The organism is Mycolicibacterium pallens (genome assembly GCF_019456675.1).
In the GTDB taxonomy this organism is placed as follows: Bacteria; Actinomycetota; Actinomycetes; order Mycobacteriales; family Mycobacteriaceae; genus Mycobacterium; species Mycobacterium crocinum.
In genome coordinates this window covers 1-55,237 of the sequence record NZ_CP080333.1, presented here as the reverse complement: position 1 = coordinate 55,237, position 55,237 = coordinate 1, and the positions used below count along the sequence as shown (strand labels likewise).

Below are 55,237 nucleotides of genomic sequence, written 5' to 3'. Positions count from 1 at the left end.
TCTAGCGAAGGCGGGCAGCCATGGCGACACACGGTCGCAATCTCAACAACCTGGTGACACGGTTCTGGTCCGTCGCCGCGCCGCTCTATGACCATCCCGGTCTGCAGCAGTGGGTATACCGGCCTGCGCAAGACGAGGTGATCGACGAGCTGCGCGCCCACGGCGCCCGCCGAATCGCTGATATCGCTTGCGGCACAGGCATTCTCGCTGCCCGAATAGCAGACGAGCTGCACCCCGATGAGGTCTACGGGGTGGACATGTCCGACGGCATGCTCAAACAGGCCCGGGCGCGGGCCCCGCAGGTGCAATGGCGCAAGGGTCCGGCCGAACAGCTGCCCTTCGGCGACGGGGCGTTCGACGCCGTCGTGTCGACGTCAGCGTTCCACTTCTTCGACCAGCCGGCAGCGATGAAGGAGTTCCACCGGGTGCTGCGGCCCGGCGGTCTGGCCGCGGTCGCGACGATCAGCCCGCCCCAGCTTCCGCTGCTGGGGCAGTTGACGAACTCGCCCGCCAGTGCCGCACACAACCCGTCGGCTCAGGAGATGCGCGCGCTGTTCACCGATGCCGGCTTCACGATCAGCGACCAGCACCGGGTGCACCGGCCGCTGTGGACCAAGGCCGTGTTCGACCTGATCACGATCGGGACCAAGCCCTGATGGCCGTCGAGCTGCTCGCCCCCAGCGTCGAAATCGGTCTGGTGACCACGAATCTGGCGCCGATGGTCGAGTTCTACGAGACGTTCCTCGGGCTGCCGTTCCAACTCGACCTCGACTTCCCCGGCGGCACCATGAAGCGCTATCTGATCGGCGACAACACCCTCAAGCTGGTGACCTACGACGAGGCGCCACCCGCGACGTTGACGCCCGGCGGCGGGCGGGCGCAGACCGGCGTTCGCTATATCTCGCTGGTGGTCAAGAACGTGACCGAGGCGGCCGAGCAGGTGAGCGCTGCCGGATACGAGATCGTCGAGCCGCTCACGGAATTCGCCGCCCTGCCCGGCATCGGATGGTTTTTCGTTGCCGACCCCGACGGCAACTGGGTGGAACTCGCCGGCCCAATGTGAGGACCGTTTATTCTTCCGACGTCACCTGAAACCGCGGAGGAACACCATGGCCATCGATCTGCTCGCCAAGAACATCGAAGTCGGTTTGGTCACCACCAACCTCGGTCCGATGGTCGAGTTCTACGAGAACTTCCTCGGCCTGCCCTTCACCGGCGATCTGGACTTCCCCGGCGGCACCATGAAGCGCTATGCCCTCGGTGACAACGTGCTCAAGCTGATCACCCTCGACGAGCCGCCGGCCGCACCGGCGACGCCGGGCGGCGGCCCTGCCGCGGCCGGCATCCGCTACTACACCGTGGTCGTGGCCAACACCACGAAAGCCGCCGAGCAAGTGAAGGCCGCGGGATACGAGATCGCACAGGAACTCGCCGAGTTCACGGCGGTCCCCGGAATGGGCTGGATGTTCGTCGCCGATCCGGACGGCAACTGGGTCGAACTCGTCGGCCCGATGTAAATCCGCGAGCCGTACGCTGGGCATCGTGCCCGAACTTCATCCCGACGTCGCGGTCCTGGCACCCCTACTGGGCACCTGGACCGGAGACGGCACCGGCGAGTATCCGACCATCGAAACTTTCGGCTACCGCGAGGAGATCGCGATCGGGCATGTCGGCAAGCCCTTCCTGACCTACGCACAACGAACCCGCGCTGTCGACGACGGCCGTCCCCTGCACGCCGAGACCGGCTACCTGCGGGTGCCGGCATCCGGGCGGATCGAGTTGGTGGTCGCGCACCCCACCGGCGTCACCGAGATCGATGAGGGCACCGTGACGGCCGACGACAACGGCCTGGCCTTCGACGTCGACTCGACGTCGATCGGACTGACCGGGTCGGCGAAAAGCATTACCGCCCTGAGTCGATCCTTCCGGATCGCTGGGGACGAGCTGACCTACAGCGTGCGGATGGCCGCCGTCGGCGTTCCGCTCACCCACCATCTGGCCGCGACCCTGCGCAGGCAGCAGGGGTGAGCTACTCCCCCGCCCGCGAGGGACGGATCCGCCTTCCGACCGACTTCGACGCCGTCACCGATATCGGCGCCGAGGACCACTCCGAGATCTCGGCAGCGACCGCCGACCGGATCTGGCACTCAGTGCGGCACTGGTACGCGGCGGGCATGCACCCCGCCATTCAGCTGTGCCTGCGGCACAACGGAAGAGTGGTGCTCAATCGCGCGATCGGCCACGGCTGGGGCAACGGCCCCGCCGACCCACCCGACGCCGACAAGGTGCCGGTGAGCGTCGAGACCCCGTTCTGTGTGTATTCCGCGGCCAAGGCGATCAGCACGACGGTTGTGCACATGCTCGTCGAGCGCGGTGAATTTTCCCTCGACGACCGGGTCTGCGATTACCTGCCGAACTACACCAGCCACGGCAAGGATCGCACCACCATCCGCCACGTGATCACCCATAGCGCCGGTGTGCCCTTCGCCACCGGCCCGCGCCCAAACCTCAAGCGAATGAACGAAAGTGATTACGCGCGCGAGAAACTCGGCGAGCTCAAGCCCATCCACCGCCCCGGATTGATGCACATCTATCACGGTCTGACCTGGGGACCGTTGGTCCGTGAGATCGTGTCTGCGGCCACCGGCCGCAACATCCGCGACATCCTCGCCGAGGAGATCCTGGATCCGCTGGGTTTCCGGTGGACCAATTACGGTGTGGCCGAAAAGGATGTCCCCCTGGTCGCGCCGAGCCATGTGACGGGTAAGCCGCTGCCGGCGCCGCTCGCGAAAGCGTTTAGCACCGCGGTCGGTGGCACGCCACAACAGATCATCCCGTTCTCCAACACGCCGCTCTTCCTCACCGGGGTCATCCCGTCGTCGAGCACCGTTTCCAACGCCGACGAACTATCCCGATTCGCCGAAATACTCTGCCGCGGTGGCGAACTCGACGGTGTCCGGGTCATGCGACCGGAGACCTTGCGTGGGGCGACGGCAGAGGCGCGGCGGCTACGACCGGACATCGCGACCGGCCTGGCGCCGATTCGCTGGGGCACCGGGTACATGCTGGGGTCCACTCGATTCGGGCCGTTCGGGCGTAACGCGCCTGGCGCATTCGGTCACACCGGTCTGACGAACATCGCGGTCTGGGCAGATCCGCAGCGGCGGCTGTCGGTCGGGCTGATCAGCAGCGGCAAGCCCGGGCAGCACCGTGAGGCAGGCCGCTACACCGAGGTGCTGGACCGCATCAACGCCGAGATTCCGCGTACCGCCGGGTGAATTGTGCCCGCAGGTGAGGGCGGATAACGTACCGAATATGGGTGACTCGCTGCTGCAACAGCAACTCGACGAGGTGCGGGCCCTGCTGCAGCGTGCGCGCGAGCTGTTCGGCCCGAATCCCGTTGCGCCGCCGGAGGTTATCCCGGCGGACGGCGACCGCTAGCCGCGTCAGGTTTCGTAGGGCCGCAGCCGATGCTGCGCCAGTGCCTCGGTGGCCAGTTCGAGATCGCGGCGGCCCGCAACGTCATCCGACGGGGTATGGCCTGCTGCGATGATCTCCGCGCGCACCTGCATCAAGGCCTTCAGGTACGACACGTCGGCAGTCAGCAGGATCGCGCGCGCCAACGTCTGTGCATCGGCGTCCATCGCGGGCTCGGCCAATGCCACGCTGTGCAGATATCCGCCCCGGCAGGACCGGAACAGGATGTGCCCGCTGGGGTGGGTCGCGTCGAACTCAGGATCGGGTTCGCTCATGGACCGTCCTCGGCGACGCGGCCGAGCTCCGCGGCGGCAGCAGTGTCCTGCTGTTCCCAGACATCAGCGGCGTGGTGCAGGTTGGTGGCGAGTTCGGCATGCGCCGCGGCCTGCTGCTCATAACAGAGCCGGCGCTGGTCCAGGAGTTCTCGTCCGGCATCGCGCAACTCGCCGAAGATCGGCCCGAGCGAATCGAGGCTGGCCAAAATGTCGGCGTGCCGAGACGGCACAGTGCTGAGCTGCTCGGCGGTGTCCTGGTGGTCACGGGCCGCGCGGCGCAGTTCGTCGGGCACCACGTGGATGCGCTCTGCCATGTCACTCTCCTATCGCCGGCGGGCCGGCTGTCACCGCCGGCCGGGTCGGAGCCGGTTGGTCGGCCTGCTCTTTGTGAGCAGATCCTTGTGTCTTCGTCTCGTCACCTGGTTCCGGCGGATGCTCCCAGCCTAGGAAGCTGGGGCCGCTGACGCTGGCAATGGGTTGGATCTGATTGTTGAACACTGCCTTGCCGTTGCCCAGCGCCAGCGCATGCCGGTCGGTGAGTATCCCGATGTCGCCGGGCAGCACCCGCGCGGCGTCGACGGGCTGCGATACAGCCGTGCCCGGCGGGGGAATCGTGATGCCCTGCTGACGGAAGGCCTCGGCGATCGGAGTCCCGCCCACGGCGGCGGTGATCGCGGCGGCCAACTGCGGGGTCGGTGCGGTCACGGTCTCACCGTTCGGCAGATTCACAACCGTCGGTTCGTCGGCCGGCGGCGCGTCGGGCTCCCCGGCTGCGGTGTCTCCCTCGTCGTCGGGCTCGGGCAGCACCGCGTCGGACTGCTCGTCCGGCAACGGTTCGTCGAGCAGATCCGAGTTGTCGCCGCTCGGTAACCGCGACGGTGTGGGGGTGTCGAGCGGCGCCGGCACCGGCGCGGGCCCGGCCGGCACACCGCCGGCGGACCCGCCGCCCATGGCGGGAATCCCCGTCATCGGCGGGATCATCGGCGCGGGCAGCGGCTGGGCGGGGGGCGCCGGATCACCCGGCGGGGCGGCGAAGTCGTCGGGCAGCAGAGCGTCGGCGAACGGGTCGGGGCCGAGGTCGGCCGGCATAGCGAGGGGCTCCGACGGTACGGACTGCTCCGGTGGCGAGGACTGAGTTGCCTTCGGCTCGGCCGACTTTCGATCGGGTTCCGAGGCGGTCTCCGGGGTCGCCCCCACGTACAGCGAGGCCAGCGCCGCCGCCAGCGCGGCCTTGGACGTGGCATCGAGGCCTGCGGTCTCGACGACGGTCTTGATGTCGCGGAGCTTGTCGATCAGGTAGCGCTGGAATGCCCGGGCCCCCGCCGGGGTGTCGAGATCGGTGCGGGTTGCGACGGCGGCCTCGATGTCTCTCTGCAGTCCGTCGAGCGCATCGCGGCCCGCAGCATGGGTCGCATGTGCGTTGAGCACCGCGGTGATCACCTGCAGGTCGAGTTGCGCACTTGTCGAATTCTGATGTGCCAGAGATGTTTCTGCGGTCCGAATGGCTTCCGCTGCCTGGCCCTCCCCCGGTGTTTGACTCTGAGCGGCGGGTGACGGGTCGAAGACCGACCCATGCTGGGCCCGAATCTTGGCCACTACGTTGTCGATTGCGCTCGGCGCGACGATGCTGACGGGACTGGTGATCGTGGCGAGGTCCGCATCCGACAGCCCGGTCAGCCACGCCCGGCTGTCACCGGTGACCGTGCCGACGCGCGCTATCGCGTCGAGCAAGTCTTGGTAGCTCGCCACCGGTGCCCTCTCATGCCGGCGACTGTATCCAGACTCGCCACAGGTGACAATTCACCTGTCAGGTGGCTGTGGACGGCACTCGGTATCGGCCCATGAGCTGCTGAAGCACAACGACTTTCGCGTCTGATTCGGCACGCGCGGCGACCACGATGTCGCTGATCTCGCGTTGTTTCGCGAGCAGGAACCGGGCAAATTCGCGTCCCTCGACAGGCGCGGTGACGGCTTGCTGGGCAACGGCCGCTTCGATCTCGGCCTGGATGGCGTCGAGCTTGCAGATCGCTTCGGCGGCGGCGGCGTGCGCGCTGGACACCGCCTCGGCCAGTTCGGCATCGGCCTCGGCGAGCTCGCGGTCGCGGACGGCGAGCAGTGATCGAGCCGACTCGAGTGCGTCGGCCGACGCTCCGGCGTGCTCTGCCATGGGTCGACGGTACTCAGCGAGATTTCGCCGAACAACTCACCTGCCTCAGAGCGGTCGCCGGATCGCGACGGCGGTCCCCATCCGGCTGATCTGGACGTTGGCGCCGGCGTTCGGCGCCTCCACCACCATGCCGTTTCCGATCGCCAGCTGTACGTGCCCGGTGTGTGGGAACACCAGATCGCCAGGCCGGACCTGCGAGCGGGGCACCGGCACGCCGTCGTTGATCTGGTCGTAGGTGGTGCGATCCAGTCGCACGCCAGCCTGGGCGTACGCCCACTGCACCAGGCCCGAACAGTCGAAGCGATCGGGACCGGTTGCACCCCACACGTACGGGCAGCCCAGCCGGGACAGCGCCGCGCGCACCGCGAGTGCTGCGCGCGAGTTCGGCGCAGGCAACCGGGGCCGACGTGTGCGATACCTCAAGGCGCGCAGCAGTAGGAGCCGTCGACGGGCTCGCCGCCGGGCGGCCAGAACGTGGGCCTGCTGAGCTCGCAGCCGGGCTGCTCTGCGCCGCACCAACTCTCGCTGGGCAACTGGGCTGTCCGGGGCGGCGAAGGTATCGGTGCGGGCGGCGTCGAGCACGGCGCGGGTCTGCTGCCGGGCCTCTCGGTGATCACGCTGGGCGCGGGCCAGAATCGCAGACACGTCGGCGTCCACGCGCTGGGCCCGGTCGAGCTCAGCCCGGTGGCGGTCCGCCACACGGTGGTAGGCCGCGGGCAAGCCGTCGGCCGACGACATCGGTACACCGCCTGCCGCGTCCAGCGTTGCGGCCGGCGACTGGCCGGCGAACAGCGCGTGGGCGCGGCTCAAGATCTCCACGTCGGCTGCGGTCACGACTGCTCCCCGACGAATGCCCTGACTCGCGGGAGCGCACCTGGCGGGATGGCACCGCGGTTGCGGATGTCCCACAGCTGCTCGACGTCGACCCCGATCAACGTCGCGATGACCGGCTCCGGAAGGTCCGAGCGGGTGCACGCCTGGTCGAAGCGGGCACTGAGGCTGCCGGGCATCCGCGCCAGCAGCCCGGTGCGGATTGCTTCCAGCGACGTCAGATGAGTCATCAGGCGGTCCACGGATTCCGCCCCGGCATTGACGGCGACGCGCCAGGAGTTGGCGGCCAGCAACTCGGCCTTCACGCATTGCTCGATCACGGACTGAATATACGTTTCATATTCGTTTGACGTCTCCGCTGGCAGGCGGGCTATCAACGAGTTCAGCGATTCCAGGTGCGCCTCAGCATGCGCTTCGAGCACATCCGCGTCGCTGTGGCGGCTGACAACGATGCCGGTTGTGGTCCGCGCCGGCGCGGGCGGAGCCGGCGAATCGGTCAGATATTGGGCGATCTCCGCGGCCGGATCGTCGGCCACAACCAGGCGCGCGTATGTGCCAGGCGGTAGGCCGAGGCCGTTCTCAACCTTCTGAACTGTGCCTTTGTGGGGTTTACGGGCGCCGCGCTCCAGGAAGCTCAAGCCCATGATGCTGACCCCGGTCGCCGCGGCGAGTTCGGCGAGCGACCAGTCCCGAGCCTCACGCAAAGTCCGGATGGCCGCGCCCGCCGCCTCTCGGCTCACCGTGGGCCTCCAGCCATATGGGGATCGTACACAGGGCTATCGGTTTATACGTTTCTTTCTACGTTCCTCTTGCGTCACCCGTTGGGAGCATATACGCTTTCGTCATTGAATCCGGCCAAGGAGGCTCCGATGAACTACCGCCCATGCTCGGTCGAGCCCGATCTGTGGTTCGGCTACGCCGACGATGACGCCAGCGACGGCGCGGCCAAGGCGCGCGTCTATGAGCAGTCGGCCACCCGCGCCCGGACCATCTGCCTGCGTCGGTGCCCGTTGGCCCAGCAGCGCGCGTGCGCCCGCAGCGCCGTCGAGAGCGGCGAGGAATACGGGGTGTGGGCGGGCATCAAACTGCCAGGCGGTCAGTACCGGAAGCGCCATCAACTGGCGCATGCCCATGAGGTGTTGCGCCGCATCGCCGACGGCGAGCTCAATCCGCGCGAGCTGCCGGAGAGTGCCGAGCTGCTGTCCCGCAGCGAGGAGCTGCCTGCCCAGGTGGCAACGGTCGTCCACCTACCCCTGAGCCGGCCGCGCACCGCGGCGTGAATCAGCTCGCTGTTGTTGCCTCAGAACGCTTTTGCATGTTCTCGTCGACCTCACGCTGCCACACGTCATAGGCGTGCGTGGTGTCCACCTCGAGCTCGAAGCGGTCGGTCATGTCTGACGTGACGTCGGCCGCGTCGACGTAGAACTGCTCGTACCACCGCCGGTACTGGTAGAGCGCCCCGTCCTCCTCGCACAGCAGCGGGTTCTCAATCCGGGTCTTGTGCTTCCAGATCTCCACGTCCTGCAGGAAGCCGACCTCGTAGATCTTCGAATACGACTGCGCGAGCTTGGCCGCCTTCTCGTCGGACAGCCCCGGCATGTTCTGCACCGAAACACCGAACTGCAGCATGAACGAGTTTTGATCGATCGGGTAGTGGCAGTTGATCAGCACCGACTCGACGGTGAAGTCCGGTCCGAGGTCGTTGTGCAGCCAGTTGATCATGTAGGACGGCCCGAAGTAGGTGGCCTCCGAGCGCAGCTTGGTGCCCTCCCACAGCCGTTCCGGATGCTCGGTGAAGTCCTGGCGGCCCTTGGATTCCATGTACTGGCTGGCGGTGTGACCTTCGAAGACGTTCTTGAAGAAGGTGGGGTAGGCGTAGTGGATGTAGAAGAAGTGCGCCATGTCGACGTTGTTGTCGACGATCTCCCGACAGTGCGCTCCCTCGATGACAATCGAGTTCCACGCCCACTTCGACCACTTGCCTTCGTCGTAGCCCTCGATCGTCGGCGGGGTGAGCTCCGGCGACGGCGTCGACCCTTCCGGGTCATGCCACATGAGCAGCTGCCCGTTGACCTCGATGGTCTGGTACTTGCGCGTCCGAGCAAGCTTGGGAACCCTTCGGGCATAAGGGATTTCGACACAACGCCCGGTTGCGCCGTTCCAACGCCAGTCGTGGAACGCGCACGCCAGGTTGTCGCCCTTGACCGTACCCATGGCCAGGTCGGCACCGAGGTGTCGGCAGTAACCGTCGAGCACATGGATGTCGCCCTTGGTGTCCGCGTACACCACGAGTTTGCCGCCGAAGGCATTGATGCCGTGCGGCTTGCCGTCGCGGAAATCCTCTGCCAGGCCCAGGCAGTGCCAACCCCGCGCGTAACGGGTCATCGGCGTGCCGGGGTCGATCTCCCGGATCTGGTTCATGCGTCAATTTAAGCACATGTGCTTAAAACTGCCTAGCATTGTTTTAGACTGCTCGTCGTGGACCGCGGCGCCCGATCTCGGGAAGTACTGCTCGACGCCGCCGAACGGCTGATCGCCGAGCACGGCTTCGAGGTGCCGCTGCGCGAAATCGCCGTCGCTGCCGGGCAGCGCAACAACTCCGCGGTCAACTACTACTTCCGCAGCAGGCAAGACCTCATCGACGCGGTGGTCGCCCGGCGCCTGACCCCGATGGAAGTCGAGCGCCAAGCCCTCTTGGACCGCATGTCCGACGAGCAGATGGCCGACGCGCACGCCGTCCTGCGCATCTTGGTCGGGCCGTTCTTCCACAGCGAAGGCACCCACTACGCCCGATTCCTCGAGGTGGTGCGGATCCGGCTGAACCGGGAACCGCAGAGCCCCGCGGAGTCCGCGTGGCCGCGCATCCTCGACGCGCTGGCCAGACTGGTTCCGCTGAAGGACCGCAGCGCCCGGGAGAGCCGGGTCGGTTCCGTCGCCACCGCGATGTTCGCCCTGCTGGCGGACCACGAGCGGCGGGTGGAGTCGGGCGACGCCGACGCGGACAGCGTCGACGAGATCGTGACGATGCTCGCCGCGATGCTGACGGCCGCGCCGGTGCCGGCCCCGGCGACTCGCTGACTACCGCAATTCCCACGCGGGGGAGCAAGATGCGGATAGAACTGTGTCTGTGCGGATCGTCATGGTGGTGGCCCTGGCCGGATTGATCGCACTGTTGGTGGCGATCTTCACCGACAGCACCTACGCGGCGATCTCGGTGGTGGTGCTGGCCGTCGCCGGCATTCTGTTGTTGTTGCGGGACTGGCGGGCCGACCATAAGCGGGCCGCCGACGGTGACCCGGCCGACGTTCCGCCCGATGAGCCGGTCGACCCGGCGATGAGCCCCGAGATGTTCGCGCCGGACATCTCCAGCGACGGCCGCGGCCCGTCGTCTGACGCGCGCGCGGACTGACCGATCCCGCGAGCGTCACTCCAGAGTCACGCTGGGCGTCGAACGCAACTCTGGCGTGACGCTCGCGGCAGAGGCGCCGGACCTGTCGGACCCCCGACCTAGCGTGAGCCCATGACGTACTGGATCAACACCGTCAGCGCCGACCACGTACAGCGTGGCGTCGCGGGCGGTTTCACTCAGGCCAACCATGGCAAACCGCACATGCTGCGCAAGATGGCCCGTGGCGATTGGATCATCTTCTATTCGCCGAAAACCGCACTGGAGCACGGCGGACCGCTGCAGGCGTTCACCGCGATCGGGCGGGTCACCGACGACGAGCCCTATCAAGAGCAGTCGACTGATCCGTGGCGGCGCAGGATGGAGTTCTTGCCCTGCACCGCGACACCCATCCGGCCTCTTCTGGATCGGCTGGAGTTCATCGTCGATCCACAGCGCTGGGGCTACAAGTTCCGCTTCGGGGTCTTCCGCATCGAGGAGCCGGACTTCCTGCTCATCCGCTCGGCGATGACGCAGGCGCTCGCCGCCTGAGGGATCCGACGAGCGTAAGCTCGGGGTGGTGAGCAACCTCGAGACCGCTCCACACGAAGTCCCCTGTGCTGCAACCGAGTTCGATGGTGTCGAAGTTCTGGAACCGCGCGAGGTCCCGCTGGGCGGTCCGCGCGCGCTTCCAGTCCGGCGGACACTGCCCCAGCATCAACGGTCCCTGATCGGGGCGTGGTGCTTCGCTGATCACTACGGCCCGCACGACGTGCGGGAGACCACGGGCATGGATGTGCCGCCGCATCCGCACACCGGCCTGCAGACCGTCAGCTGGTTGTTCCGCGGGGAGATCGAACACCGCGACAGCGCCGGCGTGCACCAGACCGTCCGTCCGGGTGAACTGAACCTGATGACCGCCGGAGCGGGCATCTGCCACTCCGAAGTGTCGACGTCGTCGACCTCCATCCTGCACGGCGTGCAGCTCTGGGTGGCGCTGCCGGACTCCGATCGCAACACCGCCCGCGACTTCGATCACCATGTGCCGGAACCATTTTCACGCGGTGACGCCATGATCCGGGTCTTCCTCGGTGAGCTGGCCGGCCAGCGCTCCCCGGTCCACACCTTCACACCGCTGATCGGCGCGCAGATCGACCTGGCAGCCGGGTGCACGATCGACCTCGACATCGACCCCGCCTTCGAGCACGGCGTGCTGCTGGACCTCGGCCGGGTCGACGTCGCGGGCCGGGGGCTCGAGTCAGGGGAGTTGGCCTATCTGGGGACCGGGTCGACCAGCCTGCGGCTGCACAACGCGGCCGGTCTGGCTGCCCGGGTACTCCTGCTGGGCGGGACGCCGTTCCCCGACGAACCGCTGATGTGGTGGAACTTCGTCGGGCGCAGCCACGAGGAGATCGTCGAATATCGCCGACAATGGCAGGACGGCGACGAACGGTTCGGCGCCGTCAGTGGGTACACCGGTTCCGTCCCGCGGTTGCCCGCGCCCGGGCTGCCCGCCACCCGACTGCGGCCCCGCCGCCGAACCTGAGGAGTTCCATGACCACCGACAAGACCGGCGCCGAAACCACCGTCACCGCCGAAAAAGATCAATTCACCATCGCCGTCGACGGCAAGCAGGTCGGCCTCGCCGACTTCGTCGACCACGACGGCCAGCGCATCTTCCATCACACCGAGGTCGACAGCGCGTTCGAAGGGCGCGGACTGGCCAGCATCATGGTCGGCGAGGCGCTCGCGGCCACCCGCGACGCCGGCCTGCGCATCGTGCCCAAATGCGCGATGGTGGCGAAGTACCTGGAGAAGCATCACGACTTCGACGACGCCGTCGACCCCGTCACCGCAGACACCGAGAGCTACCTGGAGCAGGTGCTCAGCAGCTGACATCGGCGCCGCTATCGTGTGATCTCGTGGCAGATCTGGGCAGCACCGACAGCGTCCCGCGGGCCTACGCCGTCGCCGACGGTGACGTGCTGTTGCCCGGTCCGGCGGCACAGGGCCCCTGGGGAGCGACGATCAGCGGTCACGTCGTCGGCGGCATCCTCGCCCGCGCACTGGAACAGGCGGGTGCCGAGCAGGGTTTGGTGCCGGCCCGACTAACAGTCGACCTGCTGCGGCCCACGCTCATCGAACCGCTGGAAGTGCGTACCACCGTGCGGCGCGACGGCCGGCGCATCCGATTGGTCGACGCCGAAGTGGTGCAGAACGACGTGGTGGTGTCCCGGGCCAGCGCGATGTTCCTCCGTCGCGGTGAGCACCCGGCCGGTGACATCTGGTCCTCGCCGGTGGTGATGCCGCCGTTGCCGTCGGATCCCGGTCCGCTGCCGGAGGACCTGATGATGTTCGTCTGGGGCTACGGGGGAGACGGCAAGTCCGGCGGCGCGATGGCCTTCACCGAATGGCACGACGCCACCGGCCCCAAGTACGCCTGGATCCGGCAGGTCCGCCCGCTGGTCGAGGGTGAGGTCACCACACCGTTCGTCACCGTGGCCATGGCCGCCGACGCCGCGAGTGCCACATCCCATTGGGGCACAGAGGGTTTGCGCTACATCAACGCCGATTACACGCTGACGCTGGCGCGTGAGCCGGTCGGGGAGTACATCGGGTTGGCGGCCACCTCGCACAACAGCCACGAGGGCATCGCCTGCGGTGCGGTGGCGGTGTTCGACGCGCAGGGGCAGATCGGAAACGCGATCACCGTCGGCTTGGTGAACCCGGCCGAATCGTTCCACCCCAGGGCGTAGAAAGGTCCGATGAGAAGGTTCGTCGACATCTCCGTCCCGTTGCAGGCCGGCATCGCCTCGGACCCACCCGGCCATCTTCCGGAGATCGACTACTACGACCACCAGCAGACCGCGGCCGAGGTGGTGTCATTCTTCCCCGGCGCGACCGTCGACGACCTGCCCGACGGCGAAGGGTGGGCGATCGAGCGGGTTCGGATCACCACCCACAACGGAACCCATCTCGACGCCCCCTACCACTACGCGTCGACGATGGACGGTGGCAAACGCGCCATCACCATCGACGAGGTTCCGCTGGAGTGGTGCCTGCAGCCCGCGGTCAAGCTCGACTTCCGCCACTTCCCGGACGGCTATGTGGTGACCGCCGATGACGTCGAAGAGGAGCTGCACCGGATCGGGCACACCCTGTCACCGCTGGAGATCGTGCTCGTCAACACCAGCGCGGGCACGCGCTACGGCGAGGCCGACTATGTCGGGAAGGGCTGCGGCATGGGCCGCGACGCCACGCTGTACCTCCTCGAGCGTGGCGTGCGGCTCACCGGGACCGACGCGTGGAGTTGGGATGCGCCGTTCTCCTACACCGCGCAGCGCTACGCCGAGGACCACGACGCGTCGATCATCTGGGAGGGTCACCGCGCCGGACGGACCATCGGCTACTCGCACATCGAGAAGCTGCACAACCTGGAGTCATTGCCGGCCAACGGCTTTGAGGTGTCGTGCTTCCCGGTGAAGGTGCACGCGGCCTCGGCGGGGTGGACCCGCGCCGTCGCGATCTTCGACGACTAAGGCCAGGGCCCGCCGACCGGTGGGCCGCCACCGCGCGGTGACTGGTTCTGCAGAATGCCCAGGCAGGTGCCCATCGACTTACCGGGAATGCACGGGATTCCACCGACGCTCGGGACACCGTTGGCCACGAAGCACTGCCCGGTGATCGGGTCGGCAAGATGCCCGGTGGGGCAGGCATTGGCCGGGGCGGCGACCATGGGCGCGGCCACGAACACCGCGCCGCAGGCGACGGCCAGCAGCGCCCTGGAGATCCCCACCCGCACAGCCATGTGCGTGAGTTTACTGCGAGTGGCCCGGTCAGACGACCACGATCGGGCGGCCGAACTGGGTTCGCATGCCGGGGGAGTAGAGCACCCGCAGCGGTTCCCCCGCCGTCCGCACGCCTGCGGCGGCGACCAGCTCGTCGTCGAGGTCCACCACCTGCGCTGACTGCAGCGGCCACGACTCGTGCTGGTTGGGCACCCACCACGTTCGGCCCGCCTTGCGGGTGTGCGCACCCCAGCGCGCGGTCAGCCAGGTCTCGAGCGCGGTCGGTTCGACCGTCTCGCCCGGGCGTACCGCGACGCGACTGCGCAGCCCCCGCTGCGGCCAGCGCCGGACGCTGTCGTAGGTGATCACTTCCGGTGTCCGGGTGATCCGCATCCGGGCCCAGGTGTAGGGGATTCCCATCGTGGCTCGGATCGCCGGAACCACCGCCAGCCGCGCGGTTTCCAGTGAGCGGAACAGCACGCCGTGGCGGCCCGCATCGTCGACGGAGTACAGCCGCACGTTCGTCTCGGCGAACGCGCCGAAGTACGGCATCGCAGGGCCAGCACCAACTTTCGTGTGCCCCATCCGGAACGGCACCAGACCCACGTAGGTCATGCCGTCGGCAGGGAAGACATCTGGGCGGCTGCCGGCGGGGTAGAGGTGTGCGACGTCAGCGGGGCGCACCGGCCAGTGCACGAACGTCAGGTCCAGCCAGCTCTGGTCGAACCACACTCGCCCACGCAGCGGCGGGGCGGCGACGGGATAGCCGGCCAGTGGGTCCGAGCCCTGCGGGCTCACTCGTATTCCAGGTCCAACACCGGCGTGGGCCGTCGGAAGCCGCGGGTGACCACCAGCAGCCACACGAATCCTATTGCCAGCCAGATCAATCCGATGGTCAGCGCCGTTCCGGACAGGCTGGTCCACAGCCACGCGGTGAGCAGGAAGCCGATCACCGGCGCGATCAGGTTCAGCAGGACGTTGCGTTCCCGCATGTCGACGAAGTAGTGCTTGATGACTGATAGGTTCACCACGGAGAAGGCCACCAGAGCACCGAAACTGACGACCGAGGCGAGTATCGTCAGATCGATCCAGATGGCGAGCAGCGAAATGACGCTGACCGTGAGGATGGCGTAGACCGGTGTGCTGTATTTGGCGGACACATGGCCGAACACCTTGCGCGGCAGGATGCCGTCGCGGCCCATCGCGAACAGGATGCGGGCCACGGACGCCTGCGAGGTCAACGCCGAACCGAGCGCGCCGGCCACATAAGCCGCGGTGAAGAACGTGTTGACGAACGCGCCGCCCGCGGCCAGCATCACGTCCGTCGAACCGGTGTCCACGTCGGCGAACTTGTTGGACGGGAACACCAGCTGCGACACGTAGGACAGCAGGATGAAGATGATCCCCGAGACGATGGTCGCGATCATGATGGCCTGCGGCACCGTGCGTTTGGCGTCGCGAGCCTCCTCGGACAGCGTGGAGACCGCGTCGAACCCGAGGAACGACAGACACAGGATCGCCGCGCCGGCCAGTATCGGGCTCATGCCGCCCGCGGTACCGTCGCCGGTGAAGGGCGCCAGCAAGTCGACGGTTCCGTAGCCGGTGGTCTTGGCGACTGCGAGGGCGACGAACACCACGATGAAGATCGCCTGAATGGCGATGATGAGGAAGTTGGCTCGCGCGACCGACACGATGCCGATGATGTTGAGCACCGTGACGATCGCGATCGACACGACGATGATCACCCAGGCCGGCAGCGCGGGCAGCGCCGCGTTCAGGTAGAGCCCGATGACCAGATAGTTCAACATCGGCAGGAACAGGTAATCCAGCAGCAGCGACCACCCGGCCAGGAAACCGACGGGTGCGCCGAATGTGCGCTGTGTGTAGGTATAAGCCGAACCGGCCACCGGAATTGCCGCCGCCATCCGCGCGTAGGACAGCGCGGTAAACACCATCGTGATGAGCGTGACGATGTAGGCGAGAGGCAGCCGGCCGCCCGAGGTTTCGGTGACGATGCCGTAGGTGGTGAACACCGTCAGCGGCACCATGTACACCAGGCCGAAGAGCACCAGTGACGGCAAGCCCAACGCGCGCTTCAGGTGTCCCTCGTGCGGGGCGGTGATGTATTCAGCGGTCATCGTCATACCCTTCCGTTATCGGCCCGGTAGGCCTGCGCACCGCGCAAGTAGGTGGCGCGGATGCCCACGCCCGGCAGATCCAGCGGCGGTGTGTTCCGCGGATCCTGGTCGAGCCATACCAGGTCGGCGCTCGCACCGGGAACGATGTGCCCCCAAGTGTTTTCGTCGAATGCCTGGTAGGCGACGGCATTGGTGTACGCCGACAGCGCGCGCTCGATCGGCACGATCTCGTGTGGCGTCCAGCCGCCTTCCGGCTGCCCCTCGGCGGTACGCCGCGACGTCGCCACCGCGATGCCGTCCAGCGGTGCGCCCGACGACACCGGCCAGTCCGAGCCGAAGGCCAGGGCCGCACCGGTGCGGTTCAGCGTCTGCATCTGATACTGCCGGTCGGCGCGTTCGGCGCCGAGGCGCGGGATGGTCAGCACCGTCATCAGCGCGTCCATCTGCGCCCACAGCGGTTGCATGTTGGGAATGACGTCGAGTGCGGCGAACCGCCCGATGTCGGTGTCGTCCACCAGCTGGACGTGGGCGATCACCGGTCTGCGGTCGCGAGTCCCGTTGCGCTCCTGCGCATATTCAATGGCATCGAGGGCCTGGCGGACGGCGGCGTCACCGATCGCGTGGATGTGGATCTGGAGTCCGAGCTCGTCGACGCGGCGTGCCGCCTCGGCCAGCGAATCGCCCTCCCAGTTCTGCATGCCGTGGCTGTGCAGTCCGGAGCAATAGGGCGCCAGCAGGGCACCCGTCTCGTTCTCGACGACACCGTCGGCGAAGAACTTCACCGTGTTCGCGGTCAGCAACGGCGAACCCGCCTCCTCGACCGCACGGCGGGATTCCACGAAATGCTCGATCTGCGAATCGAAGTGCCGGGGGTCGGCATACAGCGCGAGGTTGAAGCGCATCCGCAGCTTCCCCTGGCGGGCTGCCGCGACGTAGGTGGCGACGTCCCCGGGTTCGACCCAGGCGTCCTGCACCCAGGTCACGCCGCGGGCCAGGTAGTAGTCGGCCGCCGTGCCGAGCGCCTCGATACGCTGCCGCTCGTCGCGGGGCGGCATCACCGCCATCACCAGATCCGTTGCGCCCCATTCCCGTAACGTCCCCAGCACCGAGCCGTCCGGGCGCCGTGGGATCTCGCCGAGCACGGGGTCCGGGGTGTCGGCGGTGATGCCCGCGCGCTCGATCGCCGCGGTATTGCACCACAGGGTGTGGTAGTCCCAGGCCCGCAGCACCACCGGCCGGTCCGGGACGGCCGCGTCCAGCCACCGAGCATCGAACAGCCCGCCTTCGGCCAGGCTGCCGTCGTAAGAGGCGCCCACGATCCATTCCTCGTCGGGGTGTTCCTCGGCGTAAACCTTGACCGCCGTGACGATCTCGTCGATGGTTCCGCAGCTGCGCACCGGCGGACCGACCGCTTCGAGTCCGCCGTACAACGGATGAGCGTGCCCGTCCCCGAAGGACGGCATCAGGAACCCGCCGTCGAGGCCGACATGCTTGCAATCCAGTCCGGCGGCCAGCTCGCGGGCCGCCGCACCCAGCGCGCGCACGACGCCGTCGGTCACCAGGAGTGCGTCGGACTCTTCGCCCGCGCCGGTCCAGACCACACCGCCGGAGAACAGCGTCGAGCTCACTTGACCACCGCCGTCGCGGCATGGCCGGCGCCGTAGGGCTCGTCGACCGCGACCGGACGGGTCAGCGCGGCATAGGTGTCGGGGCGGCGGGTCAGCAGGAAGGGGAAGAGCTCCAACCAATCTCGACGCTGGTCGAGGTCGAGATCGGCAACGAGAACCGCTTCCTCGTCGCGCGGTGCCTGAACCAGCACCCGCCCGTAGGGGTCGGAGATGAACGACGACCCGTAGAACGTCACCGTTCCCTCGTCGCCGACACGGTTGGGCACCACCATGAACAGTCCGCTGTTGATGCCGTTCGCGACGATGACCTGCTGCCACAGCGGCCGGGTGTCGAAGTCGGGAAAGACCGGTTCGGACCCGATGGCGGTGGGGTAGACGACGATCTCCGCGCCGCCCAGCGAGTAGTTGCGGGCGACCTCCGGAAACCATTCGTCCCAACAGGTCGGCATGCCGATGCGGGCGTCGAGACCCTCGGGGTTATAGACGGGATACGGGTCGGCATCGGGGCCGGGCCGAAAGTAGGTGTCCTCGTAGTAGCCGGCTGAGATCGGGATGTGCAGCTTGCGGGTCCGTCCCACGAGGTCACCGGCGGGGGAGACCAGGATCGACGTGTTGTAGCCGAGGCCGTCATGCTCGTCGGGAGTGCGCTCGTAGAGCGAGGCATGCACGAAGATTTCGTTGGCCCGCGCCGCACTTGCGGCCAATTCGAAGGTCGGCCCGTTCTCCAGGTCCTCGGCCAGTGCCGCCGGGTTGGCACCCGCCGGGGTGTCGGCCGGGTACCGCAGCAGGGTGATCTCGGGCAGAAAGACCACTGCGGCCCCTTCACTTGCCGCGGTGTCGATGCCGGCGCGCAGGGCAGCGACGAGTTCCCGACGATCGGGCCGCCACCGATGCTGCACCAAACCGACCCGCAGCGGCGGGCGCTGGGATGGGGCCGAGCGAGACAGCGGCTCGAGCGCCGATGCGGTCAGGGTGATCATCGAACTCCCATAACGAATCTCTTTCGTTTTAGTGTGAACTGGCTCATACTTCTTCGCAAGAGGAAGAGAGATCTTCATGGGTCGCCCCCCGACACCACTGCTGTCCACCGACCGGATCGCGTCGGCCGCGCTGGACTTGGTGGGCTCGACCGGGGGCTTCACCATGCCCGATCTGGCCAAGAAGCTGCAGGTCAGCCCGTCGTCGCTGTACAACCATGTGTCGGGCCGCGACCAGATCGTGGAGCTGCTGCGGGAGCGGGCGATGTCGGAGGTGCAGCTGCCCGACGACGAACCGAACCGCCCGTGGGCCGACGCGGTCGCCGACATCCTGCGCTCGTACCGGCGCAGCTACGCCCGGTATCCGCGGCTCATCCCGCTGTTGACCGCCTACGCCGTGAACAGCAGCCACGCCATCCGGATGTACAACGTGCTGGCGGTCACCCTGCAGCGCGCCGGCTTCGACCCGGCCGATACCTTGCGGGCAATCACCTTGATGGATTGTTTCGTCCTGGGGTCGGCGCTGGATCTGGCCGCGCCGGAAGAACCGTGGGAATCTGGTGCCGAGGTGGGTCCGGAACTGGCGGCGGCACTGGCCACCGGCGGAGCCAAGCCCGGGCGGGCGGACGACGCGTTCGAGTATGGGTTGGCGGTGCTGTTGCGCGGACTCACACCAGATAGATGACGAGCACCGTCGTGATCAGCACACCCAGCCAGGCGTCGGTAGCCCCCTTGAGCCACCGGGGTGCAGCGCGCACCTCCATGAACTGACGGATGATCAGGCGGGCTTTGACCGCCGCCAGCGCCAGCACCACACAGGTCACCACCACGCTGGCCGACGCGACCCCGTGCGCGTGCGCAGGTGCCAGCCACCACGATCCGATGGTGATGGCCATCAGCGCCAGCCAGGTCCAGGTCACCGTGCGCTCTCCTGACACGCCATCACCTCATCACGTACACGAGGGCGAAGATGATCACCCACAGCAGATCGACCATGTGCCAATAGGTTGCGCCCGCCTCCACCATCCACGGTCGCCGACGTCCCGGATTGCGCAGTTCGCGCACGAGCGCGCCCAGCACGATGAGCCCGATCAGGACGTGCACGACGTGCACCCCGGTGATGACGTAGTAGAAGGAGTAGAACATCTGCGAATTGGTCTGGCCTGCAGTGATTTCCCGGAACCACTCGTAGCATTTCACCGCCACGAAAGCCGCCCCGCACACACCGCCGCCCCACAGCAGCCGGACCGCCCGGTCGGCGTCACCGCCCCGCGCAGCTAGCACGGCTCGCGCGACGAACCACGAACTGGTCAGCAGGATCATGGTGTTGACCACGCCGATGGTGATGTCCAGATGCTGTTGAGCGGCCAGGAATTCCGCGCGGCTCATCGACCGGTAGATCATGAAGACCACGAAATAGCCGGAGAAGATGACCAGGTCGCCGAGGACCATCACCCACATGTGCGTGTCACCGGGCAGATGAGCGGCGCGGCGGTGCTCCGAAACTGTCACGATCCGCTCCTAATCCAGTGCCGGCTCGTCGGCGGGCTCACGTGCGGCGGCGTTGCGCAGCAAGATGATCAATGCGACCAGCCAGATGGAGAACACCACGACCGCCCACCAGAATGCGATCGATCCGTTCCAGGCAAACGGCCCCGACGGGAACACGAACATCTGGGTGGCGATCACCTCGGTGATGATCTGCCAGATCGACACGTAGGCAAACCATTTGGGGAATATTTCATTGCGGTCGTAGAGAATCGCGATCGCCAGCACCAGGTAGGCCGCCGAGAAGCAGCCCAATGAGCCGTTGTACGAGAGCATTCCGACGTCATAGAGCAGGCTGATCAACGCGGGGTCGCGGTCGGGCCGGAATGCCGCGGTGAGGAAGCACACCGTCACCAACAGGAAGCCGGGTAGCGCCCCGACACTCATCCCGCCGATGTAGCCATAGGCGAATACCGAACCCACCGACATCCGCTTCATCTGGTAGGCCACCAGACCGTTGGTCATCGCGGCCCCGCCGAGCAACACCAGCAGGACCGTGAAGCCGATCTGGATCGTCAGGTGATGTTGAGTGAAGAATGCGACCTTGTCTGTGGCGGTGACGTCGGGCCGCGGCGGCGGAGTGACCCGCGTCAGCACACAGATGATGACGCCGAACACCGAATACCACACCGGGAAGAACCAGGTCATCCACCAGACATCGCGCTTACCGCCGTCAGCTGTCGTCGGCGAAATACCGCCGGGAGCAAGCACACTCACGCAGCGACCACACCGTCGTCGATCGCCTGCCGGTACACCGCCCGGCGTAGGACGAAGAACATGACGACGACGAACGCCACGTACGCACCGTTGCGCACCCAGAACGACCACACCCCATCCCACGCCAACGGTCCGGTCTGAAAGATCGCCGCACCAGCCGCGGGCACCATCGCGGCGGCGACCACCAGCGAGAAGTGGCCCACCCACCTCGGGAAGACCGGGTCGGTGCTGCTGTCGAAGTACACCGCCAACGCGAGCAGGACGAACTGCGAGACGACCATGCCGACCGGCGCGATGAAGACAATCCACGCCAAATCGTTGAGCAGCTGGATCAATTCGGGATCACGCTCGGGTCGGAACGCCGCCACCAGGAAGAAGATGTTGGACAGCGCGAAAATGGTGGCCCCGCTGACCACGGCCGTCAGGAAGCAGTAGGCGAAGACGTGGCTTTGGCCCTTCATGCGTTTCATCTGCACGACGATCACCATCAGCAGCGGCACGATCATGATGCCACACAGGTTGAACGTCACCTGGCTCAGTCGTATCCACGCGGTGTGCTCGGCGTAGAACGCTGCGACCTCACCGGCGGTCATCGTCGGCGACATCGGCGGCCAGAAACCGGGGAAGGCCCCCGCTGCGGCCAGCAGAACTACGCCGACGATCGGCCCCGTCCACAAGCTCACCCACTGCGCCTTGATGTTTCCCGCCTTCGGCAGGTCTTGCGCCTGCTCGAGGATCTGCATCGTCGTCCTCCGAACTGAGTCCACTCAGGTTGCGGTCACACGGTAACATTTTCTGAGTGGAGTCAGTTCTGTGTTGACCGACAAGCCGGTCCGTAAGGGCGTTCAGACGCGCGAGCGCCTACTCGCCGCGGCGCTCGAGGAGTTCAAGCGCGCGGGGATGGCGGGAGCGGACACCGCGGCGATCGCCTCGGCCGCCGGAGTCGCCCACGCCACGTTCTTCTTTCACTTCCCGACCAAGGAACATGTGCTGCTCGAGCTGGAGAAAAGGGAAGAAGATCGGATGGCCGACGAACTCACCCGTTCGTTCGCCAAGCCCCACACCGTGCGCGACACCCTCGCCGAATGCTTCCGGGTGCTGGAGAAGCTGGAACGTCGGCTGGGCAACCGGCTGTTCAAAGACTTTCTGGCGCTGCACTTCTCGACGAGCCGGCCGCCGGCGGAAGAGTTGCAGAACCATCCGGTGATCGTCGCCGTCGTCGAGGAGCTCGCGCGGGCCCGGGATCGCGGTGAGATTCCTGCCGACGTCGATGTCATGCACAACGGGGTGTCATTCCTCGTCGGGCTCTACGCCCTGCTGATCACGATTCCCGAGTCCCGCAAGATACGTCGGCCCGTCATCGACGAATACCTGACAACGTACATGTACGGGCTGCGGGCTATTGCGCCCTAAGCCTTGCCCGTGCGTTCGCGGTGCTTGCAACCCGGCCAGCAGCAGGGTCGACGCATACCCTCTTCCAGCTCTTCCTGGGTGCGGCGGATGCGACGCTCGCGCGTCTTCTCCTGCTTGGCGTCTTCGACCCAGCAGATGAACTCGTTGCGGGCCAGGGGAGTGATGTCCTGCCACGCCGCCAGCGCCGTGTCGTTGTTGAGCAGCGCCGATCGCAGGTCGGCCGGAAGTTCGTGCACCACCCCACCGGGTACCGATTTCGTGCTCATTCAAATAGGTTAGCCAGTCCTGAACCAGAACGAGTGACACGGGGGCGTTCCAGATACCGTATGCAGGATCTATTTTCTATGGGCGTTGATAATCCGCCTCGTCGCCGATTTGCTCGGGCTACCGTGAAGGCCATGCGGGGAGGTACGGCACGGTGACTGACGAGCGGAATGCGCAGACGCGGGGGCCGTTCGCCCGATGGTGGCAACAGCCCGACCAGTTCGACTGGCTCACCGGCTACCTTCGCGCCCGCGGATTGGAACGGCCCACCAAGCTTCTGATGGCTCTCATCTCCGCCGCGCTGATGCTGATGGCCGTCGCGACGTTGACGATGCACAACGTGAACTGGCTCGTCCGGGCGACGTTCAGCATCGCCGCGGTGGTCATCGGACTGGGCTACGCCACGCTGTGGTTGCGCGGCTGGCCGACACAACGGCAGTCCCTCGTGATGTCCTGGCTCGGCGGCGGCATCATCGCGGTGGGCTGCCTCATGCAGCCGCTACCCATGCTCGCGCTGATGGGCTGTGCCGCCACCGCCATCCTCGGGGGATACGCGGCGTTCTTCCACAACACCAAGGCGATCGCCGTCATCGTGGCGGTCGGGACCGCCGCCAGCGTGGTGTGTGCGATTCGAGTGGCCGAGACAGACGGCTGGGTGGCGGCTACCGCCGGCTTGTGGTTGGTCATCGAGCTGACCCTCGCCGTCCCACTGGCGATCCAGGCCGTTGTGCGCACGCTCGGCGCCGATGTGGTGCGCTCGGATCAAGACCCACTGACCGGTGTGCTCAACCGGCGGGCCTTCTACGAGCGGGCGTCGACGCTTCTCACCTCACCCGGTGACGATCTGCATCTGATCGTCGTGATGATCGACCTGGACAAGTTCAAGAAACTCAACGACGCGTACGGCCACCTCGCCGGCGATCAAGCCCTGACCGCTGTCGGCTGGGCACTACGCGAAACCAGCACGAGCTCAGCGATCGTCGGGCGATTCGGCGGCGAGGAGTTCATCGTCATCGACGCCATGCCCGCCGAAGAGGCCGAACACCTGCCGACCCAGCTGTGCATGTCCATCGCCGCGCTGCCGCAACCGGTGACCGCCAGTGTCGGCGCCGCCATCGTGCGGTGGGACAGCGGTGCGGCGATGGACGATCTGATCCGGGCCGCCGATGCGGCCATGTACGCGGCCAAGCGCGCAGGCGGCAACCAAACCCGGATCAGCCGGCCCGCCCGCGTCGACCGCTGAGCACGAGTAATAAACGTCTTCGACGCGAACGCCACCTGCGCTGTTCGAGTTTCACGTTGTGCAGCGCCACACTCGAACTTTCGCTGCGAAACGTGAAATTCGAGAGGGTTATTTGCGGAGAGCGTGCCAACGCAAAGAGGTCGACCGGGCTCACCTGGGTGACCTATGGTCGACGCTGTGGCGAGTTCGAGCAGGCGGCGGCCATCCCTACGAGCGCTGATCTTCTGCTGCGTCGGCGTCATCACGTTGGTCTTCGTCGCCACGATGACCGCCTCTATCGTGGGTCGGATGTCCGTCGGGCACGCTCTGCACAATCTCGGTGACGGCCTCATCCCGATCAGAAGCCAGAGTTATGAACTGAGTCGCGCGTTCGTCGACCAGGAGACGGGGCAGCGGGCATATCTGTTGACCGGCAACCCAATCGCACTCGAACTCTTCGAATCGGGCACCGCGACCGTGAACCGACTGGTGCCCCAACTCCGACGTGAGATCGCCGGCGCGCCGTACGCGGATAACCTTCAGACGATCTTCGCCGAGATGCTGGCCGCAGCCGCGGTCTGGAAGGGTCGGGCCGCCGATCCGCAAATCGCCGCACTACGAACCGGATCGGTCTCCCGCGCGCAGCTCGACCAGATGGTCATGGACGCGAAGACTTTGTTCGACCCGCTGCGAGGGCGATTCCGTGCTCTCAACGTTCAACTCGACACACTGATCACCCAGGAGATCGACCACATTCGCTCGGTGCTGCGAACGGCGAACAACAGCCAGTGGGTTGCGCTGGTCATTCTGGCCGCGAGCATCATCGGCTGCATCGTCGTCGTGCAGCGGATGCTCACCCATCCCGTCTCGCGGCTGGTGCGTTCGGTCCGTGCCGTGGCCGACGGCGATTACGACCAGCCCATCGGCCGCGGCGGTCCCCGCGAGTTCGCCGAGATATCGGCGGCAGTGGACGACATGCGCAACCGGCTTCGAGAACTTGCGCGCTTCGACAGCGTCACCGGGTTGGTCAACCGGGCAGAGACGATGGCGCGCCTGGATGCCGCTCTGAACGAAACCGGCTCGCGACTGGGCGTCCTGTACTGCGATATCGACCACTTCAAACAGATCAACGACACCTGGGGTCATGCCGTCGGCGACGCCGTGCTGTCGACGATCGCGGCCCGGATGCGCGAGTGCGTCCACCTCGACGACACGGTCGGGCGAATTGGCGGCGACGAGATCCTCATCCTGTTGCCGGGTGTCAACAGCACCGAAGACGCCATCGCGGTGGGTGAACGGATCCGCGCCCTGGCCGCAGAACCGATCCATCAGTTCGGGTTGACGATCAACACGACCCTGAGCATCGGCGCCACCTCATCGGCACCTGGTGAGGCGAGTGCTGCGGTCACAGCCCGGGCCGACGCCGCGATGTATCAAGCCAAGCAGGCCGGCCGCAATGCCGTCGCCGGTCTCGACGCGAACGTAGGAGTCGGCACTTCGACGCCCAACGGGCACAATTGATTCCGCAATTAGAACAGGACTTCCGGAAGGAAGGGGTCGACATGCTTCGCTGGGGAGCGTTGCCGACCCGTCATGCCGACCAGTACGACTGGATCAGCATCTATTTGCACGACCGGGGCGAGCAAGGACTCTGGCGAACGCTGATCTCCACCTCGACGCTGGTCTTGGCTGCGTCAACCGCGCTGATGATCAAGAGTCCGCAAGGGCCCCGGGGACCGGTCCCGATCACCGTCTGTGTCGTCGCGGCTGCGGTTGCGCTGGCGGCGGCGGTGCCGTTCCTGCTGCATTGGCCCACGCGCCGGCAGTCACTGCTGTTCTCCTTCGCGTCCACCGTGACCATCGCCGCCGCGGCACTGTCCTACTCGAATGCCTACGTCGGGCTGATGGGGTGCGCGACGTTCGCCGTGATCGGCGGCTTCGTCGCCTATTTCCATACCGTCCGCGAGGTCTTGGCCAACGGCGCGGTGGCTGCGGTCTGCGTGGTGGTCCTCGCCTGGCGCCTCGTTGCCTCGACGGGCGACATCTATCTGACGGCCGCGGCACTGGCGATCGTGGCGACGCTGAACGTCGGCCTGCCGTTCGGTCTCTTGTCGCTCGCCCAGACGCTGCGCGTCGACCTGCGCAGCTCGGGGCGGGATCCACTGACCGGATTGCACAACCGGCGGTCGTTTCACCAGTCGGCCTACGAGTTGATCATGCGCCACGACCCGCCGGGCAGCGACCTGCTGGTCATCGTGATCGACCTGGACCGCTTCAAGAAGCTCAACGACGCCGCGGGCCATGCGGCCGGTGACGCCGCGCTGATCAGGATCAGCGGTGCGTTGGCCGACAATTGTGGTTTCTCCGCGATCATCGGCAGATCCGGCGGCGAGGAGTTCGTCATCGCCGACGTCGACCACCCCGACCCCCGGGAGGTCCTCGCAGAGCGGCTGCGGCAAGCGATCGCCGAGCTGCCGATACCGGTGACGGCGAGCATCGGTACCGCTTCCGCCTCGTTGGACAGCGGCTCCCATCGGAATCTGCGACTACTCGACGACCTCATCGAGGCGGCCGACGCCGCGATGTACTCGGCCAAGCGCGCCGGCGGAAACCAAGTTCAGCACGCGTCGCTCTGATGTCTTCCAACGAAAAATCCCCGGCCGGAAGCCGGGGATTTTTCTCCACATTGTGGGCGAAGGGGGACTTGAACCCCCACGTCCCGAAGGACACTGGCACCTGAAGCCAGCGCGTCTGCCATTCCGCCACTCGCCCGAAACAACCGGGGGAGCGTATCACGGTCGAGGGGGTGAACCTCAACTCGCGCCCACGGCTCACACCAGCCTAGCGGCCGCCGTCACAGTCCCGTCGACGAGGCTCTGACCTGGTGTAACGCGATTCTCAGAATTCTCATGGTGACGGCGCCTCGACCTGGGCCGATACCATCAAGGTGAACAAGCGTCGACCAACACGCGCGTGTCCTCGAGCTAGGCGGTGAGATGAGTAACCAGAGAGGTCTGGTTCAACGCATCGAGCGCAGACTCGAGAACACCGTGGGTGACGCGTTCGCCCGGGTGTTCGGCGGATCGATTGTCCCCGCGGAGGTGGAAGCCGCGCTGCGGCGGGAAGCCTCTGCAGGTGTGCAGACCCTGCCGGGCGACAAATTTTTGGCCCCCAACGAGTACGTCATTACCCTCAGTGCATCTGACTTCGCGAAGGTCAGCGCCGATCGTGATCTCACCACGGACACTTTTGCCAAACACTTGGGCGGCTACATCCGTGAACAGGGATGGCAAACGTATGGTGAGCTGGTCGTCAGGTTCGAGCAGTCGCCGAATCTGCACACCGGCCAGTACCGTGCGCGCGGCGTCGTCAATCCTGACGTCGACCCCCACCCGTCCCGCGCCACAACCGCCCCGCCAGAATCGAACCAGGCGTACACCGCAGAACCAGGAGTACCAGCGATGAGCAACGACCCCACCTACCGAGGCGACCAGGGTCAGGGGCGGCCCGGCGACGACTACTACGACGAGCGCTACCCGCGCCCGCAGGACGAGCAGCGCGGCGCCCCCGAGCAGCGCGGCCCCTATCCGCCTGAGCAGGGTGGCTACGGCCCCCCGCCCAATGAGGGCTACGGCCAGCGGCCGAGTTATCCCGACCAGGGTGGCTACGGCGGCGGAGGCTACGGCCAGGGATACGAGCAGCGACCCCCGGCCGGCGGCTACGGCGGCCAAGGCTACGACCAGGGTCAGGGTTACGACCAGGGCTACCGTCAGGGCCCGCCGCCCGGATATGGCGGCCAGGGCTACGGCCCGCCGCAGGGTGGCGGCTACGCCCCGCAGGGACCGCCGCCCAGCGACTACGACTACGGCCGCGGGCCGGGCCGGCACGAGGACGGCGGCTACGGCCGGCCCGAGCCTCGCCCCGCCTACCCCGACCAGGGTGGGTACGAGCAGCAGGGCTATGGCCAGCCCGGTGGCGGCTACGGCCGCCAGGAGTACGGCCAGCCGGACTACGGTCAGCCGGCTGGCCGCGGCTACGAACAGGGCGGGTATGAGCAGGGCGGGCGTGACTACGACTACGGCCAGCCCGCCGGTGGCGGCTACGGCGGATACGCCCAGCCGCCCGCCCAGGGCGAGTACCCGTCGGCCGGGCATGCGGTCACCCTGCAGCTCGACGACGGCAGCGGACGCACCTACCAGCTGCGCGAAGGCGCCAACGTCATCGGCCGCGGCCAGGACGCCCAGTTCCGGCTGCCCGACACCGGTGTCTCGCGCCGGCATCTGGAGATCCGGTGGGACGGCCAGGTCGCGCTGCTGTCGGACCTGAACTCCACCAACGGGACCACGGTGAACAACGCCCCGGTGCAGGAGTGGCAGCTGGCCGACGGAGACGTCATCCGGCTGGGTCACTCCGAGATCATCGTCCGCGTTCACTGAGGTCGGCGGGGGTCACAGCTTGGTTGACGCGGAGTGGCTTCACCCGCGCACCCATCGGCGTCCAAGTATCGTGACGGTGCCGAAGTCGGCCCGGTGCCTGCTGGTATCGCGAGAACGGCGAGCGGGGCATGAGGACGGAGAGGACGCCGGATGCAGGGGTTAGTACTGCAGCTGACGCGCGCCGGCTTCCTGCTGTTGTTGTGGCTGTTCATCTGGTCGGTGCTGCGCATCCTGCGCAACGACATCTACGCACCCACCGGCGCGGTGATGGTCCGCCGGGGCCTGGCACTGCGCGGTGCGCTGCTGCCCTCCCGCCAGCAGCGGCATGCCGCCCGCTATCTGGTGGTGACCGAGGGAGCCCTGGCCGGAACCCGGATCACGCTGGGCACCCAGCCGGTGCTGATCGGCCGCGCCGATGACTCGACGCTGGTGCTGACCGACGATTACTCGTCCACCCGGCACGCCCGGCTGTCGCCGCGCGGTTCCGAGTGGTACGTGGAAGACCTAGGATCGACCAACGGCACATACCTCGACAGGGCGAAGGTGACGACGGCAGTACGCGTTCCGATTGGCACGCCGATTCACATCGGCAAGACGGTGATCGAGCTGCGCCCGTGACCCTCGTCCTCCGCTATGCCGCCCGCAGTGACCGCGGCCTGGTGCGCGCCAACAACGAAGACTCCGTCTACGCCGGCGCCCGGCTGCTCGCCCTGGCCGACGGGATGGGCGGACACGCCGCCGGTGAGGTGGCCTCCCAGCTCGTGATCGCCGCGCTGGCGCACCTCGACGACGACGAGCCGGGCGGCGACCTGCTGAGCAAGCTCGACGGTGCGGTGCGTGAGGGCAATTCGGCCATCGCCGCGCACGTCGAGATGGAGCCCGAGCTCGAAGGCATGGGCACCACCCTGACCGCAATCCTGTTCGCGGGCAACCGACTTGGGCTCGTCCACATCGGCGACTCGCGCGGCTACCTGCTCCGCGACGGCGAACTGACGCAGATCACCAAGGACGACACCTTTGTGCAGACCCTCGTCGACGAGGGCCGCATCACCGCCGAGGAGGCCCACAGCCACCCGCAGCGCTCACTGATCATGCGTGCGCTCACCGGGCACGAGGTCGAGCCGACGCTCATCATGCGGGAAGCCAAGGAAGGCGACCGCTACCTGCTGTGCTCCGACGGCCTGTCCGACCCGGTGAGCCAGGAGACGATCCTGGAAGCCCTGCAGATCGAGGACGTCGCCGAAAGCGCCGACCGCCTCATCGAACTGGCGCTGCGCGGCGGCGGACCGGACAACGTCACCGTGGTGGTCGCCGATGTCGTCGACCACGACTACGGTGGGCAGACTCAACCGATCCTGGCCGGTGCCGTCTCCGGCGACGACGACAACGTCGCACCACCCAACACTGCCGCCGGGCGCGCCTCTGCCTTCAACCCCCGCCCGGCGCCCGCCAAGCGGGTGGTGGCCGAGCCGGAACCTCCACCGAAACCACGCTCGCGCCGGCGGATGATCATCGCCGTCGCGCTGATCCTTCTGGTCGTCCTCGCCGGGCTGGCAGTAGGCCGCCAGATCATTCGCAGCAACTACTACGTCAGTGCCTACAACGGCACGGTGGCGATCATGCGCGGGATTCAGGGCTCGTTTCTGAGCTATCCGCTGCAGGAGCCGTACCTGCTGGGCTGCCTCAACGACCGAAATGAGCTGTCGCAGATCAGTTATGGCCAGGCCACGAACTCGCTCGGCTGCCAGCTGATGCGGTTGCAGGATCTGCGTCCCTCGGAGCGCGCACAGGTCTCGGCCGGGCTGCCGGCCGGCAGCCTCGACGACGCGATCGGGCAGCTGCGGGAGCTCGCCCACTCCTCGGTGCTGCCGCCGTGCGCACCGCCTCCGACCAGTACACCGGCGCCCACCCCGGCTCCGCCCGCCACTCCGACTCCGACTCCGACTCCGGCTCCGAGCGCACCTCCCGCGCCGGGGCCGGCGCCCGTTCCCACCCCGGCAGCGACATCGGCGCCGGCACCTGGCCCGTCGCCGAGCGCGGCTCCGGCACCCGCCCCCGCGCCGACCCCCGCTCCGACTGAAAGCGGCACGGCCCCAACGACTTCCGGCACCCCGGTGCCGCCTCCGAGCCCGTCGCCGACGGTGACGCAGCTGCCCGCAGCGCCGCAGAAGCCGGGCACCGACTGCCGGGCGGCGGCATGAGCACCCAGCCTCAAGCACCCGTCACGCTGGCGCCGGTGACACCGACCCGCCGCAACGCCGAACTGGCGCTGCTGTGCTTCGCCACCTTCATCACCGTGGTCGCCCTGCTGATCGTCGAGGCGAACCAGGAGCAGGGCATCAGTTGGGATCTGGCCAGCTCGACGCTGGCCTTCCTCACACTGTTCGTCTGCGCGCACCTGGCCATCCGGCGGTTCGCCCCCTACGCCGACCCGGTGCTGCTGCCAGTTGTCGCACTGCTCAACGGACTTGGCCTGGTGATGATTCACCGTCTCGATCTGATCGGCGGTGCGATCGCCCCGCAGCGGGGGCCCAGCGAAGAGCAGCAGATGCTGTGGACCCTCGTCGGCGTGCTCGGCTTCTCCCTGGTCGTGGTGTTCCTCAAAGACCACCGCATCCTGGCCCGCTACGGGTACACCTGCGGTCTGGTCGGCCTTGTCCTGCTGGCGATCCCGGCGTTCCTGCCCGCCCATTTCTCCGAGACCAACGGCGCCAAGATCTGGATCCGCTTCCCCGGCTTCAGTATTCAGCCGGCCGAGTTCTCCAAGATCCTGTTGTTGATCTTCTTCGCCGCTGTGTTGGTGGCCAAGCGCGACCTGTTCACCAGTGCCGGCAAGCATTTCCTCGGCACCGACGTGCCCCGCCCGCGGGACCTGGCCCCGCTGCTGGTGGCCTGGATCGTCTCCGTCGGCGTGATGGTCTTCGAAAAGGATTTGGGCACTTCTCTTCTGCTGTACGCCTCGTTCCTGGTGATGGTCTACATCGCCACCGAGCGGTTCAGCTGGGTGGTCATCGGTCTGACGCTGTTCGCCGCGGGCAGTGTGTTGGCGTACTACCTCTTCGGCCACGTGCGGGTGCGGGTGCAGACCTGGCTGGACCCGTTCGGTGATCCCGAAGGCACCGGTTACCAGATGGTGCAGTCGCAGTTCAGTTTTGCCACCGGAGGCATCTTCGGTACCGGTCTGGGCAACGGTCAGCCGGGCACCGTGCCCGCCGCCTCGACCGACTTCATCATCGCCGCGGTCGGTGAGGAACTGGGCCTGGTCGGGCTGGCCGGGGTGCTGATGCTCTACACGATCGTGATCGTGCGGGGGCTGCGCACGGCCATCGCCGTGCGCGACAGCTTCGGCAAGCTGCTGGCCGCCGGGCTGGCCTCGACGCTGGCGATCCAGCTGTTCATCGTCGTCGGCGGTGTCACCGGGTTGATCCCGCTGACCGGCCTGACCACACCGTGGATGTCCTACGGCGGTTCGTCGTTGGTCGCCAACTACCTTCTGCTGGCCATCTTGGTGAAGATCTCGCACGCCGCGCGGCGTCCGATCATCACCAACCCGCACTCCTCGATCGCGTCGTCGAGCACCGAGGTGATCGAGCGCGTATGAACACCTCCCTGCGCCGCATTTCGGTGATGATCATGGCGTTGATCGTGCTGCTGTTGTTCAACGCGACGATCACCCAGGTCTTCCGTGCCGACGGCCTGCGCGCCGACCCGCGCAACCAGCGGGTGCTGCTCGACGAGTATTCGCGCCAGCGCGGCCAGATCACCGCGGGCGGACAGCTACTCGCCTATTCGGTGTCCACCAACGGCCACTACCGGTTCCTGCGTGTGTACCCGAATCCGTATGTGTACGCACCGATTACGGGCTTCTATTCGCTGCGCTACTCCAGCACCGGCCTCGAGCGGGCCGAAGACGGCATCCTCAACGGCTCCGACCAACGGCTGTTCGGCCGCCGGCTGGCCGACTTCTTCACCGGCCGCGACCCCCGCGGCGGCAACGTCGACACCACGATCGTGCCGCGCATCCAGCAAGCGGCGTGGGAGGCCATGCAGCGCGGCTGCAACGGCGGGTGCCGCGGCTCGGTGGTGGCGCTGGAGCCGTCCACCGGGAAGATCCTGGCGATGGTGTCGTCGCCGTCGTACGACCCCAACTTGCTGGCCACCCACGACACCGAGGAACAGGGCAATGCCTGGCAGCAGCTGCGTGACGATCCCGGTTCGCCCCTGACCAACCGGGCCATCGCCGAGACCTTCCCGCCCGGGTCGACGTTCAAGGTGATCACCACCGCGGCCGCACTCCAGAACGGCGTGACCGACAACGATCAGCTCACCAGCGCCCCGCAGATCCAGTTGCCCAACAGCACGGCGACGTTGGAGAACTACGGCGGCACGCCATGCGGCAGCGCTCCCACCGCGTCGCTGCGGGAGGCGTTCGCCCGCTCCTGCAATACCGCGTTCGTCGAATTGGGTATGCGGGTGGGTGCTGACGCCCTGCGCAACACCGCGCAGGCGTTCGGGTTCGACAACCCACCAGCGCCGATCCCGTTGGAGGTGGCGGAGTCGACCATCGGCCCGATCTCCGACGCCGCCGCCCTGGGGATGTCGAGCATGGGCCAGAAAGACGTGGCGGTGACACCTTTGCAGAACGCGTTGGTGGCGGCGACGATCGCCAATTCCGGTGTGATGATGCAGCCCTACCTGGTGGACAGCCTCAAGGGCCCCGATCTGTCCAACATCAGCACGGCGGCGCCCGCCCAACAGCGGCGTGCCGTATCGACGCAGGTCGCGGCTAAACTTACGGATTTGATGATCGGCGCCGAACAGATGACCCAGCAGAAAGGGGCGATCCCCGGCGTGCAGATCGCATCCAAGACCGGCACCGCCGAGCACGGTACCGACCCCCGCAACACCCCACCGCATGCCTGGTACATCGCCTTCGCCCCAGCACAGAGCCCCAAAGTGGCCGTCGCCGTGCTGATCGAAAACGGCGGCGACCGGTTGAACGCCACCGGCGGTGCGCTGGCCGCCCCGGTCGGCCGCGCGACGATCGCCGCAGCCTTACAGGGGGCGTCATGAGTCCCCGCGTAGGAGTGACGCTGTCCGGTCGGTACCGGCTGCAGCGGCTGATCGCGACTGGCGGCATGGGCCAGGTCTGGGAGGCCGTCGACAGCCGGCTGGGCCGCCGGGTCGCGGTGAAGGTGCTCAAGCAGGAGTTCTCGTCGGACCCCGAATTCGTCGAGCGGTTCCGCGCCGAGGCGCGCACCGTCGCGATGCTGAACCACCCCGGGATCGCCGCCGTGCACGACTACGGCGAGACCGACATGGACGGCGAGGGTCGCACCGCCTACCTAGTGATGGAACTCATCAACGGCGAGCCGCTGAACTCGGTGATCAAGCGCACCGGACGGCTGTCCCTGCGGCACGCCCTGGACATGCTCGAGCAGACCGGCCGCGCGCTGCAGGTGGCACACGCCGCCGGCCTGGTGCACCGCGACGTCAAGCCCGGCAACATCCTCATCACGCCGACCGGTCAGGTGAAGCTCACCGACTTCGGTATCGCCAAAGCCGTCGACGCCGCCCCGGTCACCCAGACCGGAATGGTGATGGGCACCGCCCAATACATCGCCCCCGAGCAGGCCCTGGGCCACGACGCCACCGCCGCCAGTGACGTGTACTCGCTGGGAGTTGTTGGCTACGAAGCGGTTTCGGGTAAGCGGCCATTCATTGGCGATGGCGCGCTGACGGTCGCGATGAAGCACATCAAGGAGACGCCGGCCCCGCTGCCGGCCGACCTGCCGCCCAACGTGCGTGAACTGATCGAGATCACCCTGGTGAAGAACCCGGGCATGCGCTACCGCAACGGCGGGCAGTTCGCCGACGCGGTGGCCGCCGTGCGGGCGGGCCGCCGTCCACCCCGACCGAACTCGGCGCCCACCATCCGCGCCACCCCGGCGTCGATTCCGGGCAGCTCACCGCGCCTGCCCGCGGCCCCCGCCACCGGGACCCGGCCCCGCGCCAACACCGGCAGCCATCGTCCGCCGCCGCCGCGTCGTACGTTCTCCTCGGGTCAGCGGGCGCTGCTCTGGGCCGCCGGAGTGCTGGGCGCCCTGGCGATCATCAGCGCCATCCTGATCGTGCTGGCCGACAAAGACCGCAAGGACAACAAACCTGTGGAGCAGACGGTCACCGACACCGTCACCCCCACCAGCCAGGCCGCACCGTCGGGTTGGACGGATCACCACATCGCCGGTAATCCTGGAGGGCAGATCGGGGTACCCCGATACAGCGCTGCGAGCGTGGCTATTGCTGTCCTGCCCGAGGCTGTTCCCACCGACGAGAAACCGCGATGACCACCCCACAGCACCTGTCCGACCGTTATGAGCTGGGCGAGATCATCGGCTTCGGCGGCATGTCCGAGGTGCACATGGCCCGCGACACCCGCCTGCATCGGGACGTCGCGGTCAAGGTGCTGCGCGCCGACCTGGCCCGCGACCCCAGCTTCTATCTGCGGTTCCGCCGCGAGGCGCAGAACGCCGCCGCGCTGAACCACCCTGCAATCGTCGCCGTCTATGACACCGGTGAGGCCGAGACGGCCAACGGTCCGCTGCCCTACATCGTGATGGAGTACGTCGACGGGGTCACCCTGCGCGACATTGTCCACACCGACGGGCCGATCCCGCCCCGGCGCGCGATCGAGATCATCGCCGACGCCTGCCAGGCGCTGAACTTCAGCCACCAGCACGGCATCATCCACCGCGACGTCAAGCCGGCGAACATCATGATCTCCAAGACCGGCGCGGTGAAGGTGATGGACTTCGGCATCGCCCGTGCCCTGGCCGACGCCGGCAACAGCGTCACCCAGACCGCCGCGGTGATCGGCACCGCCCAGTATCTGTCGCCGGAGCAGGCCCGCGGCGAGCCGGTCGACGCGCGCTCCGATGTCTACTCGCTGGGTTGCGTGCTCTACGAGATCCTGACCGGCGAACCGCCGTTCGTCGGGGATTCGCCGGTTGCGGTGGCCTACCAGCACGTCCGCGAGGATCCGGTGCCGCCGTCGCAGAAGCATTCGGGCATCTCCCCGGAGCTCGACGCGGTGGTGCTCAAGGCGCTGGCCAAGAACCCGGACAACCGCTATCAGAGCGCCGCCGAGATGCGCACCGACCTGGTGCGGGTGCACAACGGCGAAGCGCCCGAAGCACCCAAGGTGCTCAGCGCCGCCGAGCGCACCTCGCTGCTCAACTCGGCGCCGTCGGTGCCCACCCGTGGCGACGACACCGACGAGATCCCGCGACAGGGAGCGCTCGTCGAGAACGATCGGGCCGGCGGGTCGATCGGCCGCTGGCTGATCGTCGTCGCGGTGCTGGCCGTCCTGACCGTCGTGGTAACCATCGGGATCAACATGGTCAGCGGCAACCCGCGCAATCTGCAGGTGCCCGACGTGCGCGGGCAGTCGCAGCAGGATGCGGTGGTGACCCTGCAAAACAAGGGCTTCAAGATCCGCACCAACACCAAGCCCGACAACACCGTTCCTCCCGAGAAGGTGATCGATACCGACCCCGCGGCCAACTCGAAGGCCAGCGCCGGGGACGAAATCCTGATCAACGTCTCGACCGGACCCGATCAGCGCGAGGTGCCCGACTGCGCGACGCTGTCGGCCGGCGACTGCATCCAGAAGCTCAAGGCCGCCGGGTTCAGCAAGTTCAAGCAGACCACCTCCGCGTCCAAGCCTGAGGACAAGGACAAAGTGGTGTCGACCGTCCCGCCCGCCAACCAGCTGTCGGCGGTGACCAACGAGATCACGATCGTCATCGGTAATGGGCCGCAGACCGCCGAGGTTCCGGTGGTGGCGGGGCAGACTGTCGACGTCGCCGGACAGATCCTCAAGGCATCGGGCTTCCTGAACACGCTGCCGGTCCCGACCGACAGCACCGAGCCGTCCGGTCAGGTGGTCGGCACCGATCCGCCGAACGGGCAGGTCGTCCCGCAAGACACCGCCATCCAGATCAAGGTGTCGAAGGGCAATCAGTTCGTCATGCCGGATCTGCGGGGCATGTTCTGGACGGACGCCGAGCCGCGGCTGAGGGGTCTGGGCTGGACCGGAGGGTTGGACAAGGGCGGCGACGTCCAGAACAGCGGCCAGCCGTCCCACGCTGTCGTGTCGCAAAGCCCGTCTGCGGGCAGCGCAGTGAACTTTGGCGCGACGATCACGCTCAGCTTTGCGTCGTAGATAGCTCGGGCTGCCCGCCGATGGCGTGCCGGACGGTGTCGGCGACCTCTTGCTCGAGCCGACGCACCAGCGACTCCTCGGGCGCCTGCCCGCAGTAGCCCAGCCAGTTGGCGAGCATCCGGTGGCCGCCTTCGGTGAGGATCGACTCCGGGTGGAACTGGACGCCGTGGATCGGCAGCTCGACGTGCCGCACACCCATCACGACGCCGCCCTCGGTGCGCGCGGTCACCTCGAGCTCGGCCGGCATGGTCTCCGGCAGGATCGTCAGCGAGTGATAGCGCGTCGCGGTGAATGGGTCCGGAAGTCCGTGCAGCACACCAATATTCGTGTGGTACACGGTGCTGGTCTTGCCGTGCAGCAGCTCGGGCGCGCGGTCGACCGTCCCGCCGAACGCGACGCCGATTGCTTGATGACCCAGGCACACACCGAGTAGCGGGGTGCCCGTGTCGGCGCACGCGCGAACCAGGGGGATCGACGCGCCGGCACGTTCCGGTGTGCCCGGGCCGGGGCTCAGCAGGATCCCGTCAAACTCGTCGGCGACCTTGCGTTCGTCGGCCAGGCGCTCGTCGTCGTTGCGCCAGACCTGCGCGTCCACCCCGAGCTGGCCCAGATACTGGACGAGGTTGAACACGAAGCTGTCGTAATTGTCGACGACCAAAACCTGCATCAGGCCAATTTACCTGGGGTGGTGCAGGTCAGTAGCCCACCGGACCCGCGGGCTGGGCGTAGCGCATCCGTACGGGCTCGGTGTAGCCGGCGACTTGAACGTCATCGCGGACCTGCTCGCTGTAGCCCAGGCCGAACCGCACCACGTACTGCTTGTACAGCGTGACCAGGGGAGCGGTGGCCAGCGCCGCCTGCATCGCGGGCGCGTTGCCGATCGCGGTGATCGTGTACGGCGGGCTGTAGGTACGGCCGTTGAGCAGCAGGGTGTTGCCGACGCAGCGTGGCGCCGACGTACCGATGATGCGCTGGTCCTGCATCTGGATCGCCTCGGCACCGGCGCTCCACAGCGCGTTGAGCACGGCCTGGATGTCCTGCTGATGCACCACCAGATCGTCGGGGGAGGCGTCCCGGGGGAAGCGCCCGTTGGCGTCGCGCTGGGCGTCGGACAGCGTGACGACGAGACCGGCACCGTGCACCGGGTTCAGCCCGACAGCGGCGGCCAGTTCGTCGGCGCGGGCCTGCATGGCCGCCAATGCCGTGCCGGCCCCACCGCCATGCGTGGCGTCGATCTGAGAAGCCAGTGCATCCCGCTGAGCGCTCAGCCGATCCACCGACTTCTGCGCGTCGTGGACCAGGTCGACCAGCCGGGGTGAGTCGCTGCGACGGATCTCGCTACCACCGGAGACACCATGGGTAGCGGCCAGCAGAACGCCCGCCAGCAGGCACACCACCGGCACGCCGATCCGCCACGGCGAGCGCCTGGCACCCGTCGTCGCTGCCGCCGGAATTGTCGGGTCACGGCGCCGCTGCGTTAATCTCATAAGCGATCTGCGCACCATCGTCGCAGAAGATCCCGGCCCGAAGGTACCCATGCCCAAGTCCAAGGTTCGCAAGAAGAACGACTTCACGATCAATCCGGTGAGCCGCACTCCGGTGAAGGTGAAGGCCGGACCGTCGAGCGTGTGGTTCGTGGTGCTGTTCATCAGCCTGATGCTGATCGGGCTGGCCTGGCTGCTGGTGTTCCAGCTGGCGGCGTCCGGTTATGACGTCCCGAGCGCGTTGCAGTGGATGGCCAAACTCGGTCCGTGGAACTACGCGATCGCGTTCGGCTTCATGATCACAGGGTTGTTGCTGACGATGCGGTGGCGCTGAACGGCCGCGACCACCTTAGTGGATCCATGCTGTGCAAACTCCGTTTTGAGGCTGGCAACCTCCTGGTCACCCAATCACACGCGTGTGATTCATCCCCATTGTTGATAGCACTTGTGGATAACTGCATTGGCCACGGTAGAGGTGCTGAAGGACCCTATGCAGCAAACTGAATGGGCGCCGAAAACTGCCGCTGTCGCAGCTCTGGGGATCGCTGCGATTCTGATGGCAATCGTCTGTGTGACCGTCATCACAGATGCGCCCGGCCGCATCCTCACCGGGATTGCTGCGGTGGGACTGGCCGCGTTCGCGATCGGATCATGGCGAGCAAGACCCCGGCTGGCTATCACCGGTGACGCGCTGGTCTACCGCGGGTGGTTCCGGACGCAGACGTTGCGGCACGCCGACATCACGCTGATCCGGATCACCGAGTTCCGCCGCATCGGCCGCAAGATGCGTTTATTGGAGATCGACACGACCGCTGACCGGCTGATCGTCCTTAGCCGCTGGGACCTCGGGACCGACCCGGTGGACGTTCTGGACGCGCTGACCGACGCGGGGTTCGCGGGGCGGTAGGCACACCGTTCAAACAGAACTGAGAGCGAAAATTCCGAGGAATCGTCGCTCTCAGTTCTGACTGAACGCCCGAATCAGGAGATGGTGATCGACTCGATCACGACATCGTCGGTGGGCCGGTCGTTGCGATCGGTGGCCGTGGTGGCGATCGCGTCGACGACCTTCTGCGACTCGGGGTCGACGACCTCACCGAAGATCGTGTGCCGGCGGTTCAGGTGCGGCGTCTTGCCGACCGTGATGAAGAACTGCGAGCCGTTCGTGCCGGGGCCGGCATTGGCCATCGCCAGCAGGTACGGCTTGTCGAACTGCAGCTCAGGATGGAACTCGTCGGCGAACTTGTAGCCCGGGCCGCCGCGGCCGGTGCCGGTCGGGTCGCCACCCTGGATCATGAATCCGTCGATGACGCGGTGGAAGACGGCGCCGTCGTAGAAAGGGCCCGAGGTGCTGCCCGACGCGTTCTGCGTGGAGTACTCCTTGGTGCCCTGGGCCAGACCAACGAAGTTGGCGACGGTCTTGGGGGCATGGTTACCGAACAGGGCGATCTTGATGTCGCCGCGGTTCGTGTGCAGGGTCGCTGTTGCGGTTGCGATGTCGCTCGTCACGGGTTCTGAGTCTGCCACTAGCGTCGTGTGACCGATCCCGCGGCCACCCTTCGAGCGCTGTGGCAGTGTTGGAGCCACCAACGCACCACCAGTCCCGGGAGGACCAGATGGGCCGCAGAAGTGAACCCAAGCTCACGTCGCGCGAGCGGCTGAACCGCGGATTGCACTACACCGCCGTCGGTCCGGTGGACATCACCCGCGGGGTCGTCGGCATCACCGCACACTCGGCGGAATCGGCAGCCGGCGCGATCAAGCGCCGCGCGCGCGACGCTCGCGAGATGCGGGAGGAACTGACCAAGGAGGCCGAGGCGGTCAAGCAGGTCGTCGCGGAATTGCCTCAGCTGCTCGAGGAGGCGCGAAAGTCGCAGCACCGCCGGCGTCGGCGGCTGTTCGTCTTCGGCTTCCTCGGACTGGCAGGCGTGGGTGGGGCGATCGCGTTCGTGATCGCTCGGCGCTCGTCGGCGCCCGAGCCGTCTCCGCTGCCGCCCAGTGTCGAGGTTTCGCCCAAGATTTGAAATATGCGAAACACGGAAAAGGCCCGGCGTAGATAACGTTAGCGAACGCCGGAAGTCGCAAATTCACGGGCTTTTCGTGGAATTTGCGGTCGGCGGCACTGAGATGCGCAAACGCCCGGCCGGAGCCGGCCGGATCTGCGGATTTGCTGATGAATCAAAAGGTGCCTGCGTTAAGCCCGAAACAGCTCCCGGAAACCGCTGTTGGGGTGCATGATGTCGATATGGGTTGGGGGGGTCTGTCCCGCAGGAAAGTGAAGTGCGGGATTTGCAGTCATGAGCAGACGCTCTTCGTCGACCGGGACACCTTCACCTGTCGACGATGCAAGAAGACGTTGCCGCAGCGCCTGGCTCTTCCGATCGGGAACTGACACGCGCATCGCCGCCACCCCCGTGGTGTGCGACTGAGCTCAGTTGCCGGGCAACACCATCAATCGCCAATCTTTGGAGTGCTCCCGATCCGGTGCGAGGTTGCTCTGGGTATACCGATGCCCGTGCAGAGCAGGTTACGTACGCTCAACGGTGAGTCTTGCGGCACCCCTGCAGCGCAGCTCCCCTCAAGCAACTAGGCAGATCTTCGATATCGACCCTGAGCGAGATGCCTTCCCGCTCAAGCGCTTCTGAATTACGCCTAGTGGGGACTGAGGCAATGGATCAGTGTCGGCTGCCAGGTGAATGGGACCACTTCAGAGCTGGTTTTGCCATGAGCATGGGACCACCTGTTTGCCATTGATGGGACCACCTGGCTGGCTGGTTTACCAGTTATGGGACCACCCCGGCGTGGCGTGGGTTCTTCCGGTTGTTGGGCCGCTGTATTGACCCAATGAGCTACCGGGAGGTATCGGTGATCGAGATCGTGGAAATGCTGCGGCTGTGGCTGCAGGGATTGGGGTTGCGGGAGGTGGCCCGGCTCTCGGGCATCGACCGCAAAACGGTGCGACGCTACGTCGACCGAGCCCGTGCCAGCGGGCTGGACCGTGACGGCGGGCCTGATCAGCTCACCGATGAGTTGATCGGCGCGGTAATTGCCGGGGTGCGTCCGCACCGGCCGGCCGGCAAGAGCCTGGCGTGGGAGACGATCGCTGCAGAGCATGAGCAGATCAAGGGCTGGCTCAAAGACGGATTGACGCTGACCAAGATCCACACGCTGCTGGGGCGCCGCGGTGTGGTGGTGTCGTATCGGACGCTGAATCGTTACGCCACAACGGAATTGGATTTCGGCCGGCGTCAAGCCACGGTGCCGGTGGCCGATTGCGAACCGGGTGCGGAGGTGCAGGTCGACTTCGGTCGCCTCGGGATGCTCACCGACGCCGCCGATGGCCGGCGCCGAGTCGTGCAGGGATTGATCTTCACCGCGGTGTATTCGCGGCACATGTTCGTCTGGCCCACCTACCGCCAGAGTTTGGCCGAGGTGATCGCCGGGTTCGAAGCGGCGTGGGTGTTCTTCGGCGGAGTGTTCGCGGTGGTGATCCCCGACAACATGAAAGCCATCGTCACCACCGCGCACGCGACCGAGCCCCGGCTCAACGACTCCTTCCGTGAGTACGCGCAGGCGCGGGGGTTCGCCGTCGACCCGGCGCGGGTCCGCAGCCCCAAAGACAAGCCGCGGGTGGAACGCATGGTGTCCTACGTGCGGTCGAATTTCTATGCCGGAGAAGCATTCCGGGATCTCGACGACTGCCGCAACCGCGCCGAGCTGTGGTGTTCAGACATCGCCGGGCTGCGCATCCACGGCACCACCCGCCTGCGCCCGGCAGAGGTGTTCGCCGCCGATGAGTTGCCCGCACTCAAGCCCGTGCCTGAGACGGTGTTCGACGTTCCAGTCTGGACGCACCCCAAGGTGGCACCCGACCGCCACGTGCAGGTGGCCAAGGCGCTCTACAGCGTGCCCGGAGAGCTGGTCGGCAAGCGCATCGAGGCCCGCGCTGATGCACACACGGTCAAGCTCTACTGGCGCGGTGAGCTGATCAAGGTGCACCCGGTCACGGCCCCGGGCCGCCGACACACCGATCCGGCTGACCTTCCCTCGGAGGTGTCGGTCTATGCCATGCGGGATCTGGATGCCCTGCAGCGCAAAGCTGCCGCCCAGGGCACCCATGTCGGCGTCTACGCCGCCGCCGTGCTCGAACACCCGTTGCCGTGGACCAAGATGCGTCAGGTCTACCGGCTGCTGGGGCTGGTGCGCCGCCACGGCCCCGACGCTGTTGACGACGCGTGCCGGCGCGCCCTGGACGCCGAGGTAATCGATGTCGGGCTGATCGAGCGGATCCTGACCCGCGGGGGCGGTGAACAACTACCCCTGATACCCACACCGCCCGGGGCGGCGTCGCGGTTCGTCCGCGACGGCTCGGATTTCGCGGTGCGCAGGCCCTCATGAGCACCCAACGTCCCGACACCAGCCCGGCGGTCAAACCGATCGAAGTCTCCGCTGAACTCAAAGCCCTGATGCGCCGCCTCAAGCTCGGCCAATTGCTCGACACGCTGCCCGAGCGGTTGGCGCTGGCCCGCACCAACCGGCTGCCCCATCACGACTTCCTGGAATTGTTGTTCGCCGATGAGGTCACCCGCCGTGACCGCGAATCCGCGGCCCGCCGCGCCAAGGCCGCCCACCTCGACCCGGCGATGCAGCTCCAAGCCTGGGACGACTCCGCCGCCGTGGCGTTCGATCAACAGTTGTGGGCCGAGCTGACCTCACTGCGATTCCTCGCCGATGCCTACAACGTGCTCGTCATGGGGCCGGTCGGAGTGGGAAAGACGTTCCTGGCCAACGCCTTAGGGCACATCGCCGTACGCAAACATCACAGCGTGCACACCGAACGGGCCGACAAACTGTTCAAACGCCTACGCGGGGCACGCCTGGACGGCAGCTACGAAGACGAAATGCGCAAACTGCACCGCGTCGATCTACTCATCATCGACGACCTCGCGCTGCACCGCCTGGAGGCCACCGAGACCACCGACTTCTACGAGATCATCGTCGAACGCCACCGCGCCGCATCGACGGTGATCACCAGCAACCGCGAACCACCCGAGATCCTGACCATGATGGCCGACCCGCTGCTGGCCCAATCGGCGATGGACCGACTGCAATCCGCGGCCTACGAACTCGTCGTCGAAGGCGAGTCCTACCGGCAACGCCAGAAACCAGGGACACCAAAGCCGGCCCCTCCGACTTCGTCGGATTGACCGGCAACCACCCCTTCGGCCACTATCAACGCACGGCCTGTAACCGGAACAACCCGGTCCCATGCTCATGGCAAACCAGAGGTCCCATCACCCTGGCAGGCGACAATCAGTCAGTCAGGCGAACAAACTTGAATCGTTGTGGAGCCTAGGAGATTCGAACTCCTGACATCTGCCTTGCAAAGGCAGCGCTCTACCAACTGAGCTAAGGCCCCGAACTGTCTCAGTCCTCGAGGGTGTGCCAGATTTCGCCGCGGCGTTTGCGGATGATCGCCGCGCCCGCGACGAACACCGCCAGCAACAGTGCAATCCGCACGGGCGCCCTTCCCGATGACCAGGACATCGTGGGCCTAGGAGGACTCGAACCTCCGACCTCTTCGTTATCAGCGAAGCGCTCTAACCGCCTGAGCTATAGGCCCGTATTCACATACGACCGAGCGACGAGATTACCGCACCGGGGGCATTGCGCCCAAACCGGTGAACCGGCGCTAGTCGCGGTCGGCCAACGTGACCTCGATACCGCCGACGATGTCGGTGCTGAGGTTGTAGATGAACGCTCCGACGGTGGCCATCGCCGTCAGCAGCACGATGTTGACCAGACCGATCAGCGCCGCACCGCCAAAGATCGTCCCGCTCGACACCAGCTCACCGCCGCCACCGCTGGTGGCCGTCAACAGGTCACCCACGTTGCTGTTCAGCTTGCTCCAGACGCCCATGCCGCCGAGCACGAGATAGAGGAACGCCACCGCGATCATCCACACGAAGAACAGCGCCACCGACAGCAGCAGCGACACCTTGAGCGCGCTCCACGGATCGATGTGGCGGATCTGCATGCTCGCCCGCACCGGCCCGCGCGAACGACCCGCGGCCACCTGGATGCGAGAGGCTGCGCCAGTGGGTCGCGACGGCTGCTCCGGAGCAGGTTTGCGTTGCTGGGCCACCGGCTTTGGCGGGGCCGATCCGGACAGATCGGGTAGCTCGCTGGCGTAGCCCTCCGGGCGGACAGACTCGGTGCGCGGCTCCGGCCTCGGTTCGGGACGCGGCTCCGGGCGCACGGCCTCGGTGCGCGGCTCCGGCCGCTGCTCCGGCGGCGGGCCACCCGCGCCGGACAGATCGGGGGCCGCCGTGCCGCTGATGAACCGGTTCACCCGCTGCTCGATATTCGGCGGCGGACCCGCCGGCGGCGCCTGCCGAGGCTGTCCCTGTCCTTCGGGCGCCGGTCGCTGTGGTGCACCACCCTGCCGCGCTCGCGCGGCACCGCGCTGCCACGGCGGGGCCTCGCCTGCCCCACCGTTGGCACCCGGTCGGGTGCCGGCCCGCTCGGCCGAGCCGTTCCCGTTACCGGGACCCTCGCTCGGGCCGGGTTGACCCGGCTCGTTCGGTGCGCTCACCGCCACTCCTAACCTGTCGCCCCGCCGCGCTACGTCTCGTCGGATGTCTCGTCGGATTCAGGCTCCAGCCCGGGCACTTCGTCCGTGCTGTCCTGCTCCTCGGCATTGCGAGCGATGGCTAACAGTGTGTCGCCCTCACCCAGGTTCATCAAGCGAACGCCCTTTGTCTGGCGCCCGGCCTTGCGGACCTGACGGGCGGCGGTGCGAATGACACCCCCACCTGAGGTGATGGCGTACAACTCACTGTCTTCGTCGACCACCAATGCGCCCACCAGACTGCCACGCCGCCGGTCGTATTGAATGGTCAGGATGCCTTTACCGCCGCGTCCCTGGGTGGTGTACTCCTCGATCGCGGTCCGCTTGGCATATCCGCCGGCGGTCGCGACCAGCAGATACGTGCCTTCCCGCACCACGTTCAGCGAGAGCAGCCGGTCGTCTTCGTTGAAGCGCATGCCCTGCACGCCGGAGGTCGCGCGTCCCATCGGCCGCAACGCCTCGTCGGTGGCGGAGAAGCGGATCGACTGACCGTTGGCGCTGACCAGCAGCAGGTCGTCCTCCGCCGAGCACAGCACCGCGCCGACCAGTTCGTCGCCGTCGCGCAGGTTCACCGCGACGATGCCGCCCGACCGGTTGGAGTCGAAGTCGGTGAGCTTCGACTTCTTCACCAATCCGTTGCGGGTGGCCAGCACCAGATAGGGCGCGTCGTCGTAGCTCTTGATCTGGATGACCTGCGCGATGCGCTCCTCGGGCTGGAACGCCAGCAGGTTGGCGACGTGCTGGCCGCGCGCGGTTCGCGACGCCTCCGGCAGTTCGTACGCCTTGGCCCGGTACACCCGGCCCTGCGTGGTGAAGAACAGGATCCAGTCGTGGGTTGAGCTGACGAAGAAGTGCTTGACGATGTCGTCCTGCTTGAGGCCGGCGCCCTGCACCCCCTTACCGCCGCGTTTCTGGCTGCGATACAGGTCGGTCTTGGTCCGCTTGGCGTAGCCGGTTTCGGTGATGGTGACGACGACGTCCTCGCGGGCGATCAGATCCTCGTCGGACACCTCGCCGTCGCTGGCGACGATCCGGGTGCGACGGTCGTCGCCGTGCTTGTCGGCGAGCTCCTTGAGTTCGTCGCGGACAATCGCGCGCTGCCGCTCCGGCTTGGCCAGGATGTCTTCCAGGTCGGCGATTTCGGCCTCGATCTTGGCCAGATCGTCGACGATGCGCTGGCGCTCCAGGGCGGCCAGGCGACGTAGCTGCATGTCGAGGATGGCCTGGGCCTGGATCTCGTCGACGTCGAGCAGCTCCATCAAGCCCACGCGCGCGACATCGGCGCTCTCCGACGCGCGGATCAACGCGATGACCTCATCGAGAGCGTCGAGCGCCTTGACCAAACCGCGCAGGATGTGGGCGCGCTCGTTGGCCTTGCGCAACCGATACCTGGTGCGCCGCACGATCACATCGAGCTGATGGGCCACGTAGTAGCGGATCATCTGATCCAGGCGCAGCGTCCGCGGGACGCCGTCGACGATGGACAGCATGTTGGCACCGAAGCTGGTCTGCAGCTGGGTGTGCTTGTAGAGGTTGTTCAGCACCACCTTGGCCACCGCGTCGCGCTTGATCTCGACGACGATGCGCAGACCCACCCGGTCACTGGACTGATCTTCGATGTTGGAGATGCCAGTGAGCTTGCCGTCGCGAACCTGCTCGGCGATCGAGGTGATGAAGTTGTCGTGGTTGACCTGATACGGCAACTCGGTGATCACGATCGAGGTGCGGCCGCGCGAATCCTCTTCGATCTCAACGACACCGCGCATCCGGATCGAGCCGCGGCCCGTCGTGTACGCGTCGTGGATGCCCTGCGATCCGACGATCAGCCCGGAGGTGGGGAAGTCGGGGCCCTTGACCCGCTCGCAGACCGCGGCCAGCGTGGCCTCTTCGTCGGCCTCGTGGTTCTCCAGGCACCAGTAGACGGCCTCGGCCAGCTCGCGCAGGTTGTGCGGCGGGATGTTGGTGGCCATGCCGACGGCGATACCGCCGGATCCGTTGGCCAGCAGGTTGGGGAAGCGGCTCGGCAGAACGGTGGGCTCTTGCACCCGGCCGTCGTAGTTGGGGATGAAATCGACTGTCTCCTCGTCGATTTCACGCAGCATCTCCATGGCCAGCGGCGTCAGCCGGGCCTCGGTGTAACGCATGGCGGCCGCCGGGTCGTTGCCGGGCGAGCCGAAGTTGCCCTGTCCGTCGACCAGCGGGTAGCGCAGCGACCACGGTTGCGCCATGCGCACCAGGGTGTCGTAGATCGACGAATCACCGTGCGGGTGATAGTTACCCATCGTCTCGGCAACCGAGCGTGCGGACTTCGCGTGGCCGCGGTCGGGCCGGAACCCGGAGTCGAACATCGCGTAGAGCACGCGGCGGTGCACCGGCTTGAGGCCGTCGCGCACCTCGGGCAGCGCGCGCCCGACTATGACGCTCATCGCGTAGTCGATGTAGCTGCGCTGCATCTCCTGCTGGATGTCGACCGGTTCGATGCGGTCGCCGGCTTCGTCGCCGGGGGGCAGGGTGGTGTCAGTCATGTGAGTCCTCTGTTGTCCCTACGCGGGGTTAAACATCAAGAAAGCGAACGTCTTTGGCGTTGCGGGTGATGAAGCTGCGGCGTGCCTCGACGTCTTCGCCCATCAGGATCGAGAACAGCTCGTCGGCTGCGGCGGCATCGTCGAGGGTGACCTGACGCAGCACCCGGACCGACGGATCCATGGTGGTCTCCCACAGCTCCTTGGCGTCCATCTCACCCAGACCCTTGTAGCGCTGGATGCCGTCATCGACGTTGATCTTCTTGCCTGCGGCCTTACCCGCCTCCAGCAGACCGTCGCGTTCCCGGTCGGAGTAGGCGAACTCCGGCTCGGCGCGCTGCCACTTCAGCTTGTACAGCGGCGGCTGCGCCAAGAAGATGTGCCCGTTTTCCACCAGCGGCTTCATGAACCGGAACAACAGCGTCAGCAGCAGCGTCGAAATGTGTTGTCCGTCAACGTCGGCGTCGGCCATCAACACGATTTTGTGGTAGCGCAGCTTCTCGATGTCGAACTCGTCGTGGATACCGGTGCCCAGCGCGGTGATGATGGCCTGGACTTCGGTGTTCTTCAGCACCCGGTCGATCCGTGCCTTCTCGACGTTGATGATCTTGCCGCGCAGCGGCAGGATCGCCTGGAACATCGAGTCACGGCCGCTCTTGGCCGAGCCGCCGGCCGAATCACCCTCCACCACATACAGTTCCGACAACCGCGGGTCGGTGGAGCGGCAATCGGCGAGCTTGCCCGGCAGGCCGCCGATATCGGTTGCACTCTTGCGGCGCACCAGCTCTCGCGCCTTGCGGGCGGCGATGCGAGCCTGCGCCGAGGAGACCGCCTTGTTCACCACGGTCTTGGCTTCGGTCGGGTTGGCCTCGAACCAATGGGTGAGCTGCTCGTTGCAGATCTTCTGCACGAACGACTTCACTTCGGTATTACCGAGTTTCGTCTTGGTCTGGCCCTCGAACTGCGGCTGGGACACCTTCACCGAGATCACCGCGGCCAATCCCTCGCGGATGTCGTCGCCGGTGAGGTTGGGGTCCTTGTCCTTGAGCAGCTTCTTGTCTTTGGCGTACTTGTTCACCACGGTGGTCAGCGCGGCGCGGAAGCCCTCTTCGTGGGTGCCGCCCTCGTGGGTGTTGATCGTGTTGGCGAAGGTGTGCACCGACTCCGAATAGCCGGCGTTCCACTGCATCGCGATCTCGACCTCGTGGCCGTCGCCCTTGCCGTCGAAGTCGATGACGCTGGGCTGGATCGCGTTCTTGGTCCGGTTGATGTGCTTGACGAAATCGACCAGGCCACCGGGGTAGTGGAAGACCCGGTGCTTGACCTTGTGCGGCGCGACCGCCTCGGCGGCCTTCTCCTCCGCCGATTTCGGGGCTTCGGCCGTATCGCTGACGACCTCGTCGACGACCTGCTCGGCGGTGACCCGCTCGTCGGTCAATTCGATGGTCAGGCCCTTGTTGAGGAAGGCCATCTCCTGCAACCGGCGGGCGATCGTCTCGAAGTCGTACGTCGTGGTCTCGAAAATGTCGGGATCGGCCCAGAACCGGATGGTGGTACCGGTCTTCTTGGTCTTCTCACCCTGGCGCAGAGTGCCGGGGACCGACTTGTCGTAGGTCTGGAACCACTCGTAGCCGTCGGTGCGGACATCGGCTTCGAGCCGGCTCGACAACGCGTTCACCACCGAGACGCCCACACCGTGCAGACCGCCGGACACCTGGTAGGCGCCCTCTTCGAACTTGCCGCCGGCGTGCAGCACGGTCATGACCACATCGATGGTGGGGATACCGGTGGCATGCATCGCGACGGGGATACCGCGGCCGTCGTCGGTGACCTCAACGCCGCCGTCCTCCAGAATTCGCACCGTCACCTTGGTGGCGAACCCCGCCATCGCCTCGTCGACCGAGTTGTCGACAACCTCCCAGACGAGATGGTGGAGACCTCGTTCACCGGTCGAGCCGATGTACATGCCGGGACGCTTGCGGACCGCCTCCAAGCCTTCGAGGACTTTGATCGAGTCGGCACCGTACTGTTCTTTGGCAGCCACTAGCGGAACGCTCTCCTTGGGGTTCGCAAGCGCACGGTTCACCGACCGCGCGCGGGTCTTGTCCAGTCTACCGGTTAGTGCGTTCCGGACTGATTCTGCGGCGGCGTTTCTGCACACCTAGTTGCGCCGTGCACGGAATTTCTCGGATCGGCATACGTGATGACGCTTGACGCGCTAATAGGCGAGCGTCTCGTGGCCGTCAGCGGACTGTGGTAGAGACCTCAGCCGTAGGTGTCCCGTGGCCCGCGCCCGGAGATGTGCAGCGGACCCTTCCGCCACGACGGAGCCACCGGACCGGTGATCTTCAGCGACTTCACCACCCCGTCGCCGACCGCGGCCGCGATTTTGGCCAGCAACTGCGATTGCACCATCCGCAACTGGGTCGCCCACGCCGTCGATTCGGCGGTCACGCTCAACACCCCGTCGCGCAGGTTCGTCGGTTCGGCATGCTCGGCGATCTGCTCACCGACCACCGTCGCCCACTGCGCGAACACCGCGCCCTCGGCCACCCGGCCCGTCCAGCCGCGGGATTTGGCCAGGTCATTGGCCGCCGTCCCGAGCGTCTGGGGATCACGGCGATCCGGCCCGGGCCCCGACCAGGTGCGGCGGTTCCCCCGCTCGGCACTGCGCCGGGCGCCGGGGGAGCGACCACCGCGACCGACTTCCTTACCCTGGCTGCGCGCTGCGCCTCGGGCCTCCTCCAGCGCGCGACGCACCAGGTCCATTCCGGCCAGGTTCGCCAGGTGCTCGGGCGGGCCGGCCGGCTCCTCGTCGGATTCGGTCACGGTGTCACCACCTCCGACATCCTGCCGCTGTCTCCGTCACGTAACGAAATGCCGATACGGGTGGCATCCCAGTCGGCCGGGATGTCTTCACCGACGGCGGCGGTGATCAGCACCTGCTCCGCGTCGGCCGCAACACCGGCCAGTGCCCGCCGCCGCGAGTTGTCCAGTTCGGCGAACACATCGTCGAGAATGAGCACCGGTTCGCTGCCCTCGGTGCGCAGGAGTTCATAGGACGCCAGCCGCAATGCCAGTGCCATGGACCAGGATTCGCCGTGACTGGCGAAACCCTTGGCCGGCTGGTCACCAAGTCGCAGGTCCAGGTCGTCGCGGTGCGGCCCGACGAGGCACATGCCGCGTTCCAGTTCGGCGCCGCGGCGCGCGGCCAGTCCCGCCAGTAGCGCGGCTTCCAGGTAGTCGACGTCGTGACCCGAGTCCGGCTCTTCGAGGACACTGCTGCGGTAGCTGATCGCCGCCGGACGCGATGCCGGCGCCAGCAGTTGATAAGCCTTTTCCACCTCGGGTGCCAGCAGATTGACCAATTCGATCCGGGCCGCCATCAACTGCGCGCCGTGCGCGGCCAGGTGACCGTCCCACACGTCGAGGGTCTCCAGAACCCCGGAGTCACCCCGAAACCGCGCTCCCGCAGCGGATTTCAGCAATGCGGTGCGCTGCTTGAGCACCTTGTCGTAGTCGGCGCGGATCGCAGCCACCCGCGGACGCCGCACCGAGGCCAGTTCATCGAGGTAGCGCCGGCGTTCGCCCGGGTCGCCGCGAACCAGAGCGAGATCCTCCGGTGCGAACAGCACGGCGCGCACCGCGCCGAGGATTTCGCGGGTGCTTCGGACCGGGGATCGATTCAACCGTGCCTTGTTGGCGCGGCCCGCCGCGATCTCCAGATCGACGGCTAGTTCCCGGCCCTCGTTGACGACGATCGTCGATACCACGGCACGATCCGCGCCGGCCCGGATCAGCGGGGCGTCGGTGGCAACCCGGTGTGATCCGAGAGTGGCGCAATACCAGAGTGCTTCAACGAGATTGGTTTTGCCGAACCCATTGGGTCCGACGAATACCGTTCTGCCCGGCGCCAATTCGAGATCGACGCTTTCCCACGACCGGAAGTCGCGGAGCGCCAGGTGCCGGACATACATCGGAGCTGGCTATCCCGATACCGAAACCCGCTTGACCGCGTGGCCACCGAACTGATTACGCAGCGCCGAAACAGCTTTCATCGTCGGCGAATCCTCTTGCCGCGACGCGAAACGGGCGAACAACGACGCCGCGATCACCGGCATCGGCACCCGATGACGGATCGCCTCTTCGACGGTCCAACGGCCTTCACCGGAATCCTCGGTGTAGCCCGAGATCGCATCGAAGCCGGGATCCTCGGCTAGCGCCTTGGCCAACAGCTGCTGCAACCACGACCGCACGACGGTGCCGTTGGTCCAGGCCTGGATCACCGCCTGGGTGTCCTTGATCAACGGTTCGGCGGCCAACAACTCGTAACCTTCGGCGTACGCCATCATCAACCCGTATTCGATGCCGTTGTGCACCATTTTGGCGTAGTGACCCGCACCGACCGGGCCGGCATGCACGAAACCGTCGGCCAGATCTCCCGGCGGCCGCAGCGTCTCGAAGATCGGCATCACCCGCGCGACATCGTCGTCACTGCCGCCGACCATCAGGCCGTAGCCTTCCTCCAGACCCCAGATGCCACCTGACACACCGGCGTCAACGAACGAAATGCCTTTTGCACCAAGCAGTTCCGCGTGCGGACCGTCCTCGGTGTATTTGGAGTTACCGCCGTCGACGACCAGGTCACCGGGGCTGAGAACTTGCGCGAGCTCGTTGATGGTGTCATCGGTGATCGGACCCGACGGCACCATCACCCACACCACCCGCGGAGCATCGAGCGCTTCGGCCAGCCCCGCCAGAGACGGAACATCCGTCACCTCGGGTCTGGGGTCGTACCCGATGACTTCATGTCCGCCGTCGCGCAACCGCTGGCGCATGTTGAAGCCCATCTTGCCCAGACCGACCAAACCCAGCTGCATGACTGCCTCTCTACGTCGGGGGACCCGGTCAGCCGGGAAGCCGGACCGGCATCAACAGGTATACGTAGTCGGTTTGAACGGCGGGGAACGGTCCGGTGCCATCCACTTGTTCTTCCCCATTTGCCGGCCGTAACACCGCCGGCCTGCTGGGCGTGGTGAAGCCGAACGTCACCCGGTCCGAGTGCAGCGAGCCGAGACCGTCGGTCAGGTAGGTGGGGTTGAACGCGATCGTCAGTGGCTCACCGGCGAATTCGACGGGCAGATCCTCCTCGGCGCGTCCGACATCGTCGGCACCGGCGGACAGATGCAGCACCCCATCGCCGAATTCCATCCGGACCTGCGCACCGCGATCGGCGACCAGTGCCACACGTTTGATGGCATCGGTCAGCTCGCCGACCCCGATCGTGGCCATGGCTGTGTGCTCGGCGGGCAGCAGCTGGCGGAACTTCGGGAACTCCGCGTCGAGCAGACGGGTCGTGCTGCGCTTGCCACCACTGCGAATGCCCAGCAGGCCTTCCTTGCCGACAGCGGACCCGGCCCCCAAGGCCAGATGCACCTCGGAACCGGACGTCCCCGCCTTCGCGGCTTCGGCCAGCGTTTTGGCCGGCACCAACACCGCGGCTTCCAGGCTGGGGGAGGACGTCGACCAGGTCAGTTCCCGCACGGCCAACCGGAATCGGTCGGTGGCCGCCAAAACCACTGTCTCACCGGAAATCTCCACCCGGATGCCGGTCAGCATCGGCAGGGTGTCGTCGCGGCCGGCCGCCACCGCGACCTGGCCGATCGCCTCGCCGAACAGATCGGCGGAGATGACACCGGTCTCCTCCGGCAGTTCCGGCAGCGCCGGGTAGTCCTCGACCGCCATCGTCGGCAGCGAGAATCGGGCACTTCCGCAGCTCAACGCCACCCGGGTACCTTCGACGCTGACGTCGACCGGCTTGGCCGGCAGCGCCCTGGTGATGTCGGACAACAACCGCCCAGACACCAAAACGCTTCCCGGAGAAGCGATTTCGGCGGGAACTCGCACCTCCGCCGACACTTCGTAGTCGAAGCCGGAGATCGTCAAGCCCTCGTCGGTGCCGGTGAGCAGCACGCCGGCCAGGACCGGAACGGTCGGCCGGGTCGGAAGGTTACGGGCAACCCAGGCCACCGCATCGGCGAAGTCCTCCCGCACCAGGCGGAACTTCAAGTCGGAGCCAACCGTCGTCGTTGCCACGTCTACCTAGTCCCTTCATCACCCAATAACCCCGACCAGCGTTCACCGCGTGCCGCAGCACGGATGAGCGTGATCTGTGAGCGACAGCCGCAGAACGGCAGTCAGAACAACAACCGTAGAGCGTCGGGCGCCATCTTGAAAGCTAATCGATCGGGGTGACACGAGCACCACCAGACCGAGCCGGAGGTCCTGTTGAGCGGCTACTCCCCAAGGCTGTCTTCAAAGAAGAAAATGGAAGAGAGTTAACGGCAATAGTAATAGGGCCTGTGCAACCTGTGGACTACAGCGCCGATTGCCTGCTCCGGCCGTGTGAGCGCATGTGCACCAGCTGTGCATGAACGCCGGCGAATCACAGGACCGGTGTGCACAGCCGATGGTTGTTCATTGTCATTCCGGTACTTCCACGACGATGTGAGCTGTTGTCCACAGCTGTGTGCACAAGCCGTGAGTGTGACGAGTGGTACGACAGTGGCCAAAGTTTTTTGGCGCGGATGACAGAAAAAGAGTGATTTCAGCGCTTGGAGCGCTGGCGGATCCGCGTGGTGAGTTCCTTGACGTGATCGAACACCTCACGCCGGTGGGCCATTTCACCGCGAATCTTCTTCTCCGCGTACATGACCGTGGTGTGATCGCGGCCGAATGCCTGCCCGATCTTGGGCAGTGACAGGTCGGTGAGCTCGCGACACAGATACATGGCGATCTGTCGCGATTGGGCCAGCGCGCGCGTCTTGCCGGGCCCGCGTAATTCCTCGACCGTGGTGTCGAAGTACTCGGCGGTGGCCGCCATGATCGCCGCGGTACTGATCTGCATCGTGCCGGCGTCGGCGATCAGATCCCGCAACACGATTTCGGCGAGTGCCTTGTCGATCGGCGTCTTGTTCAGCGATGCGAACGCCGTGACCCGGATGAGCGCACCTTCGAGCTCGCGAATATTGCGCTCGATGCTGCTGGCGATGAGTTCCAGGACGTCATCGGGAACATCAAGCCGCTCCATCTGCGCCTTCTTACGCAAGATGGCGATGCGGGTTTCCAGTTCCGGCGGCTGAACGTCGGTGATCAATCCCCACTCGAACCGGGTGCGCAACCGGTCCTCAAGTGTGGCCAGCTGTTTCGGCGGCCGGTCGGAGGAGATCACGATCTGCTTGTTGGCGTTGTGCAGCGTATTGAAGGTATGGAAGAACTCTTCCTGGATACCTTCCTTGCCCTCGATGAACTGGATGTCGTCGACCAGCAGCACATCGATGTCGCGGTAGCTGCGCTTGAACGCGACCTTGCGGTCGTCGCGCAGGGAGTTGATGAAGTCGTTGGTGAACTCTTCAGTCGAGACGTACTTCACCCGCATGCCCGGAAAGAGCCGCTGCGCATAGTTGCCGGCCGCATGGAGCAGGTGCGTCTTGCCCAGACCGGACTCACCCCAGATGAACAAAGGGTTGTACGCGCGGGCCGGGGCTTCGGCGATCGCCAGGGCGGCGGCATGTGCGAACCGATTGGAGGCACCGATGACGAAGGTGTCGAAGGTGTAGCGGCGGTTGAGGCTGATACCGGGTGCTTCGGCCGACGGGTTACTGCGCGGCCGCTCGATGAAATAGCTCGGCCACGTCTCGTGCGCACTGGCCAGTGCCTCGCGGTCCTCGTCGACCTCGTCGAGATCGGAGTCGACGACCGCGGGTTCGGCAGCGGCGGGCTCGTTCTCTTCCTCGATGGCCGGCGGGGCGATTCGCACCCCGAGCTCGACCCGCTGTCCGAGCCGACGGCTCAGAGCGTCGACGATCTGGGTTCGCAGATGACGTTCGATCTCGTTCTGAACGAAGCTGCTCGGCACCGACAGGAGTGCGAAGCCTTCGGCGATCGTGAGCGGTTGGACCAACTTGAGCCACGCGCGCTGTTGCGGAGTGAGCGGTGCGTCGCCGCCAGTGCCGTTACTGGGGCGCGAGTCCGCAGTTCCGTCGCCGTTGAGCTCGGCGACAACCGAACTCCACACCGTGGCGAACGCTGAACCGGGATCATCGGTCAA

Annotated in this window: 59 protein-coding genes and 3 tRNA genes; 31 read left to right on the top strand and 31 right to left on the bottom strand. The window is 66.5% G+C overall.

Features of this window, described 5'->3' with window-relative positions:
• The first annotated feature begins 20 nt into the window (after positions 1-20).
• Genes K0O64_RS00305 through K0O64_RS30100 form a run of 6 tightly spaced genes read left to right on the top strand, consistent with a single transcriptional unit; the run spans position 21 to position 3,441 of the window.
• On the top strand, positions 21-656 hold the full coding sequence (locus K0O64_RS00305; RefSeq protein WP_071948284.1) for a class I SAM-dependent methyltransferase: 636 nt from the start codon (positions 21-23) through the stop codon (positions 654-656).
• On the top strand, positions 656-1,063 hold the full coding sequence (locus K0O64_RS00300) for a VOC family protein (RefSeq protein WP_071948285.1): 408 nt from the start codon (positions 656-658) through the stop codon (positions 1,061-1,063). The genes K0O64_RS00305 and K0O64_RS00300 overlap by 1 nt, the downstream gene beginning before the upstream one ends.
• A gap of 46 nt (positions 1,064-1,109) precedes the next feature.
• On the top strand, positions 1,110-1,517 hold the full coding sequence (locus K0O64_RS00295; RefSeq protein WP_071948286.1) for a VOC family protein: 408 nt from the start codon (positions 1,110-1,112) through the stop codon (positions 1,515-1,517).
• A gap of 25 nt (positions 1,518-1,542) precedes the next feature.
• Positions 1,543-2,028: a peroxynitrite isomerase gene (locus tag K0O64_RS00290; protein WP_071948287.1), complete on the top strand. Its 486-nt coding sequence runs from the start codon at positions 1,543-1,545 to the stop codon at positions 2,026-2,028.
• Positions 2,025-3,278, top strand: a complete 1,254-nt coding sequence (gene lipE, locus K0O64_RS00285; protein WP_071948288.1) for a lipase LipE — start codon at positions 2,025-2,027, stop codon at positions 3,276-3,278. Before K0O64_RS00290 ends, lipE begins: the two co-directional genes overlap by 4 nt.
• Before the next feature lie 37 nt (positions 3,279-3,315).
• Entirely contained in the window at positions 3,316-3,441 is a 126-nt protein-coding gene (locus tag K0O64_RS30100; RefSeq protein WP_256385463.1) for a hypothetical protein, read from the top strand.
• 5 nt (positions 3,442-3,446) lie between these two features.
• On the opposite strand, the gene K0O64_RS00280 is transcribed toward K0O64_RS30100, so the two are convergent.
• From K0O64_RS00280 to K0O64_RS00255, 6 genes are read right to left on the bottom strand one after another with little or no spacing between them, the layout of a single operon-like run.
• Complete coding sequence (locus K0O64_RS00280; protein WP_071948289.1) at positions 3,447-3,752, bottom strand: DUF2694 family protein; 306 nt, start codon at positions 3,750-3,752, stop codon at positions 3,447-3,449.
• Positions 3,749-4,066: an ESX-1 secretion-associated protein gene (locus tag K0O64_RS00275; RefSeq protein WP_071948290.1), complete on the bottom strand. Its 318-nt coding sequence runs from the start codon at positions 4,064-4,066 to the stop codon at positions 3,749-3,751. The genes K0O64_RS00280 and K0O64_RS00275 overlap by 4 nt, the downstream gene beginning before the upstream one ends.
• Before the next feature lies 1 nt (position 4,067).
• The gene (locus K0O64_RS00270; RefSeq protein ID WP_096309478.1) at positions 4,068-5,501 is read right to left on the bottom strand and encodes a DUF4226 domain-containing protein; all 1,434 of its coding nucleotides are present in this window, start codon (positions 5,499-5,501) and stop codon (positions 4,068-4,070) included.
• Positions 5,502-5,559: 58 nt separating this feature from the next.
• Complete coding sequence (locus tag K0O64_RS00265; RefSeq protein WP_096309477.1) at positions 5,560-5,919, bottom strand: DUF4226 domain-containing protein; 360 nt, start codon at positions 5,917-5,919, stop codon at positions 5,560-5,562.
• 45 nt (positions 5,920-5,964) lie between these two features.
• Positions 5,965-6,753, bottom strand: coding sequence for a C40 family peptidase (locus tag K0O64_RS00260; RefSeq protein WP_071948293.1), 789 nt, complete (start codon positions 6,751-6,753; stop codon positions 5,965-5,967).
• A complete protein-coding gene (locus K0O64_RS00255) occupies positions 6,750-7,490 on the bottom strand; it encodes a helix-turn-helix domain-containing protein (protein WP_096309476.1) in 741 nt (246 codons plus the stop codon). The genes K0O64_RS00260 and K0O64_RS00255 overlap by 4 nt, the downstream gene beginning before the upstream one ends.
• A 129-nt stretch (positions 7,491-7,619) precedes the next feature.
• Here K0O64_RS00255 and K0O64_RS00250 point away from each other — a divergent pair, with 129 nt between their 5' ends.
• Positions 7,620-8,030 (top strand): WhiB family transcriptional regulator, encoded by a 411-nt coding sequence (locus K0O64_RS00250; protein ID WP_071948295.1) that lies wholly within the window; start codon positions 7,620-7,622, stop codon positions 8,028-8,030.
• A 1-nt stretch (position 8,031) separates the two neighbouring features.
• Here K0O64_RS00250 and K0O64_RS00245 read toward each other — a convergent pair whose 3' ends face one another.
• Positions 8,032-9,171 carry a 3-ketosteroid-9-alpha-monooxygenase, oxygenase component gene (locus tag K0O64_RS00245; RefSeq protein ID WP_096309475.1) on the bottom strand — a complete coding sequence of 380 codons (1,140 nt, stop codon included), beginning with the start codon at positions 9,169-9,171 and terminating at the stop codon, positions 8,032-8,034.
• 57 nt (positions 9,172-9,228) lie between these two features.
• On the opposite strand from K0O64_RS00245, the gene K0O64_RS00240 reads away from it, so the two are divergent.
• The 7 genes from K0O64_RS00240 (at position 9,229) to K0O64_RS00210 (ending at position 13,674) form a co-directional block, all read left to right on the top strand.
• Positions 9,229-9,828 carry a TetR/AcrR family transcriptional regulator gene (locus tag K0O64_RS00240; protein ID WP_083542774.1) on the top strand — a complete coding sequence of 200 codons (600 nt, stop codon included), beginning with the start codon at positions 9,229-9,231 and terminating at the stop codon, positions 9,826-9,828.
• 43 nt (positions 9,829-9,871) lie between these two features.
• Entirely contained in the window at positions 9,872-10,159 is a 288-nt protein-coding gene (locus K0O64_RS00235; RefSeq protein ID WP_198044333.1) for a hypothetical protein, read from the top strand.
• Between the two features lie 111 nt (positions 10,160-10,270).
• On the top strand, positions 10,271-10,687 hold the full coding sequence (locus tag K0O64_RS00230; protein WP_071948299.1) for an EVE domain-containing protein: 417 nt from the start codon (positions 10,271-10,273) through the stop codon (positions 10,685-10,687).
• A gap of 28 nt (positions 10,688-10,715) precedes the next feature.
• Entirely contained in the window at positions 10,716-11,681 is a 966-nt protein-coding gene (locus K0O64_RS00225; protein ID WP_096312625.1) for a pirin family protein, read from the top strand.
• A gap of 8 nt (positions 11,682-11,689) precedes the next feature.
• Positions 11,690-12,031, top strand: a complete 342-nt coding sequence (locus K0O64_RS00220) for a GNAT family N-acetyltransferase (RefSeq protein ID WP_071948300.1) — start codon at positions 11,690-11,692, stop codon at positions 12,029-12,031.
• A gap of 26 nt (positions 12,032-12,057) precedes the next feature.
• Positions 12,058-12,891: an acyl-CoA thioesterase domain-containing protein gene (locus tag K0O64_RS00215; RefSeq protein WP_225933583.1), complete on the top strand. Its 834-nt coding sequence runs from the start codon at positions 12,058-12,060 to the stop codon at positions 12,889-12,891.
• A 9-nt stretch (positions 12,892-12,900) separates the two neighbouring features.
• Positions 12,901-13,674 carry a cyclase family protein gene (locus K0O64_RS00210; RefSeq protein WP_096309473.1) on the top strand — a complete coding sequence of 258 codons (774 nt, stop codon included), beginning with the start codon at positions 12,901-12,903 and terminating at the stop codon, positions 13,672-13,674.
• Here the strand turns inward: K0O64_RS00210 and K0O64_RS00205 are convergent.
• The 5 genes from K0O64_RS00205 to K0O64_RS00185 are packed head-to-tail and all read right to left on the bottom strand — an operon-like array spanning position 13,671 to position 18,669.
• Positions 13,671-13,943: a hypothetical protein gene (locus tag K0O64_RS00205; RefSeq protein ID WP_096309472.1), complete on the bottom strand. Its 273-nt coding sequence runs from the start codon at positions 13,941-13,943 to the stop codon at positions 13,671-13,673. The genes K0O64_RS00210 and K0O64_RS00205 overlap by 4 nt on opposite strands.
• A 28-nt stretch (positions 13,944-13,971) precedes the next feature.
• On the bottom strand, positions 13,972-14,721 hold the full coding sequence (locus K0O64_RS00200; RefSeq protein ID WP_225933582.1) for a YqjF family protein: 750 nt from the start codon (positions 14,719-14,721) through the stop codon (positions 13,972-13,974).
• Positions 14,718-16,067, bottom strand: coding sequence for an APC family permease (locus tag K0O64_RS00195; protein WP_217353548.1), 1,350 nt, complete (start codon positions 16,065-16,067; stop codon positions 14,718-14,720). The genes K0O64_RS00200 and K0O64_RS00195 overlap by 4 nt, the downstream gene beginning before the upstream one ends.
• Positions 16,064-17,689: an amidohydrolase gene (locus K0O64_RS00190; RefSeq protein WP_096309470.1), complete on the bottom strand. Its 1,626-nt coding sequence runs from the start codon at positions 17,687-17,689 to the stop codon at positions 16,064-16,066. The genes K0O64_RS00195 and K0O64_RS00190 overlap by 4 nt, the downstream gene beginning before the upstream one ends.
• Positions 17,686-18,669 (bottom strand): nitrilase-related carbon-nitrogen hydrolase, encoded by a 984-nt coding sequence (locus K0O64_RS00185; RefSeq protein WP_071948306.1) that lies wholly within the window; start codon positions 18,667-18,669, stop codon positions 17,686-17,688. The genes K0O64_RS00190 and K0O64_RS00185 overlap by 4 nt, the downstream gene beginning before the upstream one ends.
• Positions 18,670-18,745: 76 nt before the next feature.
• Between K0O64_RS00185 and K0O64_RS00180 the strand changes: the two genes are divergently transcribed.
• Entirely contained in the window at positions 18,746-19,351 is a 606-nt protein-coding gene (locus tag K0O64_RS00180; RefSeq protein ID WP_071948307.1) for a TetR/AcrR family transcriptional regulator, read from the top strand.
• Here K0O64_RS00180 and K0O64_RS00175 read toward each other — a convergent pair.
• Genes K0O64_RS00175 through K0O64_RS00160 form a run of 4 tightly spaced genes read right to left on the bottom strand, consistent with a single transcriptional unit; the run spans position 19,335 to position 21,674 of the window.
• Positions 19,335-19,604 carry a cytochrome C oxidase subunit IV family protein gene (locus tag K0O64_RS00175; RefSeq protein ID WP_071948308.1) on the bottom strand — a complete coding sequence of 90 codons (270 nt, stop codon included), beginning with the start codon at positions 19,602-19,604 and terminating at the stop codon, positions 19,335-19,337. The genes K0O64_RS00180 and K0O64_RS00175 overlap by 17 nt on opposite strands.
• Positions 19,605-19,608: 4 nt before the next feature.
• Positions 19,609-20,127: a cytochrome c oxidase subunit 3 gene (locus K0O64_RS00170; RefSeq protein WP_096312623.1), complete on the bottom strand. Its 519-nt coding sequence runs from the start codon at positions 20,125-20,127 to the stop codon at positions 19,609-19,611.
• Positions 20,128-20,187: 60 nt separating this feature from the next.
• Positions 20,188-20,931: a hypothetical protein gene (locus tag K0O64_RS00165; protein ID WP_096309469.1), complete on the bottom strand. Its 744-nt coding sequence runs from the start codon at positions 20,929-20,931 to the stop codon at positions 20,188-20,190.
• Positions 20,928-21,674 carry a hypothetical protein gene (locus K0O64_RS00160; protein ID WP_096309468.1) on the bottom strand — a complete coding sequence of 249 codons (747 nt, stop codon included), beginning with the start codon at positions 21,672-21,674 and terminating at the stop codon, positions 20,928-20,930. Before K0O64_RS00160 ends, K0O64_RS00165 begins: the two co-directional genes overlap by 4 nt.
• Before the next feature lie 70 nt (positions 21,675-21,744).
• Between K0O64_RS00160 and K0O64_RS00155 the strand changes: the two genes are divergently transcribed.
• Positions 21,745-22,344 carry a TetR/AcrR family transcriptional regulator gene (locus tag K0O64_RS00155; protein ID WP_096309467.1) on the top strand — a complete coding sequence of 200 codons (600 nt, stop codon included), beginning with the start codon at positions 21,745-21,747 and terminating at the stop codon, positions 22,342-22,344.
• Here K0O64_RS00155 and K0O64_RS00150 read toward each other — a convergent pair.
• Positions 22,341-22,610, bottom strand: a complete 270-nt coding sequence (locus K0O64_RS00150; RefSeq protein WP_096309466.1) for a YdeI/OmpD-associated family protein — start codon at positions 22,608-22,610, stop codon at positions 22,341-22,343. The genes K0O64_RS00155 and K0O64_RS00150 overlap by 4 nt on opposite strands.
• 152 nt (positions 22,611-22,762) lie before the next feature.
• Here K0O64_RS00150 and K0O64_RS00145 point away from each other — a divergent pair, with 152 nt between their 5' ends.
• The 3 genes from K0O64_RS00145 to K0O64_RS00135 all read left to right on the top strand — a co-directional run bounded on the left by K0O64_RS00145 (position 22,763) and on the right by K0O64_RS00135 (position 26,466).
• Complete coding sequence (locus K0O64_RS00145) at positions 22,763-23,851, top strand: GGDEF domain-containing protein (protein WP_071948314.1); 1,089 nt, start codon at positions 22,763-22,765, stop codon at positions 23,849-23,851.
• 288 nt (positions 23,852-24,139) lie between these two features.
• Positions 24,140-25,351 (top strand): diguanylate cyclase domain-containing protein, encoded by a 1,212-nt coding sequence (locus tag K0O64_RS00140; protein WP_225933581.1) that lies wholly within the window; start codon positions 24,140-24,142, stop codon positions 25,349-25,351.
• Between the two features lie 41 nt (positions 25,352-25,392).
• Complete coding sequence (locus tag K0O64_RS00135; RefSeq protein ID WP_096309465.1) at positions 25,393-26,466, top strand: GGDEF domain-containing protein; 1,074 nt, start codon at positions 25,393-25,395, stop codon at positions 26,464-26,466.
• Between the two features lie 53 nt (positions 26,467-26,519).
• Here K0O64_RS00135 and K0O64_RS00130 read toward each other — a convergent pair.
• Positions 26,520-26,602 (bottom strand) — tRNA-Leu (locus tag K0O64_RS00130).
• Between the two features lie 224 nt (positions 26,603-26,826).
• Between K0O64_RS00130 and K0O64_RS00125 the strand changes: the two genes are divergently transcribed.
• The 7 genes from K0O64_RS00125 (at position 26,827) to pknB (ending at position 36,490) form a co-directional block, all read left to right on the top strand.
• Entirely contained in the window at positions 26,827-28,266 is a 1,440-nt protein-coding gene (locus K0O64_RS00125; RefSeq protein ID WP_096309464.1) for an FHA domain-containing protein, read from the top strand.
• Between the two features lie 150 nt (positions 28,267-28,416).
• Entirely contained in the window at positions 28,417-28,884 is a 468-nt protein-coding gene (locus K0O64_RS00120) for an FHA domain-containing protein FhaB/FipA (protein ID WP_071948319.1), read from the top strand.
• Positions 28,881-30,467, top strand: a complete 1,587-nt coding sequence (locus K0O64_RS00115; RefSeq protein ID WP_096309463.1) for a PP2C family protein-serine/threonine phosphatase — start codon at positions 28,881-28,883, stop codon at positions 30,465-30,467. The genes K0O64_RS00120 and K0O64_RS00115 overlap by 4 nt, the downstream gene beginning before the upstream one ends.
• Positions 30,464-31,867 carry a peptidoglycan glycosyltransferase RodA gene (locus K0O64_RS00110; RefSeq protein ID WP_096309462.1) on the top strand — a complete coding sequence of 468 codons (1,404 nt, stop codon included), beginning with the start codon at positions 30,464-30,466 and terminating at the stop codon, positions 31,865-31,867. The genes K0O64_RS00115 and K0O64_RS00110 overlap by 4 nt, the downstream gene beginning before the upstream one ends.
• Positions 31,864-33,339 (top strand): D,D-transpeptidase PbpA, encoded by a 1,476-nt coding sequence (pbpA, locus tag K0O64_RS00105; protein ID WP_096309461.1) that lies wholly within the window; start codon positions 31,864-31,866, stop codon positions 33,337-33,339. The genes K0O64_RS00110 and pbpA overlap by 4 nt, the downstream gene beginning before the upstream one ends.
• Entirely contained in the window at positions 33,336-34,613 is a 1,278-nt protein-coding gene (locus K0O64_RS00100; protein ID WP_071948323.1) for a serine/threonine-protein kinase, read from the top strand. Before pbpA ends, K0O64_RS00100 begins: the two co-directional genes overlap by 4 nt.
• Positions 34,610-36,490, top strand: coding sequence for a Stk1 family PASTA domain-containing Ser/Thr kinase (pknB, locus tag K0O64_RS00095; protein ID WP_096309460.1), 1,881 nt, complete (start codon positions 34,610-34,612; stop codon positions 36,488-36,490). The genes K0O64_RS00100 and pknB overlap by 4 nt, the downstream gene beginning before the upstream one ends.
• Here the strand turns inward: pknB and K0O64_RS00090 are convergent.
• Positions 36,474-37,157: an aminodeoxychorismate/anthranilate synthase component II gene (locus K0O64_RS00090; RefSeq protein ID WP_096309459.1), complete on the bottom strand. Its 684-nt coding sequence runs from the start codon at positions 37,155-37,157 to the stop codon at positions 36,474-36,476. The two genes, pknB and K0O64_RS00090, sit on opposite strands and share 17 nt — an antisense overlap.
• A 28-nt stretch (positions 37,158-37,185) precedes the next feature.
• The gene (locus K0O64_RS00085; protein ID WP_096309458.1) at positions 37,186-37,977 is read right to left on the bottom strand and encodes a DUF881 domain-containing protein; all 792 of its coding nucleotides are present in this window, start codon (positions 37,975-37,977) and stop codon (positions 37,186-37,188) included.
• Between the two features lie 49 nt (positions 37,978-38,026).
• Here K0O64_RS00085 and crgA point away from each other — a divergent pair, with 49 nt between their 5' ends.
• Together crgA and K0O64_RS00075 are read left to right on the top strand one after the other, a co-directional pair.
• Positions 38,027-38,308, top strand: coding sequence for a cell division protein CrgA (gene crgA / locus K0O64_RS00080; RefSeq protein WP_071948327.1), 282 nt, complete (start codon positions 38,027-38,029; stop codon positions 38,306-38,308).
• A 156-nt stretch (positions 38,309-38,464) separates the two neighbouring features.
• On the top strand, positions 38,465-38,881 hold the full coding sequence (locus K0O64_RS00075) for a PH domain-containing protein (RefSeq protein ID WP_096309457.1): 417 nt from the start codon (positions 38,465-38,467) through the stop codon (positions 38,879-38,881).
• A gap of 74 nt (positions 38,882-38,955) precedes the next feature.
• Here K0O64_RS00075 and K0O64_RS00070 read toward each other — a convergent pair whose 3' ends face one another.
• A complete protein-coding gene (locus tag K0O64_RS00070; protein ID WP_096309456.1) occupies positions 38,956-39,501 on the bottom strand; it encodes a peptidylprolyl isomerase in 546 nt (181 codons plus the stop codon).
• Between the two features lie 89 nt (positions 39,502-39,590).
• Here K0O64_RS00070 and cwsA point away from each other — a divergent pair, with 89 nt between their 5' ends.
• The 3 genes from cwsA (at position 39,591) to K0O64_RS00055 (ending at position 43,181) form a co-directional block, all read left to right on the top strand.
• Positions 39,591-39,998 carry a cell wall synthesis protein CwsA gene (gene cwsA, locus K0O64_RS00065; protein WP_071948330.1) on the top strand — a complete coding sequence of 136 codons (408 nt, stop codon included), beginning with the start codon at positions 39,591-39,593 and terminating at the stop codon, positions 39,996-39,998.
• A gap of 820 nt (positions 39,999-40,818) precedes the next feature.
• Complete coding sequence (gene istA / locus K0O64_RS00060) at positions 40,819-42,372, top strand: IS21 family transposase (RefSeq protein ID WP_071944019.1); 1,554 nt, start codon at positions 40,819-40,821, stop codon at positions 42,370-42,372.
• Entirely contained in the window at positions 42,369-43,181 is an 813-nt protein-coding gene (locus K0O64_RS00055) for an ATP-binding protein (RefSeq protein ID WP_071944021.1), read from the top strand. Before istA ends, K0O64_RS00055 begins: the two co-directional genes overlap by 4 nt.
• A gap of 139 nt (positions 43,182-43,320) precedes the next feature.
• Here K0O64_RS00055 and K0O64_RS00050 read toward each other — a convergent pair.
• The 10 genes from K0O64_RS00050 to dnaA all read right to left on the bottom strand — a co-directional run bounded on the left by K0O64_RS00050 (position 43,321) and on the right by dnaA (position 55,237).
• A tRNA-Ala gene (locus tag K0O64_RS00050) sits at positions 43,321-43,393 on the bottom strand.
• Positions 43,394-43,523: 130 nt separating this feature from the next.
• Positions 43,524-43,597: transfer RNA gene (locus K0O64_RS00045), tRNA-Ile, on the bottom strand.
• A gap of 69 nt (positions 43,598-43,666) precedes the next feature.
• Positions 43,667-44,569, bottom strand: coding sequence for a DUF3566 domain-containing protein (locus tag K0O64_RS00040; RefSeq protein WP_096312620.1), 903 nt, complete (start codon positions 44,567-44,569; stop codon positions 43,667-43,669).
• Between the two features lie 29 nt (positions 44,570-44,598).
• Positions 44,599-47,130 carry a DNA gyrase subunit A gene (gene gyrA, locus K0O64_RS00035; protein WP_096309455.1) on the bottom strand — a complete coding sequence of 844 codons (2,532 nt, stop codon included), beginning with the start codon at positions 47,128-47,130 and terminating at the stop codon, positions 44,599-44,601.
• A gap of 28 nt (positions 47,131-47,158) precedes the next feature.
• Complete coding sequence (gene gyrB / locus K0O64_RS00030; RefSeq protein WP_071948332.1) at positions 47,159-49,171, bottom strand: DNA topoisomerase (ATP-hydrolyzing) subunit B; 2,013 nt, start codon at positions 49,169-49,171, stop codon at positions 47,159-47,161.
• 221 nt (positions 49,172-49,392) lie between these two features.
• Complete coding sequence (locus tag K0O64_RS00025) at positions 49,393-49,956, bottom strand: DUF721 family protein (RefSeq protein ID WP_096309454.1); 564 nt, start codon at positions 49,954-49,956, stop codon at positions 49,393-49,395.
• Positions 49,953-51,104: a DNA replication/repair protein RecF gene (gene recF / locus K0O64_RS00020; RefSeq protein WP_096309453.1), complete on the bottom strand. Its 1,152-nt coding sequence runs from the start codon at positions 51,102-51,104 to the stop codon at positions 49,953-49,955. The genes K0O64_RS00025 and recF overlap by 4 nt, the downstream gene beginning before the upstream one ends.
• A gap of 9 nt (positions 51,105-51,113) precedes the next feature.
• Positions 51,114-52,007 (bottom strand): phosphogluconate dehydrogenase (NAD(+)-dependent, decarboxylating), encoded by an 894-nt coding sequence (gnd, locus tag K0O64_RS00015; protein ID WP_071948335.1) that lies wholly within the window; start codon positions 52,005-52,007, stop codon positions 51,114-51,116.
• A 28-nt stretch (positions 52,008-52,035) separates the two neighbouring features.
• A complete protein-coding gene (dnaN, locus tag K0O64_RS00010) occupies positions 52,036-53,223 on the bottom strand; it encodes a DNA polymerase III subunit beta (protein ID WP_096309452.1) in 1,188 nt (395 codons plus the stop codon).
• Between the two features lie 511 nt (positions 53,224-53,734).
• Positions 53,735-55,237, bottom strand: a complete 1,503-nt coding sequence (dnaA, locus tag K0O64_RS00005) for a chromosomal replication initiator protein DnaA (RefSeq protein ID WP_071948337.1) — start codon at positions 55,235-55,237, stop codon at positions 53,735-53,737.

What these genes read in the sequence shown, in the direction of transcription:
- K0O64_RS00305 (WP_071948284.1), top strand. Translation starts at nt 21, where the DNA reads ATGGCGACACACGGTCGCAATCTCAACAACCTGGTGACACGGTTCTGG.
- K0O64_RS00300 (WP_071948285.1), top strand. Translation starts at nt 656, where the DNA reads ATGGCCGTCGAGCTGCTCGCCCCCAGCGTCGAAATCGGTCTGGTGACC.
- K0O64_RS00295 (WP_071948286.1), top strand. Translation starts at nt 1,110, where the DNA reads ATGGCCATCGATCTGCTCGCCAAGAACATCGAAGTCGGTTTGGTCACC.
- K0O64_RS30100 (WP_256385463.1), top strand. Translation starts at nt 3,316, where the DNA reads ATGGGTGACTCGCTGCTGCAACAGCAACTCGACGAGGTGCGGGCCCTG.
- K0O64_RS00280 (WP_071948289.1), bottom strand. Translation starts at nt 3,752, where the DNA reads ATGAGCGAACCCGATCCTGAGTTCGACGCGACCCACCCCAGCGGGCAC.
- K0O64_RS00275 (WP_071948290.1), bottom strand. Translation starts at nt 4,066, where the DNA reads ATGGCAGAGCGCATCCACGTGGTGCCCGACGAACTGCGCCGCGCGGCC.
- K0O64_RS00265 (WP_096309477.1), bottom strand. Translation starts at nt 5,919, where the DNA reads ATGGCAGAGCACGCCGGAGCGTCGGCCGACGCACTCGAGTCGGCTCGA.
- K0O64_RS00250 (WP_071948295.1), top strand. Translation starts at nt 7,620, where the DNA reads ATGAACTACCGCCCATGCTCGGTCGAGCCCGATCTGTGGTTCGGCTAC.
- K0O64_RS00245 (WP_096309475.1), bottom strand. Translation starts at nt 9,171, where the DNA reads ATGAACCAGATCCGGGAGATCGACCCCGGCACGCCGATGACCCGTTAC.
- K0O64_RS00230 (WP_071948299.1), top strand. Translation starts at nt 10,271, where the DNA reads ATGACGTACTGGATCAACACCGTCAGCGCCGACCACGTACAGCGTGGC.
- K0O64_RS00220 (WP_071948300.1), top strand. Translation starts at nt 11,690, where the DNA reads ATGACCACCGACAAGACCGGCGCCGAAACCACCGTCACCGCCGAAAAA.
- K0O64_RS00210 (WP_096309473.1), top strand. Translation starts at nt 12,901, where the DNA reads ATGAGAAGGTTCGTCGACATCTCCGTCCCGTTGCAGGCCGGCATCGCC.
- K0O64_RS00205 (WP_096309472.1), bottom strand. Translation starts at nt 13,943, where the DNA reads ATGGCTGTGCGGGTGGGGATCTCCAGGGCGCTGCTGGCCGTCGCCTGC.
- K0O64_RS00195 (WP_217353548.1), bottom strand. Translation starts at nt 16,067, where the DNA reads ATGACGATGACCGCTGAATACATCACCGCCCCGCACGAGGGACACCTG.
- K0O64_RS00185 (WP_071948306.1), bottom strand. Translation starts at nt 18,669, where the DNA reads ATGATCACCCTGACCGCATCGGCGCTCGAGCCGCTGTCTCGCTCGGCC.
- K0O64_RS00180 (WP_071948307.1), top strand. Translation starts at nt 18,746, where the DNA reads ATGGGTCGCCCCCCGACACCACTGCTGTCCACCGACCGGATCGCGTCG.
- K0O64_RS00170 (WP_096312623.1), bottom strand. Translation starts at nt 20,127, where the DNA reads ATGTGGGTGATGGTCCTCGGCGACCTGGTCATCTTCTCCGGCTATTTC.
- K0O64_RS00160 (WP_096309468.1), bottom strand. Translation starts at nt 21,674, where the DNA reads ATGCAGATCCTCGAGCAGGCGCAAGACCTGCCGAAGGCGGGAAACATC.
- K0O64_RS00150 (WP_096309466.1), bottom strand. Translation starts at nt 22,610, where the DNA reads ATGAGCACGAAATCGGTACCCGGTGGGGTGGTGCACGAACTTCCGGCC.
- K0O64_RS00140 (WP_225933581.1), top strand. Translation starts at nt 24,140, where the DNA reads ATGTCCGTCGGGCACGCTCTGCACAATCTCGGTGACGGCCTCATCCCG.
- K0O64_RS00135 (WP_096309465.1), top strand. Translation starts at nt 25,393, where the DNA reads ATGCTTCGCTGGGGAGCGTTGCCGACCCGTCATGCCGACCAGTACGAC.
- K0O64_RS00125 (WP_096309464.1), top strand. Translation starts at nt 26,827, where the DNA reads ATGAGTAACCAGAGAGGTCTGGTTCAACGCATCGAGCGCAGACTCGAG.
- K0O64_RS00120 (WP_071948319.1), top strand. Translation starts at nt 28,417, where the DNA reads ATGCAGGGGTTAGTACTGCAGCTGACGCGCGCCGGCTTCCTGCTGTTG.
- K0O64_RS00110 (WP_096309462.1), top strand. Translation starts at nt 30,464, where the DNA reads ATGAGCACCCAGCCTCAAGCACCCGTCACGCTGGCGCCGGTGACACCG.
- pbpA (WP_096309461.1), top strand. Translation starts at nt 31,864, where the DNA reads ATGAACACCTCCCTGCGCCGCATTTCGGTGATGATCATGGCGTTGATC.
- K0O64_RS00100 (WP_071948323.1), top strand. Translation starts at nt 33,336, where the DNA reads ATGAGTCCCCGCGTAGGAGTGACGCTGTCCGGTCGGTACCGGCTGCAG.
- pknB (WP_096309460.1), top strand. Translation starts at nt 34,610, where the DNA reads ATGACCACCCCACAGCACCTGTCCGACCGTTATGAGCTGGGCGAGATC.
- K0O64_RS00090 (WP_096309459.1), bottom strand. Translation starts at nt 37,157, where the DNA reads ATGCAGGTTTTGGTCGTCGACAATTACGACAGCTTCGTGTTCAACCTC.
- K0O64_RS00085 (WP_096309458.1), bottom strand. Translation starts at nt 37,977, where the DNA reads ATGAGATTAACGCAGCGGCGCCGTGACCCGACAATTCCGGCGGCAGCG.
- crgA (WP_071948327.1), top strand. Translation starts at nt 38,027, where the DNA reads ATGCCCAAGTCCAAGGTTCGCAAGAAGAACGACTTCACGATCAATCCG.
- K0O64_RS00075 (WP_096309457.1), top strand. Translation starts at nt 38,465, where the DNA reads ATGCAGCAAACTGAATGGGCGCCGAAAACTGCCGCTGTCGCAGCTCTG.
- cwsA (WP_071948330.1), top strand. Translation starts at nt 39,591, where the DNA reads ATGGGCCGCAGAAGTGAACCCAAGCTCACGTCGCGCGAGCGGCTGAAC.
- istA (WP_071944019.1), top strand. Translation starts at nt 40,819, where the DNA reads ATGAGCTACCGGGAGGTATCGGTGATCGAGATCGTGGAAATGCTGCGG.
- K0O64_RS00055 (WP_071944021.1), top strand. Translation starts at nt 42,369, where the DNA reads ATGAGCACCCAACGTCCCGACACCAGCCCGGCGGTCAAACCGATCGAA.
- gyrA (WP_096309455.1), bottom strand. Translation starts at nt 47,130, where the DNA reads ATGACTGACACCACCCTGCCCCCCGGCGACGAAGCCGGCGACCGCATC.
- recF (WP_096309453.1), bottom strand. Translation starts at nt 51,104, where the DNA reads ATGTATGTCCGGCACCTGGCGCTCCGCGACTTCCGGTCGTGGGAAAGC.
- gnd (WP_071948335.1), bottom strand. Translation starts at nt 52,007, where the DNA reads ATGCAGCTGGGTTTGGTCGGTCTGGGCAAGATGGGCTTCAACATGCGC.